44 protein-coding genes and 1 tRNA gene (2 of these 45 cut by a window edge) are annotated in these 57671 nt (G+C 70.6%); 17 read left to right on the forward strand and 28 right to left on the reverse strand.

The window, feature by feature from the left end; genetic code table 11:
- Positions 1-1764: the 3' portion of an aminopeptidase N gene (gene pepN / locus ABD289_RS18110; protein ID WP_344133872.1), read on the forward strand. Its footprint begins 813 nt before the window's first position; the window shows 1764 of its 2577 coding nt (coding positions 814-2577); the start codon falls outside the window, past its left edge; its stop codon occupies positions 1762-1764.
- A gap of 161 nt (positions 1765-1925) precedes the next feature.
- On the opposite strand, the gene ABD289_RS18115 is transcribed toward pepN, so the two are convergent.
- Together ABD289_RS18115 and ctaJ are read right to left on the reverse strand one after the other, a co-directional pair.
- Positions 1926-2420 (reverse strand): DUF5130 family protein, encoded by a 495-nt coding sequence (locus tag ABD289_RS18115; RefSeq protein WP_344133875.1) that lies wholly within the window; start codon positions 2418-2420, stop codon positions 1926-1928.
- Positions 2407-2667 (reverse strand): aa3-type cytochrome oxidase subunit CtaJ, encoded by a 261-nt coding sequence (ctaJ, locus tag ABD289_RS18120; RefSeq protein ID WP_344133878.1) that lies wholly within the window; start codon positions 2665-2667, stop codon positions 2407-2409. Before ctaJ ends, ABD289_RS18115 begins: the two co-directional genes overlap by 14 nt.
- A gap of 422 nt (positions 2668-3089) precedes the next feature.
- Between ctaJ and ABD289_RS18125 the strand changes: the two genes are divergently transcribed.
- Positions 3090-3494, forward strand: a complete 405-nt coding sequence (locus ABD289_RS18125) for a hypothetical protein (RefSeq protein ID WP_344133881.1) — start codon at positions 3090-3092, stop codon at positions 3492-3494.
- A gap of 21 nt (positions 3495-3515) precedes the next feature.
- Here ABD289_RS18125 and ABD289_RS18130 read toward each other — a convergent pair whose 3' ends face one another.
- A complete protein-coding gene (locus ABD289_RS18130) occupies positions 3516-4163 on the reverse strand; it encodes an HNH endonuclease (protein ID WP_344133884.1) in 648 nt (215 codons plus the stop codon).
- Between the two features lie 291 nt (positions 4164-4454).
- On the opposite strand from ABD289_RS18130, the gene ABD289_RS18135 reads away from it, so the two are divergent.
- The 5 genes from ABD289_RS18135 to ABD289_RS18155 all read left to right on the forward strand — a co-directional run bounded on the left by ABD289_RS18135 (position 4455) and on the right by ABD289_RS18155 (position 10632).
- Complete coding sequence (locus ABD289_RS18135; RefSeq protein WP_344133888.1) at positions 4455-6563, forward strand: prolyl oligopeptidase family serine peptidase; 2109 nt, start codon at positions 4455-4457, stop codon at positions 6561-6563.
- Between the two features lie 118 nt (positions 6564-6681).
- Positions 6682-7674, forward strand: a complete 993-nt coding sequence (locus ABD289_RS18140) for a mechanosensitive ion channel family protein (RefSeq protein WP_344133892.1) — start codon at positions 6682-6684, stop codon at positions 7672-7674.
- 124 nt (positions 7675-7798) lie between these two features.
- Entirely contained in the window at positions 7799-8173 is a 375-nt protein-coding gene (locus ABD289_RS18145; protein WP_425564724.1) for a globin, read from the forward strand.
- 32 nt (positions 8174-8205) lie between these two features.
- Positions 8206-9264 carry an alpha-amylase family glycosyl hydrolase gene (locus tag ABD289_RS18150; protein ID WP_344133898.1) on the forward strand — a complete coding sequence of 353 codons (1059 nt, stop codon included), beginning with the start codon at positions 8206-8208 and terminating at the stop codon, positions 9262-9264.
- Between the two features lie 90 nt (positions 9265-9354).
- Positions 9355-10632 (forward strand): heparan-alpha-glucosaminide N-acetyltransferase domain-containing protein, encoded by a 1278-nt coding sequence (locus ABD289_RS18155; protein WP_344133901.1) that lies wholly within the window; start codon positions 9355-9357, stop codon positions 10630-10632.
- 1 nt (position 10633) lies between these two features.
- Here ABD289_RS18155 and ABD289_RS18160 read toward each other — a convergent pair whose 3' ends face one another.
- The 8 genes from ABD289_RS18160 to ABD289_RS18195 form a co-directional block, all read right to left on the reverse strand.
- Positions 10634-11404, reverse strand: a complete 771-nt coding sequence (locus ABD289_RS18160; protein WP_344133904.1) for an FAD-dependent oxidoreductase — start codon at positions 11402-11404, stop codon at positions 10634-10636.
- A gap of 103 nt (positions 11405-11507) precedes the next feature.
- Positions 11508-11834, reverse strand: a complete 327-nt coding sequence (locus ABD289_RS18165) for an FAD-dependent oxidoreductase (protein WP_344133907.1) — start codon at positions 11832-11834, stop codon at positions 11508-11510.
- Positions 11835-11965: 131 nt separating this feature from the next.
- The gene (locus ABD289_RS18170) at positions 11966-12607 is read right to left on the reverse strand and encodes a DUF8010 domain-containing protein (RefSeq protein WP_344133910.1); all 642 of its coding nucleotides are present in this window, start codon (positions 12605-12607) and stop codon (positions 11966-11968) included.
- Positions 12600-13025, reverse strand: a complete 426-nt coding sequence (locus tag ABD289_RS18175) for an acyl-CoA thioesterase (protein ID WP_344133913.1) — start codon at positions 13023-13025, stop codon at positions 12600-12602. The genes ABD289_RS18170 and ABD289_RS18175 overlap by 8 nt, the downstream gene beginning before the upstream one ends.
- Before the next feature lie 61 nt (positions 13026-13086).
- Positions 13087-18036 (reverse strand): NAD-glutamate dehydrogenase, encoded by a 4950-nt coding sequence (locus ABD289_RS18180; protein WP_344133916.1) that lies wholly within the window; start codon positions 18034-18036, stop codon positions 13087-13089.
- A 141-nt stretch (positions 18037-18177) separates the two neighbouring features.
- Positions 18178-20886, reverse strand: coding sequence for a hypothetical protein (locus ABD289_RS18185; protein ID WP_344133919.1), 2709 nt, complete (start codon positions 20884-20886; stop codon positions 18178-18180).
- 109 nt (positions 20887-20995) lie between these two features.
- Entirely contained in the window at positions 20996-22672 is a 1677-nt protein-coding gene (gene ettA / locus ABD289_RS18190) for an energy-dependent translational throttle protein EttA (protein ID WP_344133923.1), read from the reverse strand.
- 275 nt (positions 22673-22947) lie between these two features.
- Positions 22948-24975: a bifunctional copper resistance protein CopD/cytochrome c oxidase assembly protein gene (locus tag ABD289_RS18195; RefSeq protein WP_344133926.1), complete on the reverse strand. Its 2028-nt coding sequence runs from the start codon at positions 24973-24975 to the stop codon at positions 22948-22950.
- A 90-nt stretch (positions 24976-25065) separates the two neighbouring features.
- Here ABD289_RS18195 and ABD289_RS18200 point away from each other — a divergent pair, with 90 nt between their 5' ends.
- The 3 genes from ABD289_RS18200 to ABD289_RS18215 all read left to right on the forward strand — a co-directional run bounded on the left by ABD289_RS18200 (position 25066) and on the right by ABD289_RS18215 (position 26819).
- Positions 25066-25638 (forward strand): DUF3558 family protein, encoded by a 573-nt coding sequence (locus tag ABD289_RS18200; RefSeq protein WP_344133929.1) that lies wholly within the window; start codon positions 25066-25068, stop codon positions 25636-25638.
- Positions 25639-25827: 189 nt separating this feature from the next.
- A tRNA-Arg gene (locus ABD289_RS18205) sits at positions 25828-25901 on the forward strand.
- A gap of 669 nt (positions 25902-26570) precedes the next feature.
- Positions 26571-26819: a hypothetical protein gene (locus ABD289_RS18215; RefSeq protein ID WP_344133932.1), complete on the forward strand. Its 249-nt coding sequence runs from the start codon at positions 26571-26573 to the stop codon at positions 26817-26819.
- Positions 26820-27846: 1027 nt separating this feature from the next.
- Here ABD289_RS18215 and ABD289_RS18220 read toward each other — a convergent pair.
- The 4 genes from ABD289_RS18220 to ABD289_RS18235 form a co-directional block, all read right to left on the reverse strand.
- Entirely contained in the window at positions 27847-28158 is a 312-nt protein-coding gene (locus tag ABD289_RS18220; protein WP_344133935.1) for a winged helix-turn-helix domain-containing protein, read from the reverse strand.
- A complete protein-coding gene (locus ABD289_RS18225; RefSeq protein WP_344133938.1) occupies positions 28155-28595 on the reverse strand; it encodes a hypothetical protein in 441 nt (146 codons plus the stop codon). Before ABD289_RS18225 ends, ABD289_RS18220 begins: the two co-directional genes overlap by 4 nt.
- A 297-nt stretch (positions 28596-28892) precedes the next feature.
- On the reverse strand, positions 28893-29384 hold the full coding sequence (locus ABD289_RS18230; RefSeq protein ID WP_344133941.1) for a DUF1059 domain-containing protein: 492 nt from the start codon (positions 29382-29384) through the stop codon (positions 28893-28895).
- Positions 29385-29651: 267 nt separating this feature from the next.
- On the reverse strand, positions 29652-30254 hold the full coding sequence (locus ABD289_RS18235) for a hypothetical protein (RefSeq protein ID WP_344133944.1): 603 nt from the start codon (positions 30252-30254) through the stop codon (positions 29652-29654).
- A gap of 553 nt (positions 30255-30807) precedes the next feature.
- On the opposite strand from ABD289_RS18235, the gene folP reads away from it, so the two are divergent.
- The 3 genes from folP to ABD289_RS18250 all read left to right on the forward strand — a co-directional run bounded on the left by folP (position 30808) and on the right by ABD289_RS18250 (position 33674).
- Complete coding sequence (folP, locus tag ABD289_RS18240; protein WP_344134057.1) at positions 30808-31629, forward strand: dihydropteroate synthase; 822 nt, start codon at positions 30808-30810, stop codon at positions 31627-31629.
- Positions 31629-32369: a pyrimidine reductase family protein gene (locus tag ABD289_RS18245; protein ID WP_344133947.1), complete on the forward strand. Its 741-nt coding sequence runs from the start codon at positions 31629-31631 to the stop codon at positions 32367-32369. The genes folP and ABD289_RS18245 overlap by 1 nt, the downstream gene beginning before the upstream one ends.
- 294 nt (positions 32370-32663) lie before the next feature.
- Positions 32664-33674, forward strand: coding sequence for an acyl-CoA dehydrogenase family protein (locus ABD289_RS18250; protein WP_344133950.1), 1011 nt, complete (start codon positions 32664-32666; stop codon positions 33672-33674).
- 7 nt (positions 33675-33681) lie between these two features.
- Here ABD289_RS18250 and ABD289_RS18255 read toward each other — a convergent pair whose 3' ends face one another.
- On the reverse strand, positions 33682-35256 hold the full coding sequence (locus ABD289_RS18255; RefSeq protein WP_344133953.1) for a FadD3 family acyl-CoA ligase: 1575 nt from the start codon (positions 35254-35256) through the stop codon (positions 33682-33684).
- A 501-nt stretch (positions 35257-35757) separates the two neighbouring features.
- On the opposite strand from ABD289_RS18255, the gene ABD289_RS18260 reads away from it, so the two are divergent.
- The gene (locus ABD289_RS18260; protein ID WP_425564723.1) at positions 35758-36249 is read left to right on the forward strand and encodes an MFS transporter; all 492 of its coding nucleotides are present in this window, start codon (positions 35758-35760) and stop codon (positions 36247-36249) included.
- A 96-nt stretch (positions 36250-36345) separates the two neighbouring features.
- On the opposite strand, the gene ABD289_RS18265 is transcribed toward ABD289_RS18260, so the two are convergent.
- The 3 genes from ABD289_RS18265 to ABD289_RS18275 all read right to left on the reverse strand — a co-directional run bounded on the left by ABD289_RS18265 (position 36346) and on the right by ABD289_RS18275 (position 39821).
- Positions 36346-36534 (reverse strand): hypothetical protein, encoded by a 189-nt coding sequence (locus tag ABD289_RS18265; RefSeq protein WP_344133956.1) that lies wholly within the window; start codon positions 36532-36534, stop codon positions 36346-36348.
- Between the two features lie 238 nt (positions 36535-36772).
- On the reverse strand, positions 36773-37381 hold the full coding sequence (locus ABD289_RS18270) for an Rv1733c family protein (RefSeq protein WP_344133959.1): 609 nt from the start codon (positions 37379-37381) through the stop codon (positions 36773-36775).
- 277 nt (positions 37382-37658) lie between these two features.
- Positions 37659-39821, reverse strand: coding sequence for a GTPase-associated protein 1-related protein (locus ABD289_RS18275; protein ID WP_344133962.1), 2163 nt, complete (start codon positions 39819-39821; stop codon positions 37659-37661).
- A 107-nt stretch (positions 39822-39928) separates the two neighbouring features.
- Here ABD289_RS18275 and ABD289_RS18280 point away from each other — a divergent pair, with 107 nt between their 5' ends.
- Complete coding sequence (locus tag ABD289_RS18280) at positions 39929-40552, forward strand: maleylpyruvate isomerase N-terminal domain-containing protein (RefSeq protein WP_344133965.1); 624 nt, start codon at positions 39929-39931, stop codon at positions 40550-40552.
- 326 nt (positions 40553-40878) lie between these two features.
- On the opposite strand, the gene ABD289_RS18285 is transcribed toward ABD289_RS18280, so the two are convergent.
- From ABD289_RS18285 to ABD289_RS18325, 9 genes are all read right to left on the reverse strand, one after another.
- Positions 40879-41814, reverse strand: coding sequence for a heme o synthase (locus ABD289_RS18285; RefSeq protein WP_344133969.1), 936 nt, complete (start codon positions 41812-41814; stop codon positions 40879-40881).
- Entirely contained in the window at positions 41811-42200 is a 390-nt protein-coding gene (locus tag ABD289_RS18290; RefSeq protein ID WP_344133971.1) for a DUF3817 domain-containing protein, read from the reverse strand. The genes ABD289_RS18285 and ABD289_RS18290 overlap by 4 nt, the downstream gene beginning before the upstream one ends.
- A gap of 147 nt (positions 42201-42347) precedes the next feature.
- A complete protein-coding gene (locus ABD289_RS18295; protein WP_344133973.1) occupies positions 42348-43406 on the reverse strand; it encodes an LLM class flavin-dependent oxidoreductase in 1059 nt (352 codons plus the stop codon).
- A 107-nt stretch (positions 43407-43513) separates the two neighbouring features.
- On the reverse strand, positions 43514-44821 hold the full coding sequence (locus tag ABD289_RS18300) for a lysine N(6)-hydroxylase/L-ornithine N(5)-oxygenase family protein (protein WP_344133976.1): 1308 nt from the start codon (positions 44819-44821) through the stop codon (positions 43514-43516).
- Positions 44822-44911: 90 nt separating this feature from the next.
- Positions 44912-45739: a siderophore-interacting protein gene (locus tag ABD289_RS18305; RefSeq protein ID WP_344133979.1), complete on the reverse strand. Its 828-nt coding sequence runs from the start codon at positions 45737-45739 to the stop codon at positions 44912-44914.
- Between the two features lie 100 nt (positions 45740-45839).
- Positions 45840-47228 (reverse strand): DHA2 family efflux MFS transporter permease subunit, encoded by a 1389-nt coding sequence (locus ABD289_RS18310; RefSeq protein WP_344133982.1) that lies wholly within the window; start codon positions 47226-47228, stop codon positions 45840-45842.
- Positions 47228-47416: an MbtH family protein gene (locus ABD289_RS18315; RefSeq protein ID WP_344133985.1), complete on the reverse strand. Its 189-nt coding sequence runs from the start codon at positions 47414-47416 to the stop codon at positions 47228-47230. Before ABD289_RS18315 ends, ABD289_RS18310 begins: the two co-directional genes overlap by 1 nt.
- 224 nt (positions 47417-47640) lie before the next feature.
- The gene (locus ABD289_RS18320) at positions 47641-54651 is read right to left on the reverse strand and encodes an amino acid adenylation domain-containing protein (protein WP_425564726.1); all 7011 of its coding nucleotides are present in this window, start codon (positions 54649-54651) and stop codon (positions 47641-47643) included.
- Positions 54652-54742: 91 nt separating this feature from the next.
- Positions 54743-56089 (reverse strand): GNAT family N-acetyltransferase, encoded by a 1347-nt coding sequence (locus ABD289_RS18325; protein ID WP_344133990.1) that lies wholly within the window; start codon positions 56087-56089, stop codon positions 54743-54745.
- A 263-nt stretch (positions 56090-56352) separates the two neighbouring features.
- Here ABD289_RS18325 and ABD289_RS18330 point away from each other — a divergent pair, with 263 nt between their 5' ends.
- Both ABD289_RS18330 and ABD289_RS18335 read left to right on the forward strand, forming a co-directional pair.
- Positions 56353-57387, forward strand: a complete 1035-nt coding sequence (locus ABD289_RS18330; protein ID WP_344133993.1) for a DivIVA domain-containing protein — start codon at positions 56353-56355, stop codon at positions 57385-57387.
- Between the two features lie 12 nt (positions 57388-57399).
- Positions 57400-57671 carry the 5' portion of a hypothetical protein gene (locus ABD289_RS18335; RefSeq protein ID WP_344133996.1) on the forward strand. It continues 172 nt past the right edge of the window, so the window shows 272 of its 444 coding nt (coding positions 1-272); it begins with the start codon at positions 57400-57402; the stop codon falls past the right edge of the window.

Below are 57671 nucleotides of genomic sequence, written 5' to 3' on the forward strand. Positions count from 1 at the left end.
GGCGCCATGGAGAACGCCGGCTGCGTGACCTTCCTCGAGGACTACGTGTTCCGCTCGAAGGTCACCGGCTACCTCTACGAGCGGCGCTGCGAGACCGTGCTGCACGAGATGGCGCACATGTGGTTCGGCGACCTGGTCACCATGCGCTGGTGGGACGACCTGTGGCTCAACGAGTCGTTCGCGACCTGGGCCAGCGTGCTCGCGCAGGTCGGCGCCACCGAGTACGACGCCGCCTGGACCACCTTCGCCAGCGTGGAGAAGTCCTGGGCCTACCGCCAGGACCAGCTGCCCTCCACCCACCCGGTCGCCGCCGACATCCAGGACCTGCAGGCCGTGGAGGTCAACTTCGACGGCATCACCTACGCCAAGGGCGCCTCGGTGCTCAAGCAGCTGGTTGCCTACGTCGGGCTGGAGAACTTCCTGGCCGGGCTGCGCGTCTACTTCGACCGCCACGCCTGGAGCAACGCCACCCTCGACGACCTGCTGAAGGCGCTCGAGGAGGCCTCCGGGCGGGACCTGTCCTGGTGGAGCGCGCAGTGGCTGGAGACCACCGGCCTGAACATGCTGCGGCCGCGGTTCAACACCGACGACGAGGGCCGGTTCACCTCCTTCGAGGTGGTGCAGAACGGCGCCCGCCCGGGCGCGGGCGAGCTGCGCACGCACCGGCTGGCGATCGGCATCTACGACGACGAGGGCGGCCAGCTGGTGCGCGAGCACCGCGTCGAGCTCGACGTCACGGGTGAGAGCACCGAGGTCCCGGAGCTGATCGGCGTGCACCGCGGCAAGCTGGTGCTGGTCAACGACGACGACCTCACCTACTGCTCGCTGCGCTTCGACCCGGCGTCGCTGGCCACGCTCATCGACCGCATCGGCGACATCGGCGACTCGCTGCCGCGTGCGCTGTGCTGGTCGACCGCGTGGGAGATGACCCGCGAGGCCGAGCTCAAGGCGCGCGACTTCGTCACCCTGGTGCTGGGCTCCTCCGCGGAAGCCGGGATCGGGGCCGAGAGCCAGATCGGCGTGGTGCAGCGGGTGCTGCTGCAGACCCAGACCGCGCTGGGCTCCTACGCCGACCCGTCCTGGCAGCCCGAGGGCTGGAAGCGGTTCAGCACGCGGCTGCTGGAGCTGGCCCGCAGCGCCGAGCCGGGTTCGGACCGCCAGCTGGCGTTCGTCAACTCGCTGGCCGGTTCGGTCCTGGACGACGAGCAGGTGGCGGTGCTGCGCGGCTGGTTGGACGGCTCGGCGCCGCTGCCCGGTCTGATCGTCGACACCGACCTGCGCTGGCAGCTGCTGCAGGCGCTGGTCGCGCACGGTGCCGCGGACGAGTCGGAGATCGACGCGCAGCTGGAGCAGGACCAGACCGCCACCGGCAAGCGCCGCGCGGAGCGGGCCCGGTCGCTGATCCCGACCCCGGAAGCCAAGGAGCGGGCCTGGCAGCGCGCGGTGCACGACGACCAGCTGCCGAACGCGATCAGCGACGCGATCATCGCGGGCTTCCAGCACCCGGCGCAGCGCGAACTGCTGGCGCCGTACGTCGAGCGGTACTTCGCCGAGATCGACGAGGTCTGGGCCCGCCGCTCCAGCGAGCGCGCCCAGCCCACCGTGATCGGCCTGTTCCCGTCCTGGGCGGTCACCAATGGCACGGTCGCCGCGGCCGACGAGTGGCTCGCGGGCGACCGCCCGGCGGCCCTCCGCCGCCTGGTCTCCGAAGGCCGCGCGGGCATCGTCCGCGCGCTAGCGGCCCGCGAGTTCGACCGCTCCTGACGGTTCCTCCCGAGGGAGACGCTCCGGTTCGCGCCCCTGACAGTTTTGCCTAAAACTGTCAGGGGTGGACGCCCGAAATGTCCGGACAGTTTTAGGCAAAACTGTCGCTCGGCATGAAGAAGCAGCCCCGGTTGGTCCGGGGCGGCTTCTTGGTTCTCGGGTCAGTGGCGGGTGGGAGCCTTCTTGTAGGAGGTGCCCGCTGCGTCCGCCAGCATGCGGATTCCGCTGATCAGGCCGTCGATGAGGTCGTCCTCCTTGAAGGAGGCGACCATGCTCATGGCGGCCAGCTGGCAGGAGCGATCCGGGATCCGGCGGTAGGACTCCTCGCCGGTGACGATCTCGAACTTGCGCTGCCCTGGCGATACCGCGATCAGGACGCCCTCGGAGGCCGCGGCGCCGAGGGCGGCGTGGCGCTCCTCGGCCTGCTTGCGGGTGTCCTCGCCGAGGTCGCCCAGGTAGATCGCGAACTCGAGGCCGGTGCTGCGGCTCGCCACGGTCAGGGCCTCGTCCAGGCGGGACAGCTGCCCCGGGCTGAACGGCAGGCGGGGCCGATCCGGCTCGACTCGGCGGGCAATCGACATCCGGCCGGTGGGCATCAGCGCTTCACCGAAACCGGGTTCGCGCTCCTCCACGGCCGCGCGCTCACCAGTTGCCACGTGCACCTCCCCTGGCCGTGCTGCGCCGCGCGTCGTCCTGCGCAGCGTCACCTTCGACGTCCGCCGGTGCGGCGTCGTTCACGCCGGCGGGGTTGGCCACCCAGAAAACGGGTGCAAAGTTCCACTCCTCGCCCGCGCGGTACCGCGGCCGGGAGAGCCTGGGCCACATCGCGATCAACACGATCAGGCCGTAGATGGCCGCTGGGATCACCACCAGGGCGAGCACAGTCTCCGCGACAGTCAACACGGTCAGTACGGTATCCGATCGCCGAGATCCTGTGGGCGCACCGACGCGGCCGAGTTCGATCACCGCCCACGCGCGTACCGCCATCGGCGGCCGCGAATCGGCCGGAACGCGAACCGCCCGATTCGCCCGATCACACCGAAAGCGCCGGTCGCGGACGGACTTCTCGTCCAATCCTCGCCCGCGCGAGAACGAGCCCGACGGCTTCAGTTACGCGCTGCATCGATTCCTTGTGACTCATCTCATTGTCTGTCACTCTTTCGGCTCAGCAGATGCGGCCGAATGGAGTCCACCCGGACGGCGCCAACGCGGGTCAGGTTGGCGGCTTGTACCTCGGGGTTCGTGATCATAGTTTTTCACCTGTATGGGTCTTGAATATTTGATCATTCTCGTTCAAGACACGGAGATCTTACGGAGGGCGCGTTATGTCCGACTCTGAGGCCGCCACCAACCAGGCGGAACTCACCCTTCCGGGTGTTGACCAGCCACTTGCTGAACACGGTGTGCACATCACCCACAGCGGGGTCCGGATCGGCCGGGGCGTCCGGATCTCCTCGGGGGTGCGCATCAGCAGGAGCGTGCGGCCCAGCGGGCGCAGCGGCGTGCGAATCTCCTCCGGCATCAGCGGACGCGACGGTGTGCGCATCAGCGGACGCGCCGACACGCGCGGCGCCCGCAGCGGCGTGCGCATCAGCGGGCGCGACGGCGTCCGGATCAGCGGCCGCACTGGTGCGCGCGGCGGCACGCGCGTCAACTGCCGCAGCGGTGTCCGGATCAGCGGGCGCGAGGGCGTGCGGATCAGCGCCCGCGGGGGCGTGCGGATCAGCTGACCCGCATCCGCCCCCTCGAGATCAGGCCGCGGACTCGCCCAGGTAGGGCAGCCACAGCGGGTCGGCGTCGGTCAGGCCGGCGAGCAGCCGCCAGTGCCTGCCGCGAGGTGCCTGCGGTGCCACCGGAAGGCGCCAGCCCAGCTCGCTGAGCGTCTTGTCCGCCTTGCGGTGGTTGCACTTGGTGCAACAGGCGACGCAGTTCTCCCAGGTGTGCGGCCCCCCGCGCGAGCGCGGCAGAACATGATCTATCGTTTCCGCTCGTGCGCCGCAGTAGACGCACCGGTGGTTGTCCCGCAGCATGAGCGCCGCGCGGGTCAGCGGAACCCGGCCGCGATGCGGCACGCGCACGAACGTGCTGAGCCTGATCACGGACGGGATCTCCACGGCGGTGTTCGCCGAGTGCAGCACCATGCCCGCGGAGTCGCCGTGCACCACCTCGGCCTTGCCGCAGACGACCATCACGATGGCGCGCCGCAGCGGCAGGGCGGTGAGCGGTTCGAAGGTCGTGTTGAGCAGCAGCACTCGGCGCTTGCGCCACGAGGGCGCGTGGCCGGGCGGGCGGTCCGCCTGAGGTGGCCCCTGTCCGCGGGGCGGTGGGCACAACGGGGCCCGCGACGCGAGGCTGGTCGCCTTCAGCGCCGGTTGTCGGGTCGGTTGTCGGTCGGGCACTCGACCACCTCCACCGGTGTCGGCCAAAGTTCAGCACAGAATCCGGTCCGAACGCACGTGTGATTCGCCACGCCGCGCCGAGTGATCCGCCTCACCGATTGTTTCCGCAGGTGAGAGCGCATCCGTATCGATGCTGTATTTCCCGGTCGGCCGCTCGGGAATCCGCTTCCCCATTTTCGATCACCCGTCGCGTCGGCACGAATGATCGATTCGGGTGAATCGCCGCCCGTTTCCCCGATCGCTCACGCGAGACCGCCGGACGGCTCCGATCGAGCACGTATCGTCACGAACGTGACCGACGTTCATCCCCACCCGAACTACCCGAACGCCGACCGCGACGACCTCGTCGAAGACCTCCACGGCCATCGGGTCGCCGATCCGTACCGCTGGCTCGAGGATCCCGCCGACGAGCGGACCGAAGCCTGGTCGGCCGCCCAGGATCAGCTGGCCCGCGACTGGCTCGACGAGCTGCCCGGCCGGGAGGCGATCTCGGCCCGGCTCAAGGAGCTGCTCGAGTCCGGCTCGGTCGGGACCCCGGTGTGGCGCGCGGGCAGGGCGTTCTTCAACCGCCGCGAGCCGGACCAGGAGTTCGGCGTGGTGTGCGTGCGCGAGCCCGACGGCAGCGAGCGCGTGCTGCTGGACGTCGCCGAACTGGACCCCTCCGGGCTGACCACGCTGGATCGCTGGTCGCCGAGCCGCGAGGGCGACCGGCTCGCCTACCAGATCTCGGTCGGCGGCAACGAGGAGTCGAACCTCCACGTGCTGGACGTGGCCACCGGCGAGCTCGTCGACGGCCCGATCGACCGCTGCCGCTACTCGATGACGGCGTGGCTACCCGGCGGCGCGGAGTTCTACTACGTGCGCAGGCTGCCGCCGGAGCGGGTTCCCGAGGGCGAGGAGCAGTTCCACCGCCGCGTCTACCGGCACCGGGTGGGCACCGACCCGGACGCGGACGACGTGCTGGTGCACGGCGAGGGCCTGGACCCGACCTACTACTACGGCGCCGGGCTCTCCGACGACGCCCGCTGGCTGATCGTCCAGGGCAGCCCGGGAACCGCGCGCCGCGACTCGGTCTGGATCGCCGACCTGGCCGGTGACGGCGAGCTCCGCCAGGTCGTGGACACCTCCGACGGCTACCGGGTCGGCGCGTGGGTCGAACCCGACGGCCGGCTCTACGTCATGACCACCCTCGACGCGCCGCGCTGGCGGCTGTGCGTGGCCGATCCGGAACACCCGGAGCCGGAGAACTGGACCGAGCTGATCCCCGAAGCGCCCGACTCGGTGCTCGAGGACGTCGACTACTTCGACCCCGGCGACGGCAGCCCCCGGCTGGTGGCGCTGTGGACCCGGCACGCGGTCTCCGAGGTGACGCTGCACGACCCGGCGACCGGCGCCAAGACCGCAGACGTCGCGCTGCCGAGCACCGGCGAGATCACCACGCTGCGCACCGTGGACCGGCTCACCGAGCACGACCGGGACAAGATCTGGATCGGCTGGACCGACTTCGCCACTCCGCCGTGCGTGCACCGCTACGAACACGCGACCGGCGAGGTCGTGCTGGAGCAGCCCGCGCCCGGTTCGGTCGAGCTCCCCGAGGTGCACACCCGGCAGGTGACCTACCGCTCCGCCGACGGCACCGAGGTGCGCATGTTCGTGCTCAGCCCGGTCGCCGAACCCGACCGCCCGCGCCCGGCGTTCCTGACCGGCTACGGCGGCTTCTCGCTGTCCCGCACTCCCGGCTACATGGCGACCGCGCTGGCCTGGGTGGGCGCGGGTGGCGTGTGGGCGCTGCCCTCGCTGCGCGGCGGTGGCGAAGAGGGCGAGCAGTGGCACGCCGACGGGATGCGCGAGCACAAGCAGCACACCTTCGACGACTTCCACGCGGCCGCCCAGCACCTGATCGACTCCGGCCGGACCAGCGCGGAGCAGCTGGCGATCTCCGGCGGCTCGAACGGCGGGCTGCTGGTCGGCGCGGCGCTGACGCAGCGCCCGGAGCTCTACCGGGCGGTGGTGTGCTCGGCACCGCTGCTGGACATGGTCCGCTACGAGCGGTTCCTGCTCGGCCGCACCTGGAACGACGAGTACGGCACGGCCGAGGACCCCGAGGAGCTCGGCTGGCTGCTGTCCTACTCGCCGTACCACAACGTTGCCGAGCACACCGCGTATCCGTCGGTGCTGTTCACCGTCTTCGAGTCGGACACCCGGGTCGATCCGAATCACGCCCGCAAGATGTGCGCCGCGCTGCAGCGCGCCACCAGCTCTGACCCGGGAAAACGGCCGATCTTGCTGCGCAGGGAGACCGACGTGGGCCATTCCGCGCGCTCGGTTTCCCGTACTGTGGGGCTGGCGACGGACCAGCTCGCCTTCCTCGCGGAAGCGACCGGTCTCACGCTGGACTGAGCCGGCGATAACGCCGGGCGAACCGAAATCGATGCATCTCGTGCGCGGCGGGGCGCGCACGAAGCCCGATTCGGTTGCGCCCGACCCCCGTCCCCCGCCGGCCGCCGAGAAGACAGCCATGGAGAACCCCGAACCCATGAACCTGCCCCTGCTGACCCAACCCCCGACTTGCGAAGAGGACGCCCGGTGGTGCCACGCGGTCCTGGACTGGACCAACAACAAGTGGCTCGCCTCCTACGCGGACCTGCTCATCGCCAAGCCGCTGCAGATCGTGATGATCGTGCTGGTGGCGCTGGTCATCCGCTGGCTGCTGCACCGCGCGATCACCCGGCTGACCCTCGGCAACGGCAAACCCCCGAAGCTGCTCAGCCCGCTGCGCGAACGCCGCGGCGACTCGCTGACCGCCGAACTGCTCTCCGAGCGCAGGCAGCAGCGCGCCCGCACGATCGGCTCGGTGCTGAAATCGCTGAGCTCGTTCGTGATATTCGGCCTCGCGGTGATCTACGCGCTGCAGGTGCTGGGCTTCGAGATCGCCCCGGTGCTGGCCTCGGCCGGTGTGCTCGGCGTCGCGGTCGCCTTCGGTGCGCAGAACCTGGTCCGCGACTTCCTGTCCGGCATGTTCATGCTGGTCGAGGACCAGTACGGCGTCGGTGACGTGGTCGACCTGGGCGAGGCCACCGGTTCCGTCGAGGCGGTCGGCCTGCGGGTCACCACGTTGCGCGACATCAACGGCACGGTCTGGTACGTGCGCAACGGCGAGATCCTGCGGGTCGGCAACTCCTCGCAGGGCTTCGCCGTCGCCGTCGTGGACTTCCCGATCTCGCACAAGTCCGACGTGCAGAAGGCCATCGAGGTCGCCAAGCAGGTGGCCACCGAGGCCGCGAGCAAGGAACCGCTGTCCAAGGACGTCCTGGATCCCCCGGAGATGCTGGGCGTCGACTCGATCACCTCGGACACCGTGACGCTGCGGCTGACCGTGAAGGTCCGCCCCGGCAGGCAGTGGTCGGTGCAGCGGAGGCTGCGGGTCGACATCAAGCGGGCCTACAGCGAGGAGGACATCGAGCCTCCGTATCCGTCGGGCCGCCCGGCGCATCTGCAGAACCCGAACTGATCCGGCGGCCGGGAACCCCGGGAACGCGGAGCGCACCTGGGGCTTTCCCGGCCATTGTGACGTTTTGCATCGCCGTGGGGGCCGAGCGTTCACCCTCGCCTGAGAGGATGGGGGTGTGACTTCCGTGGATAGTTTCTACGAGCAGGTCGGCGGTGAGGCGACCTTCCATCGGATCGTGGCGCGGTTCTACGAAGAGGTGGCCAAGGACGAGCTGCTGCGCCCGCTATATCCCGAGGAAGACCTCGGTCCTGCCGAGGAGCGGCTCCGGCTGTTCCTGATGCAGTACTGGGGTGGCCCGACCACCTACTCCGACCAGCGCGGGCATCCGCGCCTGCGGATGCGGCACGCGCCGTTCAAGATCGGCCCGGCCGAGCGCGACGCCTGGCTGCGCTGCATGCGCATCGCCGTCGACGAGGCCCAGTTGGCACCGCAGCACCGCGAGCGGCTGTGGCAGTACCTCGAGATGGCCGCCAACAGCATGATGAACTCGTGGTTCTGAGCGAACCGGACCGACAAGCAAAGGACCTGTTGATGCAGGTGGGCAACGGCCCCGACCTGGACGGCGCCCCCTGGTGGTGGGACGCCGTCTGCTACCAGGTCGATGTAGGCGCGTTCGCCGATGTGGACGGCGACGGCATCGGTGATCTCGAGGGGCTGCGTGCTCGGCTGGGCTACGTGGAGCTGCTCGGCGTCGACGTGATCGTGCTGGCCGGTATCGCCGCGCAGGACCCGAACACGCCCGAGCTCGCCGGCCTGCTCGGCGAGGCCCGCGATGCCGGGCTGCGCGTGCTGCTGTCCATCGACGTCGATCCGGCTCGAACCGACCCCGGTCCGCTGCTGCGGCCGTGGCTGGACGCCGGGCTGGACGGGTTCCACCTGGCGCCGCGCAACGACCCGGGCGACGCGGTCGCCGCGGTGCTGGCCGACTACCCGGACCGCATCGTGATCGGCAGCGGCACCGGCAACTGGCACCTGCTGTTCGGCCTCGACCTGGCGATTGCGGGCTTCGCCGCAGGTCCGGTGCAGAACGCGATCGACTCCGTGCTGGCCGCCGATGCTCCGCGTCCCGCGTGGGCGATGGCCAGCCGGGACACCTCGCGGATCCGCGACCACGCGCAGCTGACCCCGGTGCGCGCGATGGCGCTGGTGCAGCTGGCGCTGCCGGGTGCGGTGTGCCTGCGGCACGGCGAGGAGCTGGGGCTGCCGGGCACCGAGCGGATCCGGATGCCGTGGGAGGGCGACCGCGCGCCGTTCGGGTTCTCCACCGCTCCGGGCGACTGGCCGTCGATCCCGGACGAGTGGGTGGAGTTCACCGTGGAGGCGCAGCTGGAGGACCCCGAGTCCACGCTCTCGCTGTACCGGCACGCCCTGGAGATCCGCAACACGCACCCGGCCTTCACCGGCGAGGGCGTGGAGTGGTTCGGGGCGCCGGAGGACTGCTTCGCCTTCCGCCGGGTCGGCAGCAGCCTGATCTGCGCGCTGAACACCTCGGCCGAGCCGGTTCCGCTGCCGCCCGGAGAGGTGCTGCTGAGCTCGCGCCCGCTGGACGAGGGGGCGTTGCCGCCGGGCACGGCTGCCTGGCTGGCGTGACCAGCGCCTCACTAGCGCGCCCAATCCGCGCATCAGCCCCGGCGCGTGGGTAAATTTCTGGGGAGTGCCGCCGAGACTTCGTAGGAAGCCATGACCGCCGTTGCGTCCCAGCCCGATTCGGTTCGGGAAAAGCGTGCCGGTCGACTCGTCGGTGTCGACGTGGCGAGGTTCCTCGCCATCCTGGGCATGTTCTGCATCCACTTCGGTGTTCCGGTGCTGACCGGGTGGCCGCACGACCGAGTCGCCGAGTTCACCAGCGGGCGCTCCACCGCGCTGTTCACCCTGCTCGCCGGGGTGTCGCTGGCGCTGATGACCGGGCGGCAGACGCCACCGACCGGCGAGCGGCTGCGCGACGCGCGCTACCGGGTGGCGATCCGCGCCGGAGTGCTGCTGGTCATCGGTTGGGTCCTGGTCGCGATGACCCAGGACACCGGCTTCCTGCTGACGGTGATCATCCCGTACTACGGTCTCTACTTCCTGCTGTCGGTGCCGTTCCTGCGGTTGCGGGCGCGTGGCCTGGTCATCGCCGCGATCGCGACCCTGCTGATCGGCCCGCAGCTGTCCTTCGTGCTGCGCGGCTGGGCCGAGGCCGGCACCTGGCTGACCTGGTTCATCGCGCTGGTCGACAGCGTCGATCCCGGGCACCTGATCGCCGAAGAGGGCCTCTTCGACCTGCTGCTGCTCGGTTTCTACCCGGCGATGTCCTACTTCCCGCTGGTGCTGGCGGGCCTGGCGGTCGGGCGGATGGATCTGCGCACGACCCGCACGCGGATCTGGATGGCCGTCGCCGGGCTGGTGCTGGCCTTCGGGAGCCGCTGGCTGTCCAAGTGGCTGGTGATCACCGAGGCGCCCGGGCCGAACGACGGCACCGTCGACGTGCACCACCCGGAGTGGCTGCTCGACGCCAGCTCGCACTCGGGCACCAGCTTCGAGATCGCCAGCGCGGCCGGGGCCTCGCTGGTGGCGCTGGCGGTGTGCCTGGCGGTCGCGGACCGCGCGGGCAAGTGGATCAAGCCGCTGGCCAACGCCGGGTCGATGGCCCTGACGCTCTACGCGCTGCACGCCCCGGTGATCGCCTGGCAGGTCGTGGTCGGTGGCTGGCACCTCAGCGGCAAGGCCGACTGGATGACCGAGCTGGCCACTGCAGGACCGAACCTGCCGCTCGAGGACCCGAACCTGCCGTCCTTCCCGCGCGACGGTCATGAGCCGGAGGGCTTCGTCCGGTTCCTGAACATCCACATGCCGGTGATCTCGCTGATCGTCGCCCTGGTCTTCGCCAACGTCTGGCACCGCTTCTTCCGCCGCGGCCCGCTCGAGGCCTTCACCAGCGACGCCGTCACCTGGTGCATGAACCGCCTGCGCCGCTGAACTACCCCTCGGCACAAACCCGGCGGTGCAGGGCCTGCACGACGTAGCGCGCCGAATCCATCGCGCCCGCCTGCCAACCGGTGAAGTAGCTCAGCCAGTCGCCCGCGAAGTAGACCCGCCCGGCCGGTTCGTTGAGCAGCGCGTACTCGCCGGAACCGCGGTCCGGCCAGATGGCGGTGCCGCCCTCGATGAACGGCGTGCGGTTCCAGGCCACCGAGAAGGCGTCGTCGAGTTCGGCGCGGTAGACCGGCCCGTGGATCTTCGCGCCCTGCTCGACGGCGCGCCGGGCGACCTCGGCCCCGAGCGCCACCACATCCGCACCGATCGCCCGGTGCAGCGCCGTCGAGATCGCGTCCATCCCGCCGACCGGCTGGAACATCATCATCGCCTGGTCGTAGCCGAGCTCGAAGGTCAGGTAGCGCCCGGTGCGCCCGGCGATCACCTCGTGCAGCGACGGAGGCGGGCCGAGCACCTGCCCCGGCTGGTCGGCGGCTCCCGGCTCGACGGCGTAGCCGCGCCTGCTGCTGCCGGTGTAGGCGAACGCGTCGGCCCTGCCCCCGATGTCGCCGAAGCGGGTCAGGAACTCCAGCAACCGCTCCTTGTCCTCGGCGGAGACCTCCTGGTCCAGCGATCCCCGGTCCAGCGCCTTGGAGAGCAGTTCCGAGATGTAGCCGTGGACGTCGGCCTCGACGGTCCGGAACTGGTGCGGGCCGGCGCCGGTCTGCTCGTTGCAGACCGGCGCGTTGGCGTTCCGGTTGGCGAACGGCTCCACCGGGCACCCCGACCTCGCGGCAGTAGTCCAGCGTGATGTGCGACTGCGCCAAGCGCGCGGCACCGGCGTTGAAGTACTGCCGTTCGCCGAACCGGGCGGTCTGCTAGCGCCCGTCGAGATCGGTCGAGGTGGTTCCCCCGCGCACCGTCCAGTTCCGGCCACCCACGCGGTCGGCGGCTTCGAGCACGGTGCACCGGTAACCGGCCTTGCCGAGCTCGTAGGCCGCGGTCAGCCCGGCCATTCCGGCGCCCAGGATCAGCACGTGCCGCCCCCGCTGCTCGGGCGGCAGGTCCCCGGCCAGCGGCTCGCGGAAGTCCGCTGCGGCTTCGGGCCCCGCGAGCAATCCCAGCGCTCGCATCGACTCGAACATGGCCCCGGCCCCACCGGCGACCCCGATCGACTTCAACAACCCTCGCCGAGTGACGTCCACGCCCGAGCCTCCCCGCGCCGGACCCGATCAACCCGGCAAAGCTCGCACGAAAACCACCCCACCCGGCACCCGAATCACCCGAAAAGGCGCAGCGCATTCCCGGATTTCCCGGACGAGCTGCCCGCCGAGCGTCACATCAGCAGGGGCAGCAGGGCGTGGCGGCGGCGGATCACCGCGCCGTAGCGGGAGTCGAGGCGCAGCCAGGAATCCGTGGCGCTGACCCGGACGATCTCCGACTCCGACGGGTTGGCCACCAGGAAGCCCATGCCGGAGAGCACGAACAGGCAGCGCAGCGGGACCTTCACCTCCAGGCCGGAGCCGGAGACGGTGAAGACCTCCTGGTCCAATAGCGACGCGGGCGGGGTGCCCTTGGGTCCCACGTTCTCCTTGGCCACGCCGATGCCCCGCTCGGCGACCTCGCCGACCAGGGTCGCGGGCAGGTCGTCGACCCGCTTCCAGCCCGGCGTCCGCGGGATCTCGGACTGCCACATGAGGTCCTTGGGCGGGCCCGGATCCATCGTCTCGCCACCCGCGACCGTCAGCGTGGCCAGCAGCTCGCTGCCCGAGGCCGTGACGTCCGCGGGAGCCGCCTCGCCCTGCACCGAGCGGGTGCACAGCGCGTCGAAGGGAGTGGTGGCCCAGACGTCCATCCGGTCGGTGCCGTCGCGGTTGCGCATCCGGATCAGCGCTTGGGAATCCAGCCGGACCGCGCGGGCGACGAAGGCACCCAGGTCGTCGCGCTCGGTTGCGTCCGGCATCCGCAGCTCAGGCACGACCATGCTCCAATTGCTCGGTTCGCCACTCGGACAGGAACTCGCGCTCCTGCTCGGTCAACCTTCGCGGACGGCCCGCCCGCAGGTCGTAGGGCACCATCAGGGTTTCCGCAGTGCAGACGGTCTCCTGCGCGAACGCGGTGTAGTCCACCACGAACGACGCCGACTTGAGGTCGCGCACCGCCATCCGGACCTGCAGCGACTTCGACTCGTACATCAGCGGGCTGTGGTAGTCGACCACCACGCGAGCCACCACCATGCCCTCGGCCATGCCCAGCACTCCCTGCCGTCCGGCCTCGTTGAACAGCAGCTCGGCGCGCGCCTCCTCGAGCAGTGTGATCGTCCTGGCGTGATTGACGTGACCGAACGCATCCAGGTCGGACCAACGCAGCGCCACTTCGGCTAGGAACGCGCCCACTGGGCATCCTTTCTGCAGTTCGGGCGGCTCGCGGCGCGGGACCGCGAGCCGCCCTCGTCGTTCATCGGACCATGCTGCGCAGCTGGCGCACCGCCACCGACAACGTGGCGAGGTCCAGCCGTCCGGAGCTCGCGATCTGCTCCAGCGACGAGTTCGCCCGAGCCAGCCGCGAGGAGTTCGCCGACTCCCAGCGCGCGATCTTCTCCTCCGCGTCGTCCTCGGGCTCGCTGGTCCGCAGGACGTCGATGGTGATCGCGCGAAGCGATGCGTAGAAGTCGTCCCGCAGCGCCAGCCTGGCGAGCGCGTGCCAGCGGTTGTCGCGTTCCAGCGAGTTCACCGCCTGCAGCATCAGCTCGAAGCCGAGGTGCTCCCACAGCGCGTAGTAGACCTCGGCGCTCTCCTGCGGGCTGCGTTCGGTGCTGACCCCGGTGTCGCGTTCGGCCAGTTCGGCGACCTCGCGGATGTCGAACAGGGCGAAGGTGTCCAGCAGTACCGCGACCCGCTCGGCCAGGTCAACCGGCACCCCGGCGCCGGACCAGCGCTCGACCTTCTCGGCCACGCCCGCCGCGGCCTGCCCGCGCAGCAGCCCTCGCACCGACGGGAACAGCTCGTTGACCACGGGCCGGAACCGCGCGATCTCGGCGCCGATCGCCAGCGGCTGCGGCCGGTTGGTCAGCATCCAGCGCGCGGCGCGGTCGAGCAGCCTGCGGCTCTCCAGCACCAGCTCGTCGGCGACGGCCGTGGAGACCTCGCCGTTGAGCTCGTCGATGTGCCGCCACAGCTCGTGCAGGTCGAACACCTCGGTGACCACCGCGAAGGCGCGCACCGCGTCGGTGCTGGAGGCGGCGATCTCCTCCGCGAGCCGGTAGGCGTAGGAGATGCCTGCGCCGTCGACCATCTCGTTGACCAGCATCATCGTGATGATCTCCCGGCGCAGCGGGTGCGACGGGATCGCGTCGGCGTAGCGCTCGCGCAGCGGCCGCGGGAAGTACTCGGGCAACCGGTTGCCGAAGGCCTCGGTGTCCGGCAGCTCGCTGGCCTGCACGTCCTGCTTGAGCTTGAGCTTGACGTGCGCCATCAAGGTGGCCAGTTCCGGTGAGGTCAGGCCCGCGCCGGAGCGCTCCAGGTCGCGGAACTGCTTCTTGGTCGGCAGCGCCTCCAGCTCGCGATCCAGCCCGGAGACCTGCTCCAGCTCGACGACCTGACGGGCGTGCACCGGCAGCATCGAGGACGCGTGCGCGCGGGAGATGCCCAGCACCGCGTTCTGCCGGTGGTTGTCGCCCAGCACCAGCTCACCGACCTCGTCGGTCATCTCGGCCAGCAGCTCGTTGCGCTGCGGACCGGTGAGCCTGCCGTCCGAGACCAGCCGGTCCAGCATGATCTTGATGTTGACCTCGTGGTCGGAGCAGTCCACGCCCGCGGAGTTGTCCAGCGCATCGGTGTTGACCTTGCCGCCCGCGCGGGCGAACTCGATGCGGCCGAGCTGGGTCAGCCCCAGGTTCCCGCCCTCGCCGACGACCTTGACCCGCAGGTCGGCCCCGTCGACGCGGACCGGATCGTTGGCCTTGTCGCCGACGTCGGCGTGCGCTTCCGAGGAGGCCTTGACGTAGGTGCCGATACCGCCGTTCCACAGCAGGTCCGCCGGGGCGAGCAGGATCTTTCTGATCAGCTCCGGCGGGGACAGCGCCTCGACGGACTCGTCGATGCCCAGCGCCGCGCGGATCCTCGGGTTCAGCGGGATCGATTTCAGCGAGCGCGACCACACGCCGCCGCCCTCGCTGATCTTGGTGCGGTCGTAGTCGTCCCAGGTCGAGCGCGGTAGCTCGAAGAGCCTGCTGCGCTCGGCGAAGGACACCGCCGGGTCCGGATCGGGATCGATGAACACGTGCATGTGGTTGAACGCGGCGACCAGCCGGATGTGCTCGGACAGCAGCATCCCGTTGCCGAACACGTCGCCCGCCATGTCACCGACGCCGACCACGGTGAAGTCCTGCGCCTGGGTGTCGACGTCGAACTCGAGGAAGTGCCGCTTGACGCTCTCCCACGCGCCCTTGGCCGTGATGCCCATCGCCTTGTGGTCGTAGCCGACCGAGCCGCCGGAGGCGAAGGCGTCGTCGAGCCAGAAGCCGTAGGACTTGGCGACCTCGTTGGCGATGTCCGAGAACGTCGCGGTGCCCTTGTCCGCCGCGACCACCAGGTAGGTGTCGTCCTCGTCGTGGCGCACCACCTCGCGCGGCGGCTCCACCTCGCCCGCGACCAGGTTGTCGGTGAGGTCGAGCAGGCCGGAGATGAACATCCGGTAGCAGGCGATGCCCTCCTCCTGGGAGGCCTTGCGGTCGAGCGCCGGATCGCCGGTGGGCGTCGGCGGCCGCTTGACCACGAAACCGCCCTTGGCGCCGACCGGGACGATCACCGCGTTCTTGACCGCCTGCGCCTTGACCAGGCCGAGGATCTCGGTGCGGAAGTCCTGCCTGCGATCCGACCAGCGCAAACCGCCGCGCGCGACCGAACCGAAGCGCAGGTGCACGCCCTCCACCCACGGCGAGTACACGAAGATCTCGTACTGCGGGCGCGGCTCGGGCAGTCCTGGGATCTCGCGCGGTTCCAGCTTCAGCGCCAGGAACGGGCGGGACCGGTCGGCGACCTCGACGTAGTGGTTGGTGCGCAGCGTGGCCAGGATCAGGCTGAGGTAGTTGCGCAGGATCCGGTCCGCGTCGAGGCTGGTGACCTCGTCGATCAGCGCGCCGACCCGCTCGGTGAGCTCGCCGACGCGATCCGCGCGCTCGGCGTCGGCCAACGCCGGGTCGAACCGCGCCTCGAAGAGCTGCACCAGCGCGATGGTGGTCGCGCGGTGCTCCAGGATGGTCTCTTCGATGTAGTCCTGGGTGTAGGCGATGCCCACCTGGCGCAGGTACTTGGCGTAGGCGCGCAGCACCGAGGCCTGGCGCCAGTCCAGCCCGGCGCGCAGCACCAGCGCGTTGAAGCGGTCCACCTCGGCCGAGCCCAGCCAGGCCGCGCGGAAGGCGTCCTCGAAGCGCTGCCGCAGCGAGTCCAGCAGCTTCGGATCGGTGCTGTCGAGCAGGCCCGACTCCAGGCGCAGCCCGAAGTCGTTGATCCAGTATTTGCGGCCGGTGTGCTCGAGCACCATCTCGTACGGGCGCTCGTCGACGACCTCCACGCCCATGCTCTGCAGCACCGGCAGCACCCGGGACAGCGTGACGCGGCCGCCGACGTAGATCTTGAACCGGCGCTGGCCAGCGCTGGAATCGCGCGGGACGTAGAAGGACATGTCCAGGTCGTCCGGGCCCTCGAGGGCCTCCAGCCTGCGCAGGTCGGCCAGGCCCTGAGCGGCGCTGAAGTCCTCCTTGTAGGCCTCCGGGAAGGCCCCGGCGAACTGCAGGCCGATCTGGCTGGTGACCTCGGCCAGCGCACCGGCGCTGCGCTCACCGCCGGACTGCTCGGCGTCGACCTCGGTGACCATCTGGTCGTCCCAGGTGTGGATCGCCTCGTCGAGCCGCCGCTGGATCCGGGCGAGGTCCGGTTCCACCTGGTGATCCGGATCGGTGTGCACCAGGAAGTGCACCCGCGCCAGGGTCGATTCGCCAACCCGGGTGCTGTACTCCAGACCGGTTCCGCCGAGCTCGTCGAGCAGCACCTCCTGCATCGCCAGCCGGGAGCTCGTGGTGTAGCGGTCGCGCGGCAGGTAGACGAGGCAGGAGAAGAACCGGCCGTAGGAGTCGCGGCGCAGGAACGGCTTGATCTTGCGCCGCCCGGCCAGCGCGAGCACGCCGGTGATGGTCTCCTGCAGCGTGTCGAAGTCGGTGGAGAACAGCTCGGTGCGCGGGTAGCTCTGGATCTCCTCCAGCATCCGCTGCCCCGAGTAGGACTCCAGCGGGAACCCGGCGCGGTGGATCACGTCCCGCACCCGGCGCTCCACGAACGGGATGTCCAGGACGTCCTCGTGCAGCGCGGTGGTGGTGAACAGCCCCAGGAACCGGTGTTCGCCGGTGACCTCGCCGTCGGCGTTGAAGGTCTTCACGCCCACGTAGAACGGGTGCACCGGCCGGTGCACGGTGGACGGGGCGCTGGCCTGGGTGAGCACCAGCAGGTCCTTGGACAGCGCGTCGGCCTGCGATCCCGGCCCAGCGGTCAGGCTGCGCGCGGCGACGCTGTCGCTGCGCAGCACGCCCAGACCGGATGCCAGCACGGCCTGCAGCGCGGGTTGGTCGTCCTCGCGCACGACCTCGTAGTGCCGATAGCCGAGGAAGGTGAAGTGCCCGTCGGCAAGCCAGCGCAGCAGCCCGGCGCCGTCGCGGGCGTCCTCGGAGGGCAGCGGCGGCGGGGTCTGCTCCAGTTCGTCGGCCAGCTCCCGCGCGGTGTTGTGCATCCGCTCGGTGTCCTCGACCACCTCGCGCACGTCGTTGAGCACGCCCGCGAGGTCGTCGTGCAAGGTGGCCAGCCGATCGGGGTCGCTGACCTGGCTGATCTCGACGAACATCCAGCTCTCCGCCAGCGCGTCGGCGGGCGGATCGGCCGGGTCCGCGCCCGGTATGACTTCCAGCAGCTCACCCGCGAGGTCGCGGCGGACCACCACGATCGGGTGGATGATGCGCAGCACTTCCGCGCCGTCCCGGCCCAGCTCGGCAATCAGCGAGTCGACCAGGTAGGGCATGTCGTCGGTGACGGTCTGCACCACGGTGGCCTGGTCCTGCCAACCGTCGGTCTCGCGGGTCGGGTTGAACACCTGCACCAGCGGACGGCCGGCGACGCGGGCCCCGGCCAGCTCGTGGTGCGCCTTCAGCGCCCCGACGAGGTCGGTCGGGTCGTCATCGACGAGCTCTTCGGCGGGCACGTGCCGGTAGTAGGCGTGCAGCAGTTCGCCGAGTTCGGGGGCGAACTCCACGGCCCGCTCCAGCAGCCGCTGCTTTGCCAGTTCGGGATTCTCGGACTGGTCACCGGATTCGGTGCGCACTTGTTCTCCGGTCTTCAACTGTCCGGGATTCGAGGTCATCTTCAGGCAGCTCCACGCATTACGGCACCTCGTTGTGCCAACGGCTCCACTTTAAGCCTGCCAGTTCGCTGCGCGGTGGGCGGGCGTCATCCCTTATTCGCAGGTGACGAAGGCTGTGCGGAACCGCGTCCGGCAGGTGGCTCACAGCAGCGGATCCGCCGCCGCAGCGTCGAATCCGGGCCTGCGATGCCGCGCGCCGGGCCCGTCGCGCGAGTCGTCCGAAGTGGACCGCGCGGGCTGCGCGGCGGATTCCTCGGCGGCACCCGCGCTGCGGTGCGTTCCGCCGCTGCGCGAGCCGCCGGAGGCTCCGGCGGTGTCGTCGCGGTTTCCCACCTCGTAGGCCTTCATGGCCTCGGCGAGGAGATCGGCCAACCCGGCGTCGGAGCTGGGCTCGGGTTCGGGTTCGGGCTCCGGTGCTGGCTCGGGAGGGGTTGTTCGCTCCGGCGCGGCCGGAGATTCGGCCGCGGTTTCGTCGTCGGCGGAGTACCTGCGACGACGGCTCGGCCGGTGCTCGGCGGGCAGTTCCAGCCCGGCGCGGATCTCCGCGAGCGTCTTGCCGCGCGAACGGCGCCCACCCGTCTCGTCACCGTCGGAATCTGGGCTCGACGCGCCCACGCCCTCGTCGACCTCGGGCTGCCCGACCTCGCGGTCCGCGGTGACCGGGGACTCGGCGACGTCGGCTTCGGTGGCCTGATGTCCGGCGAGCTGGTGCTCGTTGGCCCAGGACTGCGGGGCTTCCGGTTGCGCGCCCGCGGGCTGCGGATCGTCGGGCTGCGGATCGTCGGGCTGCTGGGTCTCGGGCTGGGAGGGGCTCGACCCCGCACCGTAGGCCCCGAGGTCGATACCGAGCTGCTCGAGCAGGGAAGTGGCCGTGGCTCGCGGTTGGCCCGCTTCCGGAGAGCGGTCGTCGTCGACCAGCCCCGGCAACTCGGCGTCCTCCTCGTCCGGCTCGTGCGCGGCGGGCGCGTGGCCCTCGGCCTCGGCGGTGATCCATCGGAGGCTGGCGGAGGCGGCGGCCAGCGGGTCGGCGTACCCCCACTCGCCGCCGTCGTGCCGACCGCCGGTCGTCTCGTCGGCACCGGGTTCGGCGTGGTTGCTGGACCGCTCCGCCAGCCACGGCGGCTCGTCGCCGAGACCCGCGAACTCCACGCGCGGCTCCGGCATCGGGCCCTCGGGCTCGGCGTGCCGGGTGGGTTCAGCGGGTTCGGACGGTTCGGCGTTCCCGGCCGGTCGTTCCTGGTCAGCCGGACCCTCGGCCTCCTCGGCACGGCTGGTCAGGGTCTCGAGCAGCTTGCGCGCGGCGTCCTGCGTCGCGGCGTAACCGCTGATCGACGACGCCTCCCCCTCCGCGCCGATGTGCTCGGCGATCTGCTGCTCAACGCTGGTGGTCTCCGGCTCGGCCCCGGCCCCCACCTCCGGCGCGACCTGCGGCGCGGCCGCGGCCTCCGGTTCCGGCCCGGGCGCCACGGCGGGCTCCGGCTCGGCCGCGATCTCCGGCTCCGGGTCGATCTTCGTCTCGTGCCGGGACTCGGCAGGCGCGGTCCCGGAGGTTTCGTTGTCCACGGCCAAGCCGAGGAAGTTCGCCCAGTCCGGCTCGATCGACTCGTCCCGGCGGCGCCGAGGACCGGACCTGGCCGGCTGCCGGTGCTCCGGGCTCGGAGCGGGTTCCGGCTGCTGCTCGCCCGCAGCAGGCACGGGTGCCTCCGGTTCCGGCTCGGGCGCAACGGACTCCGACCGCGCGTGCTGCTCGGCAGCGGCGGGCGCCTCGGGCGCGGCACGCCTGCGGCGGCGCGGCTGCCCGGCAGCTCGGTGCTCGGCAGGCCGCTCGGTGGATCGCTGCTCGGGAGCGACCGCGGCCAGCACCGGTCCTGCCGCAGCGGGCTTCCCGTGCTCCGGCGGGAACTCGGCGAGCAGACTCATCCGAGCGTCGTGCAGGCTGGACCGCCAGCGGCGGTCGGCGGTGTGCGATTCGCGCAACGTGCGCAGTGCCGCCTCCACCTCGGCCATGCCCTCGTGCGCGTGCGAGAGGACGTTGAGGGTCTCGGCGAGCAGGCAGTCCAGGTCGTGCCGCTGCGCGATCGCGGCGGTATCGGTCAGCACCCGCATCGCGGAGGCGGTGTCCCCCGCTGGCAGGTGCACCCGGGTCGCCACGGCCAGCCCGAGCCAGCCGATCGGCCCGGCTTCCGCGGCGCGAACCGGCCGCCCCAGCGCGCTGCGGGCGCTCTCCAGCCCCTCGGGGCGTCGGCCGAGGTCGAGAAGGGCCTGAACGCGATCGAGTTCCAGCCGGGCGCGGACCCCGCCGCCGTCGGCGTCCGGGTCGGTGAGCCCGTCCAGCAGCTCCAGGCCGGAGTCCGCGGCTTCGACGGCTCCGCCGAACTCGCTGCGCCTGCGGAGGTGCCCGGCGCGGGCTGCCCGCACGCGGGCGGTGAGCAACCCGGTGACGTCCCGGTTGCTCGAGGAGCCCGAGTACAGCCGCTCGGCCTCGTCGAGCACCCGGGCCCGCTCGTCGACGTCCTGCCTTCCCGGCAGCGCAGCCGCCATGGCCAGCAGCGCGTGCGCGCGCAGCGCGGGCTCGTCGTGGTTGCGCTCCAGCTCGCCGCGCAGCACGCGCAGCGCGACCTCGTAGCTGCCCGCGCTCGCCGCGCACCAGGCCAGCTCTATCCGCAGGCGAGTCAGGATCTCGGCATCGCCCGCGGATTCGGCCTCGCGCACCGCGGCCAGCGCCCGGCCGGTCACGGCCACGCCGTGACCCAGCCGGTTGCTGGCGAATATCGCCAGCGTCTCCGCGCTCAGGCGGGAGGTCTGGTCACCGGTGCGTCTGGCGAGCGCGACCGCCCGATCACCGAGCACCAAAGCAACTTCCGGGACCCGCCAACGCATGTGCCATGCGGGGTCCAGGATTCCGGAAGCAGAATCCGGCTGCGGTGAAGCGGACACGCTCGCCACGGCGCCTCCGATCTCAGCCGCGAGTCAGCTTGCGATGGGTCACGCGGTGGGGACGGGCCGCGTCGGCACCCATCCTATCGATCTTGTTCTGCTCGTAGCCCTCGAAGTTGCCCTCGAACCAGAACCACTTGGCCGGGTTCTCCTCATCGCCCTCCCAGGCGAGGATGTGCGTGGCCACGCGGTCCAGGAACCAGCGGTCGTGCGAGATGACCACGGCGCAGCCCGGGAACTGCTCGAGCGCGTTCTCCAGCGAACCGAGGGTCTCGACGTCGAGGTCGTTGGTGGGCTCGTCCAGCAGGATCAGGTTGCCGCCCCGCTTGAGCGTCAGCGCCAAGTTCAGCCGGTTGCGCTCACCACCGGAGAGCACGCCCGCGGGCTTCTGCTGATCCGGACCCTTGAAGCCGAACGCGCTCACGTAGGCGCGCGAGGGCATTTCGACCTGGCCGACCTGGATGTAGTCCAGACCGTCGGAGACGACCTCCCAGACGTTCTTGTCCGGGTCGATGTTCGCGCGGTTCTGGTCCACATAGGACAGCTTGACGGTGTCGCCGACCTTGACCTTGCCCTCGTCCGGCTCCTCGAGCCCGACGATGGTCTTGAACAGGGTCGTCTTACCGACGCCGTTCGGGCCGATGACACCGACGATGCCGTTGCGCGGCAGGTTGAACGACAGGTCGTCGATCAGCAGGTTGCCGTCGAAGCCCTTCTTGAGGTTCTCCACCTCGACCACGACGTTGCCCAGCCGCGGGCCCGGCGGGATCTGGATCTCCTCGAAGTCGAGCTTGCGGGTCTTCTCCGCCTCGTTGGCCATCTCCTCGTAGCGGGCCAGACGGGCGCGCGACTTGGTCTGCTTGGCCTTGGCGTTGGAGCGGACCCACTCCAGCTCGTCCTTGAGGCGCTTCTGCAGCTTGGCGTCGCGCTTGCCCTGAACCGCGAGGCGCTCCTGCTTCTTCTCCAGGTAGGTGGAGTAGTTGCCCTCGTACGGGTAGGTGCGGCCGCGGTCGAGCTCCAGGATCCAGCCCGCGACGTTGTCCAGGAAGTAGCGGTCGTGGGTGACGGCCAGGACGGCGCCCGGGTAGTTCGCGAGGAACTGCTCCAGCCACAGCACGCTCTCCGCGTCCAGGTGGTTGGTGGGCTCGTCGAGCAGCAGCAGATCGGGCTTGCTCAGCAGCAGCTTGCACAGGGCGACCCGGCGACGCTCACCACCGGAGAGGTACTTCACCTCGGCTTCCGGCGGCGGGCAGCGCAGCGCGTCCATCGCCTGCTCCAGCTGGGAGTCCAGCTCCCACGCGTCAGCGTGGTCGAGCTCCTCCTGCAGCTTGCCCATCTCCTCCATGAGCTCGTCGGTGTAGTCGTTGGCGAGCTGCTCGGCGATCTCGTTGAAGCGGTTGAGCTTCACCTTGATCTCGCCAACGCCCTCCTCGACGTTGCCCAGGACGGTCTTCTCCTCGTTCAACGGGGGTTCCTGCTGCATGATGCCCACGGAGTAACCGGGACTCAGGAACGCCTCACCGTTGTTCGGCTGGTCGAGTCCCGCCATGATGCGCAGCACGGTCGACTTGCCAGCCCCGTTCGGCCCGACGACGCCGATCTTGGCGCCTGGGTAGAACTGGATGGTCGCGTTGTCGAGGATGACCTTGTCACCGTGCGTCTTGCGCACATTCTTCATGGTGTAAATGAACTCGGCCATGCCCTGAATCGTAGTGGCGTCGCGCGCGGGACCTCTCGCCCGGTCCCTCGGCGACGAGCACGCGAGTTGGCGGAGTGCTCGGAGGTGAGGATGTGTCACCCGATGCGAGCAATCACACGGTTGGGAGCGTTCCCGTCGCGGCGGAGCCGCTGTTTCAGGTGAGGGAGTCAGCTCCGCAGCGCCGCGCAGGTCGCTGCTCAAGTCGCGCATCCCGCAGCCCGGCGGCGTCCGAGGTTCCGCTACCCGTCACGCAAACCTGAAAACTGAAGTACCCGTCAGTCGCGCCGCGATCCGTCCTCTTCGGCGAGGTTCTTGAGCATGGCGTTGTAGGCCTGGAGGTCGGCGTCGCCGTCCTTGTCGGCCTTGCGGTCGATGCGGCGCGCCTGCCGCTCGTCCGAGCGCGACCACTGGATCAGCAGCGCGAACATCACCACCACCAGCGGCACCTCGCCAGAGGTCCACGCGATCGCGCCGCCGAGCTGCTGGTCGGCCATCAGGTCGTGCATCCACGGCAAGTCGATGCTGCGGTAGAAGTCGGCCGCGATGGGCTGCTGCGACATCATCAGGATGATCCCGAAGAAGGCGTGGAAGGGCATCGAGGCGAACATCAGCCCCACCTTGGCCAGCGACGGCAGCTTGCGCGGCGACGGGTCGATGCCGATCACCGGCCAGTAGAAGACGTAGCCCGCCAGCAGGAAGTGCGCGTTCATCGCCAGGTGCGCCCAGTGCCGGTCGACGGCCATGCCGAACAGCGGGGTGAAGTACAGGACGTAGAACGAGCCGACGAACAACCCCAGCGCCACGGCCGGATTGGTCAGCACCCGCGTCACCGGCGAGTGCACGAAAGCCAGGATCCACTCCCGCGCTCCGGGCGGGCTCCCCTTTGCCGCGGGCTTGAACACCCGCAGCGCCAGCGAGACCGGCCCGGCCAGCACCAGGAACACCGGCGCCATCATGGAAAGCACCATGTGCTGGCCCATGTGCGCCGAGAACACGCCCATCGCGTACTTGCCGACGCCGAACGAGGTGCCGACGAGGATGGAGCCGCAGCCGAGCAGCCAGGCGACCAGCCTGCCGGTCGGCCAGTTGTCCCCGCGCTGGCGCAGCCGGTACCAGCCCCACAGGTACACGCCCGCCGCCACCAGCGACAACGTGCCGAAGACCAGGTCGAAGCGGAAGTCGAACAGCAGCCGCAGCGTCGTCGGCGCCTCGTCGAGCGGGTAGCCGATGAGCAGCTCGGCGCGGCTGGGGACGGTGGTGTAGCCGTCGGGAGGCGGCGTGCGGCCCAGCGCCACCGCGGTGCCCAGCGTGGCGAACATGATCAGCACTTCGACGGCTCCGAGCCGCAGCAGCGCCGAGGCCTTGGCCCCCACGTCGAGCTTGGCCAGCACGGTGCGCCGCTGGAAGTAGCCGAACACGCCCAGCGCCAGCAGACCCAGGACCTTCAGCAGCACCAGCAACCCGTAGGTCGAGCCCACCAGCTGATCGAACGGCACCCGCACCAGCGCGTTGACCACGCCGGAACCCGCCATCGCGATCCAGGCGACCAGCGCGATGCGGGAGAACCGCGTGGCCACCAGCGGCAGGTGCGCGCCCCCGCGCGCGGCGTGCGCGATCAGGGCGATCAGCCCGCCGACCCAGATGACCGCGCCGTAGAGGTGCCACAGCAGGCTGTTGGTGGCCAGGTCGTGCGCTCCGCCGCTGGCCGAGTGACCGGTGGCGATCAGCGGCAGCAGCCCGGTCAGGGCGACCGCGAAGGCCGCCACCGTCCAGCCCCAGGACAGCACCACGCGGCACATCAGGGCGACCACGAAGGCGATCACCGCGGTCAGCGCCCAGGCCTGCGCTTCCGCGAGCGCGTCGATCAGCGCGAGCAGCGTCGTCGTGCTGAGCACCTCGGAGACCGGCTGCCCGGTCGCGTCGGCGCACAGGAACGGCACCATCAGCGCGGCTCCGACGCACCACGCGGCAGCCGCCCAGCTCGCTGCCCGCACCGCGGCGTAACCGTCGGCGAGCAGCGCTCCGTCTCGACTCGCGGGGATCCCGAAGGAGGCGAGCAGCAGCGAGCCGATGGTGATCACGGCCCCGGTCTCGGCGAGCACTCGCACGACCGGCAGGCCGAACTGGGTCAGCGGGCCGGGGTCGGGCAGACCGAGCAGGGCGTAGTTCGCCCCCGCCGACAGCGCGGTCAGGGCGACGGCGACCAGCGCCCCGAGCAACCCGGCGGTGACAACCAGCACGCCGAGCGTGCCGGACGCGTTGCGCCGTTCCAGTGCGGTTTCGGCGACGGTCTCGGTAGCCACGAACCGAGCGTAACCGCGCCTGGGCAAGCGTCACCGAGCAGGATGGTGTGGGCGTGGCCTCCAGCACGCCTGGCCCGCTACTGTTGCTCCGTGCCCAAGCTCCTCCCCCGCGCGCTGCTTCCGCTGCTCGCGTTCGCGCTGGCCGGCTGCGGCTCGGGCGTGACCGGCCAGCCGATCCCGGCGGCCGGGTTCCAGAGCGAGGAAGCACCCCCGCGCACCCGGGAGGCGGCGCCGGAGACGCCGCAGATCCCGCGGCCGCGCAGCACCGCGGGTGTCGATCCGTGCGCCCTGCTCACCCCGGACGCGCTGGCTCCGGTGGGCGGCCCGGTCGGTCCGCCGCACCGCGACGACCCGGTCGCCGGAGCCTGCGCGCAGTTGCTCGGCAGCGCCCCGGAGAACACCGCGGCGGCGGCTTTCTACGCGCCGTACGGCGCGGTCGTGGAAAGACAGCCGCGCGGGGTCGCGGTAGCCGTCGAGGGGCATTCGAGCTGGCTCTACTGCGAGCCGGTCACCCAGCACCAGACCTGCGCGGCGGCCACCGCGATCGCGCCGGATCGCACGCTGCTGACCATGCTGTCGATGCGTGACGCGTCCGCGGCCGATACCTCGGAGCGACTGTTCGGCCTAACCAAGACCGCGCTCGCCGCATTGCCCGCTGCGTGACGCAACCTCGCTGAACTGCGGTTTCGGCCACTCCGGCGGTTCGACCGATTACGCGTTACACATTTGGCCTGTCGAATTGCTTGCCGTTTTGTACCGGCTCGGCAACGGTGCAGCGTCGTTCGCACAACTGCGGAAGCAGGCCGCTACCCTGCTTGCTGCACCACATAGGGCTGGCCACCTGGCCAAACGGCCCCCATAGCTCAGCTGGATAGAGCAAAGGACTTCTAATCCTTAGGTCGCAGGTTCGAGTCCTGCTGGGGGCGCTACCTGGCAAAACGAAAGAGCTCTAGCCGCATGGCGCCTGGACAGCAAGGCATCCGACGCTGTGGTCGGCGCATGCCGACCCCCGCCGAACAGCGGTAGAAGGCTGCGGCACTTGACGGTCTGCGGGAGCGGCTTCCGGACTGGCGGAGGAAGCTGCGCGCCACCAGCGAGGCGCCACGAACGAGCACCTCGCCGAGAGCGGTACGCCGACCGGCGCCGGTGCCCGCTCGGGTTGAGATCTCGGCGTCAGTTCTACGTCTCAGCGCAGGTCAGCATCCAGCGCTGCAGCACGTGGCAGACCTACTACCAGCGCGCAAAACGCGCGGAAGGCAAGCGGCACACCCAGGCCGTCCTCGCAGTCGCACGGCGACGCGTCAGCGCGTTCTGGGCTCTGCTCGGCATCAACAGGGGCTACCAGACTCCAGCACCAGTGCCGGTCATTGCGGCTTGATGCACCCCCGCAACTCGAGAGCATCCGGTTCGTGCCCGGCCGTTGAGAGTTCCACCAGATCAGGCATCTGAGGCACGCCGGCCGAGACGCTCGATCGGTTCCGGGCCGCCATCAGCAGCACCACCGCCCCCTCGGGACACGTCCCGGCCTACCTGGGCGAGGTCGTTGTGCAGCTCAGGACATCCTCCAGCCGCTGGGACTTGCCCGGACACCGAGCGTGGATGCGCTGACGCCCGTTGCCGAGTTCTTCGCCAGCCGCGACTTCACCGTTGCCAGCCGCACCCACGTCGCGGGCCTGCATCTGCGAGCAGACGACGGGCCGTTTACCACGGGTACCGGTCCCCTGAGCGCCGGATCGACCCTTGCCCTGGTGATGACCACGGCTGGCCGCGCGTCCTACCTCGACCAGCTCGACGGCCCAGGCGTAGCAAAACTGCGGTCACGCCTCCAGGAAGCCGCGGCCTGAACCACCGCTGCCAGTTGATCTCACGGGACGTGCCGCAGATCGATCGGCCTGCGGCCACAGTTACCGGAACGACGGAGGAGCAGGCTCGATCCGAGCCGTCGAACGCCCGGCAGTTGACAAGCGGATCGGGATTCCCTGCCCGGAACTGCAGCGTGCGTCCGGGCCACGCAACCCGATGCCAGAACCCTGTGTTCGATGCCATCCAGCCAGAGCCGTCGTGGAAGCGCGGGCGCCGGGATACGCGGAGAAGATCCCCTGACCGTCGTTGCGGGTCCGGGGGCCTTCTCTGAAAGCGTGCGGCGACCAGGCGTTTTCCTGCTCTCGCCGTCTCCTCGGGGCCAAATGGAGTCCACACGGGCAAATATGGTGATCTTCGTCGAACACTGGCCGCGCAGATCGCCCGTTGCTGAGGCGGAACTACTCGGATGACTTGCGGCGCACAACCTGCCTCGCGCGGCACGGTCGAGTCGTGCCCAGCGCGCGCTCGTTGAACCAGCCTACGAGGAGGCAGATCATGCGCTTCCGCGCCACCTTCGCGATGATCTCGGCTGTAGCGGCACTCGCGATGTCTGCGGGAACTGCGGCCGCCGATGGAATCCTGAGCCCAACCGGCGGTCTTCCTCTTTGTCGCCTGCCCTTACACCGGCTTTGAGTGCTTTGGGCGGGTGAAGCAGTTTAAGTCCGGGAGTGGGGCGGTGGTTCGCCGCCCTGCTCCCCCGTGCGGAAAGCCGTGAATTCAGCAAGCGACTTCTAATCCTCAACCAGCAGGTTCGAGTCCTGCTGGGGGCGCACAACTCGGATAGGCAAAAGCGGGGTCGATCCGGATCAATATCAACCGCCTGCTTTTCCCTCGTCGTTTCGGCTTTCCGGGGCGTGGTCACACTTTGCGCGCCCACCGTTGTTGCCGAATTTCCCCGCGCGCTCCCCCGGTGCGAGCCGCCTTCGTCCGGCAGCTCGACCGGGACGAAGGCGGGCTGAGCAGTTCCACCGACGAGGATCGCGCTGTGCGCGGGTTTCCGGTGGCCTGTCAGGCTTCGCCGTTGTCGACGAGAGCCCGGAGCGCGTCGAGATAGGCGGCGTAGGCTTCGCGCCCCTGCTCGGTCAAGGCCAGCCAGGTCCTCGGGCGCTTGCCGACGTGACCCTTGGTGACCTCGACGTAGCCCGCGTTCTCCAAGATCGTCATGTGTTTCGACAGCAGGGAGTCGCTGGCCTCGATGGTGTCGCGGAGCAGCGGGAAGTCCATCCGCTGCATCGGGGCGAGGGCCGTCATGATCGACAGGCGGGTCGGCGAGTGGATGGTCTCGTTCAGGCCGTGTCGCGGGTGCTGCTGGGCCGTCATTCCGCGAGCACCCGCCAGGCGCCGTAGACGCAGGGAATCGCCGGGAGGAGTCCGGTGATGACGATCCCCGGAACCGACCCGTCCGGCAGCACGAATTCCCGCAGCAGCACGGCAGCGAGCACCAGCACCACGAAGACCCCGGTCACGGGCCACACCAGCCGGATCAGCAGCTTGCTCTCGGCCCGCTGGAGGGCGGAGTAGACGATCCCGCACACCGCGAAGATCAGCGGGAGGAATTCCACGACCGTTCTGGGCCATCCGTCGGGCATCAGCGGAGACCCGATCAGGTGCACCGTCATCGCCACGGCCATCGCCAGCCACAACCACGCGGGCCATCGCGCGGCCCGACGCGCCTTCGCGTCGACCTCGGTGGCGTTGCCCAACGCGGCGGACGGGGTCAGCTGCGGCTCGTCCTCGGGAGTTCTCGACTCGTTCATGACTAGAAGAATGACAACTACTCAACGGTTCGTCAAGTAGTTGCGTCCCGTTCAGGGGTGGGCCGTCCGCTGGCGGGCCAGCGGCGCCCCTCAGCGGCGATCGAGGAGGGGCGCGCGTCGGTCGAGCTCGCCCCAGCCATCCCGGCGGCAACCCGTAGATCAGCCCAGCGACCCCGCTGGTCACCCGCTTGCCGGCGACCGCGAATCCCGATCGTGAGATGGTCCGGCGGAATGGCTGCCGGTGCTCTTGATCGGGGTTCGCGGGCGTCGCTGCGGCCGGGCCCGGTTCTCAGCGGTTCACAGCGCCTCGGCGCGGACGACGTCGAGGTTGTGGAACGTCGGCTCGCCATCGCAGAGTTCGCGCATCCGCTGCGCGAACGCGCCGGTCTCGGGCAGCCGGGAGTTCTCCATGGCCCGCTCGTAGGTGGGGAACTCGACGAACTCGAAGTACCGCTCGGGCTCGTCGTGCTCGGCGGTGAGCACCGCCTTGGTCGCGGTGCGCTTGCCGCCGGTCTTGTCCTCCCACTCATCCATCAGCGCGTTGATCTCGTCGCGGCGCGAGCTCTGGAACTCGATGAGCTGGACGAAGTGGTTGCCGTCGTCCGAGGTCACCTCGTCTTCGAGGTCACGGCGCACGCTCTCGCGCATTTCCGGGGTGTCCTCGTGGCCGTGCACCGACGCCGCGTGCTCGGCGGCGGCCCGGACGACCTCTTCCTCCTCGCCGATGATGGTCAGCGAGCAGTTCATCTCGCTCGGGTACTTGCGGCAGTCCGCGATCTTCCTGGTCATGACGCTTGCCCTTCCGCTTGGCGAGCCCGGTCATGCGGAGCCACGTGGTGCCGACGTCGCGGGCCCGGGCTCGGTATCCGCGCCAGGACTCGGCGCGAACGGCGTCGGCCCTGCGCCGGCAACGGCATGTCAGGAGACCGGTGGCCGGTCTGGCAGAACTCCGCGGCTCCAACGCCGTGTGGCGAGTATGCGCTGGGCAGCGCGGTGCACGACAGGGACTTTCGGCTCCGGGCGCAGCCCGTTCGCGCGACGGCGGTCAGCCGCAGATCAGTTCGGGGCGCCGGTCTTCGGGATGATCTTCAGCCGCTGGTTCATGTCGGCGACGTCCTCCTGCAGCTCGCCGAGGTCGCCTTGGATCGAGGCGACCTGCCCCTGCATGCCGGAGACGCTTCCGCCTGCGCCCGCGACCGTGCGGTTCATCTCGTTCATCCGCTCGGTGATGCCGCGCAGCTCGGTGCTCATCCGCTGAATGCTCACCGCAACCGAAGGCAGCCCGGAGGTGTCGCTCTGCAGCATCGCGATGGTGCCGCTCAGGCTCGCGATCTGGCCGTTGAGCGCACCAACGCTTTCGGCCATGTCCGGAAACGGGCCCATCAGTTCCCGCATCGCCACGATGTCCTCGTCGAGCTTGGACATCTCGGCCTTGAGCAGTTCGAGATTGCTGAGCGCGGACAACTTCGCGTTGGTGCGCTCCAGGTTCGAGGTGACCGAATCCAGCTGGTCGTGCATCCGCGAGAAGTTGTACTGCACAACGCCCATGGCGACCAGGTAAGCGCCCGCCACGACGATCAGCAGGGCCTTGGACACCTTCAGCCCGCCACCGGACGGGGAATCGCCGCCCGAGCCGCCCGCCAGGTCGTTCATGGTCAAGTTCTCCCTCGCCGGCGCCTCACCAAGACCCCGCCAGGCTAGCCAGGAACATCGCCGACTTGGCGACGAAGAGCGCCACGTCACGCGAAGGCCCCGGGAGCCGCGCCGTCACGGGGCGCCGAACCCTGACGTGGCCCCGTCCGAGCCGGAACGAGGCCACGCGCGGGAGATCAGCGGCCGAACCCGATCCGGTGGACTTGACAGTTTTGCCTAAAACTGTCGCATGACCATGTCCGTTTTGTCCGGACAATTTTAGGCAAAACTGTCACCGTCCCGACGTGAGGTCTGTGTGGAGGGTGCGGATCGCCGGGGCTTGGATCTCGGGGTCCGCGAGGTGCTCGGCTCGGGTGGGGTGGCGGAGGTCGGTGATCTCGGCCGCCGGTGTCGGGGCGCCCTCGATCGTGGCCGAGCCCGTCCGGTCCGGCAGACTGGGTGGTATGACCTGCCGCGTCGCGGCTCGCGCTCGTACCGGAAGGAAACGTCCCCAGTGCAGGACATCGGTAACGCAATCGACTTCGAGTTCCGCGGTCGCCGCGTCGTCCGGGACCGGCCGATGGTCATGGCCATCGTCAACCGGACGCCGGACTCCTTCTACGACCAGGGCGCGACCTTCGACGAGGAGCCCGCGCGCGATGCGGTGCGCACGGCCGTCGAGGGAGGCGCCGACATCATCGACATCGGCGGGATCACCGCCAGCCCCGGCGACGAGGTCGACACCGACGAGGAGATCGCTCGAGTGCTGCCCACCGTCGAGTGGACCCGCGAGCACTACCCGGACGTGCTGATCAGCGTGGACACCTGGCGCCACGAGGTCAGCGACGCGGTGTGCCAGGCCGGCGCGGACATCATCAACGACGCCTGGGGCGCGGCCGACGAGAAGATCATCGACGTCGCGGCCGAGCACCGGGCCGGCTACATCTGCACGCACGCCAACCGCAACCCGCGAGCCACCCCGGTGCGCTCGGACTACGACGACGTGGTCAACACAGTGATCGACGAGATCGTGCGGCTCGCCGAGCTCGCGGAGTCCAAGGGCGTGCCGCGCAGCGGGATCATCATCGACGGCACCGGCTACGGCAAGAACACCACCGACCACCTCGAGCTGGTGCGGCGCGTGCCGGAGATGGTGGCGACCGGCTGGCCGGTGCTGATGGCGCTGTCCAACAAGACCTTCGTGCGCGAATCGCTGGACCTCTCCGCCGAGCAGCGCGAGGAGCTGCTGACCGGGACGCTGGCGGCCACGGCGATCGCCGCGCGCTCGGGTGCGGCCGTGTTCCGCGCGCACCAGGCCCTGCAGACCCGGCGCACGCTCGAGATGGTGGCGTGCATCAACGGAACCCGGCAGCCCATGCTTCCCGAGGAGTGGATCTCCTGATGCGACCGATCTGGCCCGAACCCGGACCGGAACTCGACGACGCGCAGCTCGAGGACCTCTACCGCTACCCCGCGGGCGACGACAAGTGGCTGGCGGTCAACTTCGTCTCCAGCGCCGACGGCGCGGTGGAGACCGGTGGCCAAGCGCGTCCGCTGTCCAACCCGCCGGACCGCAAGGTGCTGCAGCTGGGCAGCGACCTGGCCGACGTGGTGCTGGTCGGCGCCACCACGGCGATGGTCGAGGACTTCCGCGGTGTGCACCCCGGCGAGGAGACGCTGAAGATCCGGCGCAGGCACGACCTGGCCGACGTCGCCCCGACCGCGGTGGTCACCACCGGCTCGCTGCCCGCCGACGCCCCGGCGATCACCCAGGCCGCGACCACCACGTTCGTGATCACCTGCGCCTCCGCGCCGCCCGCCAAGCAGAAGGCGTGGAAGGAGGCGGGCGCCGAGCTGATCGTGGCCGGTGAGCAGCAGGTGGACCTCGCGGCTGCGGTCCGGGAACTGGCCGAACGCGGTATGCGGCGGATCGACTGCGAAGGCGGTCCGCACCTGTTCGGCGGGCTGATCGAGGCCGGTCTCGTCGACGAGCTGCGGCTGACCGTCTCACCGCTGCTGGTCAGCGGGGCCGCCTCGCGGATCGCCGCCGGAACCCCGCTGGACCCGGTCGGCATCGAGCTCGCCACGGTGCTGGCCGAGGACGGCGTCCTGTTGCTGCGCTACCTGGTCAAGGGCTCCTGACGCGCGACTGAGCTTCAGGGGTCCGTGCGGCATGCGGCGGCGGCCGCATGCGGGGTGGGACTCAACCGGCACCGCCGAGGGTTCTGCCGCGTCGTGCGGCGAGGAAGCCGCGGCCGCTACTCAAGGAGCGGATCCCGCAGCTGCGCGACGCGGCAGGTTCCGCCCACCCGCACCGCCACGCGAACCACTGACGTATCTCCGCACTCGCGCCGGAACGAGCTGGACCCGGTTGCTCCGCATCGCTCCACCGGGGGCGGTTTCGGCCGGTGGGAACCAGTCTGGAGACTGGGATGGATGACGAAGGAGTCGCCTGTGCTGCAGGAAGCCCGGCGCATCGCCGAGGAAGTGCTCTTCCCCGCCGCGCTGGAGGTCGACGCCGGCGACCGGGTACCGGAGAGCCACCTCGCACTGCTCGCCGAACTCGGCTTCTACGGGATGGCCGATCCCGAGGAGGCCGGTCTGGACCTGCCCGACCGGGCCTCGGCGCTGCGGCTCCTCGAGATCCTGGCGGGCGGGTGCCTGACCACGACGTTCGTGTGGATGCAGCACCACGGGGCGGTGCGGGCGCTGGCCGAATCGCGCAACCGCACGCTGCAGCAGAACCTGCGGCCGGATCTGCGCGACGGCAAGCGGCGCGCGGGCGTGGCGATCAGCGCCGCCGTGCACACCGGCCCGGCGTCGCTGCAGGCCCAGCAGGTGGTCGGCGGCTACCTGTTCTCGGGCACCGCGCCGTTCGTGACCGGCTGGGGCATGATCGACCTGCTGCACACCGCCGCCCGCGACGCCGAGGGCTCGCTGGTGTTCGCGCTGCTGGACGCCGAGGAGAACGAGGGCGTCACCGCCGAGCCGCTCGACCTGCTCGCGGTGCGCGCCAGCGGCACCGTCACCCTGCGGTTCCACCGCCACTTCGTGCCCCGGGACAAGATCATCCGGGTGCTCCCGCAGACCGACTACCTGCAGGGCGATGCCGAATCCCTGCGCTTCAACGGCGCGCTCGCGCTGGGCGTGGCCGGGCGCGCGATCTCGCTGCTGGGCGAGGACGCGGGCGGGCTGACCGCCGAGCTCGACGAGGCCCGTGACGACCTGGTCAACGCCACCCCGGAGGACGTGCCCGCCGCCAGGGCGACGGGTTCGGAACTGGCGATGCGCGCCGCCACGGCCTGCGCGGTGCACCACGGCAGCAACACCCTGCTGCCCGGCACCCACGCGCAGCGCCTCGTCCGGGAGGCGACCTTCCTGCTGCTGTTCGGGTCCCGGCCGACCATCCGCGCCGAGCTGCTCGGACTGCTCACGAACGGGCGCTGAAAGCCCGCTACTGCCGCAGGTTTCGCTTGAGGACCTTGCCCGAGGCGTTCCTGGGGAGCTCGGCGACGAACTCGACGGCGCGGGGGCGCTTGTAGTTGGCCAACCGGTGCTCGCAGTGCGCCAGGACGTCCTGCTCGGTCAGGCCCGCACCGACGACGAAAGCCCTGCCGACCTCGCCCAATCGCTCGTCCGGGACGCCGATCACCGCCACGTCGCGAACGCCGTCGAGCGCGGCGAGGGCCTGCTCGACCTCGGCCGGGTAGACGTTGAATCCCCCGCAGACGTACATGTCCTTGAGCCGATCGGTGATCTTGAGGTTGCCGCGCTCGTCGAGCACGCCGACATCGCCGGTGTGCAGCCATCCGTCGATGACGGCCGCCTCGGTGGCCTCCGGGTCGTCGAGGTAACCGCGCATCACGTTCGGCCCGCGCAGCACCACCTCGCCCGCTTCGCCCGCGGGCAGCGACCGGCTCTCGCCGTCGATCACGGCGAGCTCGAAGTCCGCCGCGGCGCGACCCGCGGTGTGCGCGACGGTTTCCGGCTCGTCGCCGGGACGGCACATGGTGGCCACCACCGCCTCGGTGAGCCCGTAGGCGGTCAGCACCGTGTCGAAGCCCAGCTCGCCGCGCATCCGCTCGATCAGCGTGATCGGGACGACGGCGGCACCGGTCACCGCCAGCCGCAGCCCGGGCGGAGATCCCGCGCGTTCGGGGGCGTGCAGCAGGGACTGGAAGATGGTGGGTGCGGCGGCCAGCACCGAGACCCGCTCGGTTTCCAGGATCCGCAGCACCCCGGCCGGGTCGAAGACCGCCCGCGGGAGCATCGTCGCGCCGGTCAGCAGGCAGACCAGGATGCCCGCCTTGTAGCCGAAGCTGTGCGAGAACGGGTTCACCAGCAGGTACCGGTCGTCCTGGCCGACCCGGCCGCACTCGGCCCAGGCCGCAGCCACGCCCAAGCTCTGCCGGTGCAGGGACATCACGCCCTTGGCCCGCCCGGTGGTCCCGGAGGTGAACAGCACGTCGGCGAGATCCTCGGCGCCGACCGCGTCGGCCCGCTGCTCCACCAGCTGCGGCGGGACCTGCGCGGCGAGCTCGGGGATGTCGTGCCAGTCGTGCACCCCCGGTCCGGCCCGCCCGGCGGCCCCGAGCGGAACCCGCAGCACCGCTCGCACTTCCGGGAGTCCGGCGACCACCTCGCCCGCTCCGTCACCAGCGGCCTCGCGGATACCGGCCAGCCGGTCGGTGCCGAGGAAGTCGTCGGCGACCACGAGTGCGCGAACCTTCCCGCGACGCAGCAGATCGACGGTCTCCACCCCGGTAAAGCGGGTGTTGACCGGGATCAGGGTCGCGCCCGCGTACGAGGCTCCGAGCGCGGCCAGCACCCAGTGGTGCGTGTTCGGCGAGTTCAGCGCCACCCGATCGCCCGCTCGCACGCCGACGGCGACGAACATCCGGGCCATCTCGCGAACTTCGGCGGCCAGCTGCGCGAACGTCAGCCGCACCGGCCCGTCGACCAGTGCTTCGATCTCGCCGAACCGCCGCTCAGCGGTGCGGACCGCGGCGGGAATCGAGTCTGCGGCCATCTCGCCCTCCCGGGTTGGCTGAGCGCCGAGGGTATACCGAGCAAGCGCGTGCTTGGTAGGGGTCCTCTCGCTCGACCCAACGCCGTCGGCCGTTCGGCCGATCTTCGGCGGCGAAACCGATCCGGAACCAGATTCACCGTTTCGCCCGGCCACGCGGCGTGGCACGATCTGCCGCGATCGCGACCCGCCCGCAACGGTTCTCGCGCCGAGGAGACTCGATGAGCAACGCCGCCATCGGTTCCACCGCCCCGACCAGCCGCACCGAACTCCGCCGCGTCGTCACGTCGTCCGTGGTGGGCACAGCGCTGGAGTGGTACGACTTCTTCATCTACGGCTTCGCCGTGACGCTGGTGTTCAACGAGCTGTTCTTCCCCACCGGCGACCCGGCCGTGGGCACCATCGCCGGCTTCGCCACCTTCGGCGTCGGATTCGCCGTCCGCCCGCTTCTACGCGACCTTCGCCCCGGCCTACTTGCAGGAAACCCTCGGACTGCCGAGATGGGTGGGTTTGACCGGGGTCTTCACCTTCACCACCGCGATGATCATCCTGCAGCCGGTCTACGGCGCGCTCTCGGACAGGATCGGCCGCAAACCGCTGAACCTGTTCAGCGTCAGCTTCACGGCGCTGTTCGCCTTCCCGTTCTTCGCGCTGCTGAGCACCGAGCAACCGGTCCTGATCTGGCTGGCCATGGTGATCGCGGCAGGCCTGGGACTCGCACCGATGATCGCCGTGCAACCGGCCTTCTACGCGGAGCTGTTCGGCGCCCGGGTGCGCTACACCGGATTCGCGGCTTCCCGCGAGATCGGCGCCGCGATCGGCGGCTTCTCCCCGCTGGTCGCCTCCGCGCTGGTCATCCAGGCCGGGGGCACCGGGTGGCTGGTCGCGGCCTGGATGATCGCCACCGCGCTCGTCTCGCTGGCCGCCTTCATCCACTCCAGCGAGGGCAAGAACACCGACATCGCAGCCCCGGACACCGACACCGCACGGCCATAGCCGTTCACGGAAGCCGCGGTACCCACCGCTCCGGAGCGATTCGCCGGACGTCCGCGACACCGGGCATCGGCGATCAGGTGCGGACCGGTGGACCGCTCAGCTGGCGGCCGCGGTCGTCTCCTCGTCGTCTTCCGCTGCGGCTTCGACCTCGGCGACCAGGTCGCTCGCGAAAGACGGGGTGGGCGGAAAACTCCAGTCCGTCTCGGCCGGATCGCACAGCTCGCTGGCGATCTCCTGGTAGATCGGGACGCCTTCGGACTGGTCGGCAGGCTGCTCTTCCCCCATGCCGCATCCCCTCATCGTCGGCAGGCGAGCTCGCTCGTCCCTGCGATGACACGCGACCGCCTCGGCACCGACGGTCACGCCGAACGTGAAACTCCCCCTCAGGAGATTCACACGGACCCAAACACAACCACGGGTGCCCGTGCCAAGGCCGATTCGGTCATTTAACCCGACAGAGTGACGGCCTCCTACACCGCGGTCGCTCTTCGCAACGGTGCGAGCACGGGCCCGCAGGTGCTGATCAGGCCTGGGACCAGCTGCCACCGGCCTGGAAGTAGTGCCACTCGCGGCCCCACGCGCGCATGGCTATCCGGCGCGCCGCGTGCTGGGTGGCGGCGATCAGCGCGAAGGCCAGCGACTCGAGGATCACCAGGAGCAGCAGGGCCGCGAAGACGGCCGAGGCGACCAGCGAGCCGCCGTCCGCGGGCGGCGAGACCCGGTTGCCCTGCTGGTTGACCCAGACGGTGGTCGTGTCACCGGGCTTGGCCTCGGTGGGGACCCGGACCGTCGAGCTGCGCTCCTGCGTGCCGACCCGCCACTTGACCACCGCCGTCGAGCTCACGGCGTCCTGGCTGTAGGCCTCCGAGACCGGGACGCTCAGCGCGGGCTCGGTGGCCAGGACCGCGCTGACCGGCCGGTTCTGCTGCGCGGCCGCCTTCGCGCGATCGCTGAGGTCCTGGTGCAGCGACCCGGCGAACATCGCCGAGGCGGGCACCGCGATCAGCGCGCCCATCAGCAACACCAAGGTGATTCCGGCCGCGACCCGGTCGATCGGCCTGCGCAGCGGGTTCGGGCTGATGCTGAGCGCGTTGACCAACCACGCCACGTGCGCCTTGAGCGCCGTTCCCATGCAGAACCTCCAGACACGGTGTGCGATGCAGCCCTCACGGAAAGTATCCCGCACCGAGCCGTGATCGTTATTGCTCCGTGACCAGTACTACACGATTGAGGTCGCGAACGTCGCGCAGCAGGAGCGGCGCAGCAACCCGGCGTACGGCGCTTCCCCCAGGTCGATCGGACGAGCGCGCGCGATCACCAGAGATCCCGCGGTACCTCCCGGGCGCCGGCTCCGCGGCGCCGAAGTGCTCGTTCCCGCTGGTGCGCCTGCCCTTTCCGACGCGAGGCGATCAGCGGGACTTGCGGCGCCACCAGCGTCCGCGTCCGCGCGATCCGGCGTTGTCATCCGCACCCGCCTTCTGCAGCCATTCGTGCCACGCCGCCGCGTAGCTGGCCTCGATGCCGCGCAGCAGGCGGGAGATCCGCCGGTGGCGGGACCGGTCCTGGCCGCGCACCCACCGCTCCAGCTCCTGATCGATGGCCGCGCGCACCTCCGCGTCCGTGGAGTCCTGCCACGCGATCAAGAACGCCAGCGCCACGGCCCGGTCGCGCTGCCCGTCATCGGCCCGCTCGTCGCCGAAGAGCCCGGGCAGCTCGCGGCCGAGGCCCCGCCGCAACCCCTGCCCCGCTTCGGTGACCACGCGCAACGCCTCGGAGAGGGTGACCTCGCGGAGCACGGCGAGCACTTCCGCAGCGCGGGCGCCGAGCACCTCGCCGGAGATCTCGCTCAGCGACCCCGCTTCCGCGCCCCTGCGGGGGTAGCCGATCAGCCAGGAACGCAGCCGCCCGTCATCGGCCCACAGCTCGCGCAGCTCGCCGCGATCACCGATGTGGTGCCCCAGCATCCGCAGCACGTCCAGGTAGTCCGCATCCACCTCGGCATGCCCCATCGCGGAGAAGACGCGCTGCGCGACCGATTCGGAGACCGCGGTCGCGGGCATCGCGGAGACGAGATGGCGCAGTTCGGCCACCTCCGGCCGGTTGTCCTCGAACAGAGCGGTGAACACGGCCTCCGGCAACTCCCGGCTCGGCTCGTGCAGCTGTTCGGCGAAGGTCCGGACGATCCGCCCGCGGGCCGGGCCTCCCTCGGCCACGGCGGACGCGGCGATCGCCGCGTCCAGCGGCTGCCCCGGATCGGTCGCCGTGTCCAGCAACAGCGGCCACCAGTCGGCGGCCACGTCGCGACGCACGTTGTCGGCCTCCGGGCCGGCTAATCGGTGTGACAGCAGCTCGCGCAGCCGGTCGAGCAACTCCGCCCGGCACGGCCACCGCTCCGTGCTGACCTCGACGCGCGGATGGTCGGCCCACCAGTGCACGAACCGATCGGCGGCCTCGGCGAAACCGTTCGGCCGCAGCGGGACGTCGAACCGGTGCGCGGTGCGCAGCAGCAGGTCCATGCGCTCCGGAGGTGCCGCGGTGGCCGCCGATTCCAGCAGAATGCGGGCCTGGTCGGCCTCCTCCTCGCCCCACGACGAGCCGTCGAAGGGCTGCTGAACGACGGACTCGGGGTCGCCGTGCAGGATCTCGTCGATCTCGTTGCGCAGCAGCGCGATGCGGACCCGCCCGGTGTGCTCGCCGAGGTTCTCGGCGAGGTCGGCCAGCACCGCGTGCGGCGGCTCGGCGGCCAGCACCGCCGAGAGCACCGCTCCGCGCACGTCGGTGGACGAGGGCGCGGGCGCGTCCTGCAGCCACGCCACGAGCGGACGGCAGTCGGCGGGGCTGACGTGCTCGCCGAGCACGATCAACCCGGCGGCCAGCCGATCGGCCTCCCCCGCGACCTGCTCCCCTCGGCCGCGAGCGAACTGGTGCGCGAGCTCCACGGCGTCGATCACGTCCACCGGATCGGCGACCAGGAAGCGCGGGACCCAGTGCCGCGCCGAACCGGTCGCCTCCACCTCCGGGAGCTCGCCCGCGAGGTCGAAGACCACGGCGCCCGGGAACTCCCCGGCCTCCGGCACGGCCAGCACGTGGGCGTCGCCGGAGTCCGCGAACGCGCTGAAGGACACGCGCAGCGCGCGCTCCTGGGGCAGCAGCAGCGTCGATACCGCGATCCAGCGCACCGCGGTATCGGCGTCGGAGGCGACCAGCACCACCCGCGGCCCGCCGTCGAGCGCGCGCTCGATCGCCGAGTGCAGCGCGGTCAGCACGGCCGCGTCATCGGTCTCCAGGACCCAGCCGCGCAGCTCCTCGGCACCCAGCGGGCCGGGTTCGGGCTCGGCGGGCACGTCCGGGCCGTCGGCGTCGGTCGCCCACCACGGCGCGTCCCAGAGCTGGGCCGGGCGGATCGGGCCGTAGAGCTGTGGATCGGTGGTGATCAGGGCGTGCGTGAAGCCCCCGGCGGTGGTGCGCGCCGTCCGGAAGTGCTCGTCGTGGCCGTGGTACAGCGCCGCGAAACCGGGGATCGGCGGCTCGGCGCTGTCGTTGTAGCGCGATCGGAACTCCCGCCCGCTCATCGCCCGCTCCCGTTCGGTGTTTCCTGCGCGTGCTCGCGGTGAAGATTATCCGCGAGCACCCTCGTCTTGTGCCCTAATGGGTTCCGGGAACGACCGGAAGGAGCAGCATGATCGTCGATGTTCTCCAGCGAGCTTGGCAGGTCTGGGCGGATTTCGGCGCCGAGCTGGACGAGTCGCAGTGGCAGCGGCCGACCCGGTTGCCCGGATGGACGGTCAAGGACGTCTACGCGCACCACAGCCCGTTCCCCTCGGCCACCCTCGCCGGTATCCGCGGACCGCACCCGAACGATCCGCTGACCTGCGCCGACGCCGGTGCTCTTTTGGCGGACATGCAGCGGCCGGGCGGCATGAGCGAGCAGGTCGCCGAGGTGCTGCGGGACACCGCGGCCCAGCGGGCCGCCGACACCCCGGCCGCAGCGCTGGTCGCGGAGTTCTCGGAGGTCGGCGAGCAGGCGATCGCCGAGTTGCGCGAGGCCGACCTGGACCGGCACGTGCTCTACGGCGGCTACGCGGTCGTCCCGGCGCGCGAAGCGCTGCGGATCTTCGTGCTGGAGGCGGTGGTGCACTACTTCGACATGGCCACCGCGCTGGGCCGCGAGGTCCCCGGCCCGATGGCGGGCGCGCCGGTCCGCACGACGACGAGCCTGCTGGCCGAGACCCCCGACCCGGTCGCGCTGATCGACACCGCCACCGGCCGGAGTCCCGATCCGGTCTTTCCGGTGCTGCGCTAGCTAGGAGCTGTTCATGAAACGCGGCGGCAGCCGCTGTTTCAGGTGCGGGACTCAGCTCGCGCCGCCGCAGGTTCTGGCCGGCTTCGTGGCGAGTGCGCCGGGGGACGCCGTGCATTGGCACACATCAGGAGCGGCGCGCGGATCCACGGAGCCGACCAGGTTCTGCTACCCGCCCCGCCAAGCAAAGCACTTCCTGAACACGCCCTGGATGTGCTCGGTGTCAGTCGGGCCGGCCGGGGCTGCAAGTGCTCACGCCGCGAGTGCGGAGCCCGACGGCGCCTGGGGTTCCGCTCCCGGCACCCGCCGAGCACGGTCCGCGGGATCTCCTAGCCGATCACCGGCAGGCCCACCGCGGCGTCCACGGCGATCGCCACGAACACCAGGGCCAGGTACGAGTTGGACAGGTGGAACAGGTGCATCGGGTTCATCGCCCCGCCCTTGCGGGCCGCTGCGTGCAACCGCTGCGCGACGAGCAGGAACGCCGCGCCGCTCAGCAGCGCGATGGCCACGTAGATCCAGCTGGTGACCGGGACCAGCAGCAGCGTGCTGCCGACCGTGGCCCAGCTGTAGACCAGGATGCGCGCCGAGACCTGCCGCGTGGTGGCCACCACCGGCAGCATCGGCACGCCCGCGCGGGCGTAGTCGTCCTTGTACTTCATCGCCAGCGACCAGAAGTGCGGCGGCGTCCACAGGAAGACCACGGCGAACATCACGATCGCGGGCCACTCCACCGTGCCGGTCACCGCGGCCCAGCCGACGACCACCGGCATGCAGCCCGCGGCACCGCCCCAGACGATGTTCTGCGAGGTCCGGCGCTTGAGCACCAGCGTGTAGATGAAGACGTAGAACAGGATCGCGCTGGTCGACAGCACGGCGGCCAGCAGGTTGGCCCCGAGCCACAGCACCAGGAACGACGCCACGCCCAGCACCAGGCCGAAGATCAGCGCGCTGCGGCGGGGCACCTCGTGGTGCACCAGCGGCCGCTTCTTGGTGCGGTCCATCACCGCGTCGATGTCGGAGTCGGCCACGCAGTTGAGCGCGTTGGCGCTGCCCGCCGACATGGCACCGCCGACCAGGGTGACCAGCACCAGCCACGGCGACGGGATGCCGCGGGCGGCCAGGAACATCGCCGGGATGGTGGTGACCAGCAGCAGCTCGATCACGCGCGGCTTGGTCAGCGCGAAGTAGGCTGCCACGACGCTGCGGCGGCTGACCTGCGCCTTGTCGGCCGACGCCGTCGCGGGCTCGGAGATGGACCTCATGAGGCGCGGGTTTCCTCCGGGGAGTTCGACTGCACGATCGGCTTACCGGCCATCCGCAGCTCGTGCCAGAGCACGACCTTGCGCTCGGCGACGAACGCGCCGAACGGGATGGTGCCCGCCAGCAGGACCAGCAGCATGCGGCCGATGGGGGCCCGCAGCTGGGTCATCGCGATCACGGCGACCAGCAGGTAGACCATGTACAACCAGCCGTGCGCGACGCCGATGCGGAAGCTCCAGGTGGTACCGAACTCCTGCGCGGCCGAACCGGTCGGCCACAGGCCTGCGAAGTGCCCGTACTTGAGCACGACAGCTGCGCACAACAGGATCAGCAGCACGGCGGTGACGTACGCCATGATCCGGTAGAAGAGCAGCACACCAGGCTTCACGCCAATCCCTCAATCCCGCCTCATGCCTAGCATTACGGTGTCAACTGACGGTACGCCACGCGTGGCGGAGGCCTGCTCGCGACCTCGGCCAAGAGTGGCGATGCACACGCCACGACGGCGACAGCGGACCGGTGACCACCGGATTTTCTAGATCATTCCGTGGGCCTTGGCGATCAGCTCGAAGCTGTGCAGCTTGGTCTCGGCGTCCGGGACGTTGGCGGTGAGCATCAGCTCCTGCGCACCGGTCCGGGTGCGCAGCTCGTCGAGCTCGGCGCGGACGCGCTCCGGCGTCCCGTGGACCGCTTCGGCCAGCCAGTCGTCGACGAAGGCCCGGTCCAGCTCCGTGTAGGGGTATTCGCGCGCCTGCTGCCGGGTCGGCTGCTTGCCGGGCAGCCCCTGGCGGAGCTTGAGCATGCTCAGCGCGATCGGCCGGACGACGTCCAGGGCCTCCTGCTCGCTGTCGGCGGCCACGGCCTGCACGCCGATCATGGCGTAGGGCTCGTCGAGCACGCCCGAGGGCCGGAAGGACTCCCGGTAGAGCTCCAGCGCGGGCTCGGTGTTCTGCGCCGAGAAGTGGTGCGCGAAGGCGAACGGCAGGCCCAGGCCGCCGGCCACCTGAGCGCTGAAGCCGCTGGAACCCAGCAGCCACACCGGCGGTGGGTCCCCGCGCGGGACGGCCTGGACGTCGGCGTAGGGGTGCTCGATCGGGAAGTCGTCGCTCAGGAAGGCCAGCAGTTCACCGAGCTGCTGCGGGAAGTCGTCGGCCGACGCGGGCCCCTCGGTGCGGCGCAGCGCTCGCGCGGTGGCCTGGTCGGTGCCGGGGGCGCGGCCGATGCCCAGGTCGATGCGGCCCGGGTGCAGCGCCTGCAGGGTGCCGAACTGCTCGGCGACCACCAGCGGAGCGTGGTTGGGCAGCATCACCCCGCCCGAGCCGAGCCGGAGGGTGCGGGTGTGCGCGGCCAGGTGCGCGAGCACCACCGACGGCGAGGAGCTGGCGATGCCGGGCATCCCGTGGTGCTCGGCCAGCCACATCCGGTGATAACCCCACCGCTCGACGCCGCGGGCCAGCTCGGTGGTCCCGCGCAGCACCTCGCTCGCGGAGTCCTCGACGCCCACCGTCGACAGGTCCAGCACCGACAGCGGTACCGGCGAGTGTCCCCGGCTCGTTCCCCGGATGGGGTCGTCCTGCATCTCGTTCGCGCTCATCACCGCGGACAACCCGCGGTCGGCCCCGGCTGTTCCCGGAGCCGACCGGATGCCGCCCAAATCACCGGGTGGCCGTCCGCGCCGGTGACCCCGGAGCCTGCCGGGCCTCAGGACGTCAGCGCGTAGTTGCGCGTCCTGGTGCTCCGGCGGGCCAGCAGGGAGTCGCGGATCTCGCCCGCCCGGACCGCGCCGTTGGACAGCAGCGACGAGGTGATGCCGTGGGTGTGCTCGGTGCCGCCCTGCAGGTAGATCGATCCGGGCAGCGGTTCGGTGGTGCGGATCCGGTAGTCGCGTTCGATCTCCAGGTTGCCCTCGGCGTCCCAGGCGCAGTGCCGCGCCGTCTCGCCGAGCAGGCGGTAGGGGTCGCGGGAGCGGCAGCCGGTCGCGTAGATCAGCAGGTCCGCCTCCAGCACCTCGCGCTCGCCGGTGGGCTGGAACTCCGCGGTCACCGTCGCGCCGTCCGGGCGGACCTCGGTGTCGGCGAGCCCGGTGGCGTGCATGATCCGCAACCGCTGCTTGCCGGTCACCTTCTCCTGGTAGGAGCGGGCGTAGAGCTCCTCGATGAGATCCAGGTCGACCACCGAGTAGTTGGTGTTGCGGTGGTAGTTCATCAGCTTCGCGCGGAACTCCGGCGAGGAGGCGAAGAAGTCGTCCACCGCCTGCGGGTCGAAGATCCGGTTCGCGAACGGGCTGTCATCGGCCGGGCTGTAGCCGTACCGGCCGAACACCGCGCACACCTCGGCGTCGGTGAAGGTGCGATGCAGGTAGTCGACGACCTCCGCGGCGCTCTGCCCGGCGCCGACCACCACGCAGCGGCGCGGGGGCGCCTCGGCCAGCTCCGGCACCCGGTGCATCAGCTCCAGGTTGTGCCACACCCGCGCGCCCAGCTCGGCGCCCTCGGGCACGTGCGCCTCCAGACCGGTGGCCAGCACGATGTTGCGCGCGCGATGCACCGCGAGCCGCCCGCCGTGCCGCACCACCACCTCGAAGTGCTCGCCTGCCGGGTGCAGCTCGACGACCTCGGAGTCGTAGTGCACGCGGTCGGACATCCGAGCCGCCGCCCACTCCAGGTAGTCGTGGTACTCCACGCGGGTCGGGAACAGCGTCTTGTGGTTGATGAAGTCGGTCAGCCGGTCCTTGTCGTGCAGGTAGGACAAGAAGGAGAAGTCGCTGGCCGGATTGCGCATGGTGACCAGGTCTTTGAGGTAGGAGACCTGCATCGTGGTGCCCTCGATGAGCATCCCGCGGTGCCAGCCGAAGGTCTCCTGCCGCTCGAAGAACACCGCGTCGAGCTTCTCGGCCGCGCTCGCGGTGCGGTTGTGCTCCTCGACCGCGATCGCCAGCGCCAGGTTGGACGGCCCGAAACCGATCCCCAGCACGTCGTGGACGTTCTCTTCGTTCAGCGCCGCAGACACGTCGTCCTCTCGGTTCGCCGGTGCCCGACGCGCGGGCGAGTGGATGCCCCGCCGAAACCCCGGGGTTCGGCCGGTCTTCGCCAGCGCCGGTCAGTCCCGATCGTGGTTGTGCTTGTCGTGGTATTCCGTTTCGGCCATGCCGTACTTCCAGTAGCCGATGGCGAGCACGGACTTGGAGTCCATGCCGCGCTCGTCGCGCAGGTGCCGCCGGATGCCGCGCACCGCACCCGACTCGCCCGCGACCCAGGCGGACACGTCGAGGTCGGCGGGCACGTCGAGACCCTGGACGGCCTCGTGCAGCTGCCGGGAGCGGCCGGGGACGACGCCGTCCCGGTGCAGCCAGGTCCAGCTCAGGTCCGGCGGGCAGGCGACCCGCTGCTGATCGGCGATGGAGTCCACCTCCACCAGGACCTGGCCGCGCGCGGTCGGCGGGAGCCCTTCGACGATGCTCGAGATCGCGGGCAACGCGGTCTCGTCGCCGACCAGCAGGTAGTAGTCGGCCTCCCGGCAGGTCTTGCCGCCGGGCCCCATCACGCCGAGCCGGTCGCCGGGCCGCGCGCGGCGAGCCCAGTTGGAGGCCACGCCGTGCTCGCCGTGCATCACGAAGTCCACGTCGAGCTCGCCGCGGGATTCGTCGTAGCGGCGGACCGTGTAGGTCCGCATGGTCGGCCGGTGCTCGGCCGCCGGCCAGCGATAGCGGCCGGTCTCCTCGTCGAGGGCAGGCAGCACCGGGCGCTGCTGGCCCCGCTGCGGGACGAAGACCTTGATGTTGGGCCCGGTGTGCTGGTCGAGGAAACCTTCGAGCTCCTCACCGCCGAGGGTCACCCGTCGCATGGATGGGCTCAGGTCAACGGTGCGCACGACCTCCAGGTCCCGTGCCGGGGGCCTGTTGTGCCGGAGCCGATTCGCGGTTCCCATCGACCATCCGTTCCTTTCGTCCCACCAACGATCATCGTAAGTTAAGGCTAGCCTAACCACAGAAGCGGACAGTTGTCTTCCCCGCGGTGGTTCAAATCTCCTACCGGTTCGCGACGGCCGGTTCCCGTTGCGGCGCGCCGGATTCGGACATCCGGAGCGCCAGAAACGCGCCCACCAGGGCGAATCCGGCGGAGAGCAGCATCGCTGCGTGGTACGAACCGAGCCCCGGACCGGCCATGGCCAGCACCGTCGCGGTGAACGCCACCCCGAGCGCGGAGCCGAGCTGGCGCTGCACGTTGAACAGCGTGGAGGCACCGCCGGTGGCCGCCTCGTCGATCGTGGAGAAGGCCACGACCTGCAGCTCCGCCGACGCCGCGCCGACGAAGAAGCCGGAGGCGAGCTGCACGAGCGCGGCCTGCCAGAAGTCACCCGGTCCGATGACGTTCATCGCCGCGAACGAGCCGGCCGCACCGACCATCGCCACCGCGATCAGCCTGCGGGGCCCGTACCTGCGGTGCGCCCAGACGACCAGCTGCGAGGCGATCATCAGGCCGACCGCCTTGGGCAGCGTCACCAGACCCGTCTCCCACGCCGAAGCACCCAGCTCCATCTGGAACATCAGGGTGAATCCGTAGAGGGTGCCGAGGAAACCGGCCACGCAGGTGAACAGGATCAGGCTCGCCCGGCGGAACGAGTCGTCGGCGAACAACCGCAGGTCCAGCATCGGCTGTTCGGTGCGCAACTGGGCCCGGACCAGCGCGGCCAGCATCGACAGTCCGACGATTCCGGCGATCCACGGCAGCGGCGCGTGCGGCCCGGAGTTGGCGATGCCCTCCAGGCCGAACATCAGCAGCCCGAGACCGGGCGCCGCCAACGCGAAACCGCGCAGGTCGAACCGCTTTCCGGGGGACTCGACGTGCTCCGGCAGCAGCAGCGCGCCGAAGACCAGCGCGGCCACGCCGACCGGGACGTTGACGAAGAACCCCCACCGCCAGGTCAGGTGCTCGACGAAGAACCCGCCGAGCACGGGCCCGAGCGCGGGCGCCACGGCGGTCGGCAGCAGCAGCACGCGGGAGAGCCGGATGCGCTCCTCCGGCGGGTAGGCCCGGAACAGCAGGGTCAGCGCGACCGGGCTCATCACTCCCCCGCCCGCGCCCTGCAGCACCCGCGCGAGGGTGAGCTGGGTCAGGTCTCCTGCGATGCCGCACAGCGCGGAGGCCAGCACGAACGTGCCGAAGGCCGCGAGGAAGACGCGCTTGGTGCCGTACCGGTCGCCGAGCCAGCCGGAGATCGGGATGCAGACCGCGAGGCTGACCAGGTAACCCACGTTGACCAGCGAGGTCGCGCTCGGCGGCACGGCGAACTCGGCGCCGAGGGCGGGCAGCGCGACGTTGACGATGGTGGCGTCCATGCCGTTCATGAACATCGCGGCCACGTAGCACACGCACACCACGACCTGCGGGCTGAACCGCCGCGCCAGAGCCGCCATCACCGCGCGGGCCGCATGTCGGTCCAGTTCACCTCGATGTGGTCCACGCAGGCCTGCCGATCGGCAGGACCGTGCGCGACCGTCCACCCCGCGGGCACCTCGATCGCAACGGGCCACAACGAGTACTGGTCCTGCTCGTTGATCAGCGCGTAGTACTCCGCACCCGCGTCCTCGAACGGATTGCTCATCGTTGCTCCTACCTGACAGTTCTAGGAGATGTTTCAGTGGTCGGTTTGCGTGGCGGTGCCGGTAGGGGAACCTGACGCGCCGTGTGGCGGCGGGATCCGCTCCTTGAGCAGCCAGCTACGCGGCGTCGCGGCCGTCCTCGCCACACGACGCGTCAGAACCCCCGGCGGCGCAGGCTGAATCCCACACCTGAAACAGCGGCTCCGCCGCATACTGCAAGACCCCCTTAAGGCAAAACTGTCGCTTCCGCGAGGGCCCGGTCGACGATCGCGGCGATCTCGGCCAGGGGTTCCGGTTGGGTCATGTCCTTGTGCTCGCAGGCGATGTCGTGGTTGATCACCCGGCCGTCGACGTAGGGCTGCCACATCTCCGGCGTCAGTGATTCCTTCGCCTGGTTGAGGGTGGCGGTGCAGAACAGGACATCGCCGCGGAACTTGTCGTGGTCGGCGGAGTTCTCCAGCACCGCGCAGTTGGCGAAGTTGTCGATGATCGCCGTGATGCTGTGCTCCTCCAGGTTCGCCAGGGCGCTGCCCTCGGCCGAGAGGATCTCCAGCACGCCATCCCTGGACAGCGGCTCGTCACCGAGCTCGGAGAGGTCGTGGCCGGCCATGTACAGCAGCGCCATCAGCGCTTCGTGCTCGGTGGGCAGCTCGTCCCAGACGTCCTTCGGGTAGGAGTCGAGCATGCACAGGAACCGGACCTCCTCTCCCTCGGCCTGCAGGTGGGTGGCCATCTCGTGGGCGACCACGCCGCCGAAGGACCAGCCCAGGAAGTAGTACGGCCCGCGCGGCTGGATCTCCCGGATGTGCTCGAGGTATTCGGCGGCCATCTCGGCCAGGCTCGCGGCCACCGGAGCGGGTTCGGCCAGCCCGCGCGTCTGCACGCCGTAGATCGGCCGTTCCGCGTCGATGTGCTTGAGCAGCCCGGAGAACGGCCAGGCCAGGCCGGCCGCGGGGTGCACGCAGAACAGCGGCGGCTCGGAGCCCTCGGTGCGCAGCGGCAGCAGGATCTCCAGCGCGTCGCGGTCTCCCCCGGTCCGGATGCGTTCGGCCAGCCCGGCCACGGTCGGTGCGGCGAACAGGCTGCCGACGTTGACCTTGATGCCGAGCGCGTCGCGGATCCGGCCGATCAGCTTGGCCGCCAGCAGCGAGTGCCCGCCCAGGTCGAAGAACCCGTCGTCGACGCCGACCCGAGGCAATCCGAGAACCTCCGCGAACAACCCGCAGAGGATCTCCTCGGTCGGGTTGCGCGGCATGGTGTTTCCGACGACCTGGCCGAGATCCGGCACGGGCAGCGCGTTCCGGTCGAGCTTGCCGTTGGGCATCAGCGGCAGCGCGTCGACGAACACCACCGCGGCCGGGACCATGTAGTCCGGCAGCGATTCGCCGACGTGCCTGCGCAGCGCGGCAGCGTCCGACTCGCCGACGACGTAGGCCACCAGGCGCTTCTCACCAGGGCTGTCCTCGCGGACCACGGCCGCGACCTGCGAGACGTCGGGGTGCTCGGTCAGCACCGCCTCGACCTCGCCGAGCTCGATGCGGAACCCGCGGATCTTGACCTGGTCGTCGGCGCGGCCGGCGAAGTCCAGCGTGCCGTCGGCGCGCCAGCGCACCAGATCGCCCGTGCGGTACATGCGCGATCCGGCGGGCCCGAAGGGGTCGGCGACGAACCGCTCCGCGGTCAGGCCGGGCCGCTGCAGGTACCCGTGCGCCAGTCCGAGGCCGGAGACGTAGAGCTCCCCGACCACGCCGGGCGGAGTCGGTTGCAGCCGCTCGTCGAGCACGTAGACCCGCGCACCCGGATCTGGCACGCCGATCGGCACCGAGCTGGAGACCGCGTCGGGATCGCAGTCCCACAGCGTGGTGTTCACGGTGGCCTCGGTGGGCCCGTAGCAGTTGAGCATCGTGCGGCCCCGAGCCCAGCGCAGCACCAGGTCCGAGGGGACCTTCTCGGCACCGCACAGCAGGGTCGCGCCCTCCGGCAGCTCGGTCTCCGGCGGGAACATGCCCATCATCGAGGGCCCGATCGCCAGGTGCGTGACGCGATGCCGCCGCGCGTACTCCGCGAGGGGTTCACCGGGGACCCGCCGGTCGGAGGGCACCACGACGAGGGTGCCGCCGCCGAGCAGGCCCATGCAGATCTCCCAGAAGGCCACGTCGAAGCTCGGCGAGGCGAACTGCAGCACCCGGCTGTCCGGGGTGATGCCGACGCGCTCGGTCTGGGTGGCCAGCAGCTTGCCGATGCCGCGGTGCGGCACGATGACGCCCTTCGGCGTACCGGTCGAACCGGAGGTGTGGATGACGTAGGCGGCGTCGTCGAGCGCGGGCCGCGGCAGATCGGGCTCGCCCTGCGGCTTCTCGGCGTGGTGCACCAGCGTCGCGGGCAGCTCGGCGTCCAGGTCGTCGGTGAGCACCAGCCGCGGGCGGGCATCGGAGACCATGTGCCGCAACCGTTCCGGCGGGTACTCCGGGTCCAGCGCCAGGTAGGCGGCACCCGCGTGCATCGCCGCGAGCAGCCCGATGATCAGTTCCGCGGAGCGCGGCAGCAGGACGCCGACGATGTCACCCGGACCGGCACCGCGCTCGACGAGCGACCGCGCCTGTTCCCGGACCCGCCGGTGCAGCTCGCGATAGCTGAGCTCGGTGTCCTCGAAGATCAGCGCGGGCTTGTCCGGCGTCGCCTCGGCACGGGCGGCCAGCAGCTCCGGGAAGGTTCCGCTCGCGTCCACGTCGCCGGTGGCATCCCCCCATTCGAGGACCCGCCGCCGGGTGCGCTCGCCGAGCACGTCCAACCGCCCGATCGGGGTGTGCGGCGCGTCGACCGCCGAGCTCAGCAGCTGCACGAACCGCTCGGCGATCGCGGTGACGGTGGCCTCGGTGAACAGGTCCGAGCTGTACTGCACCAGACCGTCCGCTCCGCCGTCGGCCCGCTCGCTGAGGCTCACCGCCAGGTCGAACTTGGCCGCCCCCGCCGAGCGGGTGTCCACAGTGGTATCCAGGCCGGGCAGCTCGGCGCGCACCGAGTCGGCCGCGCCCCAGTAGGCCAGCATCACCTGGAACAGCGGGTGCCTGGCCAGCGAACGGGTCGGGTTGAGCACCTCGGCGAGCCGCTCGAAGGGCAGGTCGGCGTTGTCGAAGGCGGCCAGGTCGACCTGCCGCACCCGGTCGACGAGCTCGGCGAAGCCCGGATCGCCGGAGGTGTCGGTGCGCAGCACGAGGCTGTTGACGAAGAACCCGACCAGGTCGTCGAGGCGGTCGTCACCGCGCCCGGCCACCGGTGCACCGATCGGCACGTCGTTCCCTGCACCGAGCCTGGTCAGCAGCGCGGCCAACCCCGCCTGCAGCACCATGAACGCGCTCGCCCGATGCCGCGCGGCCAGCTCCCGCACGCGCCGGTGCAGTTCCGGGTCGAGCTCGAAGCGCACGGTCCCACCTCGGTGGCTGGCCACCGCAGGGCGCGGGAAGTCGGTGGGCAGCTCCAGCTGATCCGGCAGTCCGGCGAGCGCCTCGCGCCAGAAGTCGAGCTGCCGGGCGGCCAGCCCGCCCGTCTCGTCGCCGAGCAGGTCGCGCTGCCACAGCGCGTAGTCCACGTACTGCACGGGCAACGGCTCCCACTCGGGCGCGCGGCCGCCCAGCCGCGCCGCGTACGCGGTGGACAGATCGCGCACCAGCGGGCGGATCGACCACTCGTCACCGGCGACGTGGTGCATCAGCAGCATCAGCACGTGCCGGTCGCCGTCGGTGAGCAGCGTGGCCCGCAACGGTGGCTCCTGGGCCAGGTCGAAGCCCTCCCGGGCCGCCTCGTCGATCGCGGTGTCCACATCGGAGGTTCGCAGCACGGCGAGCTCCGGCGGGGCGTCGAGCACGCGCTGGTGCGGTTCGCCCAGCTCGTCCGGGAACACCGTCCGCAGGCTCTGGTGCCTGGCCACGACGTCGACGAGCGCGAGACCCAGCGCGGCGAGGTCCAGCTCACCGGTCATGTCCAGCAGCAGCGGCATGTTGTAGGTCGCGCTCGGCCCCTCCAGGCGGTTGAGGAACCACAACCGCTGCTGCCCGAACGACAGCGGGATCCGCTCCGGGCGCTGCGCGGGAACCAGCGCCGGTCTGCCGTCGGCGGTGCGCAACCGGGAGGCCAGCTCGGCGACCACCGGGTGATCGAACAACGTCCGGATGCCTAGTTCGGCGCCGAGTTCGCTGCGCACCCGCGCCAGCAATCGCGCGGCCAGCAGCGAGTGCCCGCCGAGATCGAAGAACCCGTCGTCGATGCCGACGTCGTCGACGCCGAGCACCTCGCCGAACAACCGGCACAGCACGGCCTCGGTGGCGTTGCGCGCCGCGCGTCCACCGCCGGAGCCGAACTCCGGTGCGGGCAATGCCTTGACGTCGAGCTTGCCGTTGGCGGTCAGCGGGATCTCGTCGAGCACCACGAACGCGGAGGGCACCATGTACGACGGCACCCGGTCGGCCAGGTGCGCGCGCAGCTCGGCCGGGTCGGCGGTGCCCACCACGTAGCCGACCAGGCGCTGGTCTCCCGGGTCGTCCGCGCGGACGATCACCGCGGCCTGCCGCACCTGCGGGTGCGCGGTCAGGTTCGCCTCGATCTCGCCCGGCTCGATGCGGAACCCGCGCACCTTGACCTGCTGGTCGGCGCGGCCGATGAACTCGATCGACCCGTCCGGCCGCCAGCGCCCCAGGTCACCGGAGCGGTACATCCTCGAACCCGGCGCGCCGTGCGGGTCGGCGACGAACCGCTGCGCGGTGAGCCCGCGCTGCCCCAGGTAGCCGCGCGCCAGCCCCTCGCCCGCGACGTAGAGCTCGCCGACCACGCCCGGCGGCACCGGCCGCAACCGGGAGTCCAGCAGGTACACCCGCAGATCCGGGATGCCGCGCCCGATCAGGCTGCCGTCCCGGGCGGCCACCAGGTCGCGGTCGAGCTCCACGTAGGACACGTGCACGGTGGTCTCGGTGATCCCGTACATGTTGATCAGCTTGGGCGCGTCGTCGGCGTGCCGCCGGTACCAGTCGTCCAGCCGGGAGAGCTCCAGCGCCTCGCCGCCGAACACGACGTAGCGCAGCGCGAGGTCTGCGCCCGGGTTCTCCCGGTCGGCCTGGCTGAGCTGGTAGAACGCCGACGGGGTCTGGTTGAGCACGGTGACCCGCTCGCGATCGAGCAGCTCCAGGAACTCCGCGGGCGAGCGGCTCACCTCGTGCGGGACCACCACGAGACGGCCGCCGCGCAGCAGCGCGCCCCAGATCTCCCAGACCGAGAAGTCGAAGGCGTAGGAGTGGAACAGCGTCCACACGTCCTGCTCGGTGAAGCCGAACCACGCCTCGGTGGCGCTGAACAGCCGCACCACGTTCTGGTGCGGGACGGCCACGCCCTTGGGCTTGCCGGTCGAACCCGAGGTGTAGATGACGTAGGCGGCGTGCTCGCTGGTCAGCGGGCCGCGCTCGCCCGGCTTCGGGTCGCGCGGCGAATGCCGGGTGATCTCATCGCCCGCGTCGTCGAGCAGCACCCGGGTGATGCCCGCGGGCAACCGCGCGGCGCGCTCCCGGTCGCTGATCAGCACGCTGGGCAGCGAGTCCTCGACGATGTGCGCGATGCGCTCGGCGGGCTGCTCGGGATCCAGCGGCAGGTAGGCGGCCCCGGCCTTGAGCACCGCCAGCAGCGCGACCACGAGCTCGGCCGAGCGCGGAAGCGCCAGCGCCACCAGCTGTTCCGGACCCACACCGTGGTCGATGAGGTGGTGCGCGAGCTGGTTGGCCCGGGTGTTGAGCTCGGCGTAGCTGAGCCGCTCGTCCCCGTGGACCAGCGCGATCGAGTCCGGCCAGCGCTGCGCCTGCTCCTCGAAGAGCTGCGGCAGCGTCGCGGGCTCGGCGGCGCGGAAGCCCTCGATCGGCGCGTTCCACTCCTCGAGGATGCGAGTGCGCTCGGCCGCCGAGAGCAGGTCGATCGAGCCGACCGCGGTGTCGGAGCCGGCCTCGGCGAAGGAGTTCAGGAAGCGCAGGAACCGGTCTCGGTGCGCGGCGAGCTCCTCGCCGGTGTAGCGCTCCGGGTTGGCGTCGAACTCGAACCGCAGCCGGTCGTCGTCGTTGTAGACCAGCACGCTGAGGTCGTCGACCGGCCCCGCGGCCACGTTGTGCACCTCGGCGGGCGCGCCCGCGAAGGACAGGTCGTAGTCGAAGGACTTGATGTTGAGCATCGGCCCGAACAGCGCCCGGTCCGAGCCGAGCAGCCGGAGATCGCGGCGCAGCTGCTCGCTGCGGTAGCGCTGGTGCTTGCGCAGGTCGCGAACTGCCTCGGCGGTCTGCCGGATCAGCTCGGCGCGGGTTGTCGAGCCGGTGACGTGCAGCCGCAGCGGCAGCACGTTGACCACGGTGCCCGGCACCCGCAGCGCCGTCGAGCCCATCCGCCCCATCACCGGGAGCCCGAGCACGACGTCGTCCGCCCCGGTCATCCGGTGCAGGTAGGCGCCGAACGCGGCGATCAGCGCGTCGGACCAGATCGTGCGCGCCTCGTCGGCGGCCGCTCCGAGGGCCGCCGCGTCGATGTCGCCGAGCTCGCGGCGGAAGGACGTCGCGGCGGGCCGGGTGCGCTCGGCGAGCGTGCGCACCTCCGGCTCGTCGGCGAAGCGCTGCCGCCAGTAGTCCTGGTCCCGCTCGAACTTCGGCGATGCCCGGTAGTCGCGCTCGTCGTCCACCAGCGAGGCGAGATCACCGAACGGGGACTCGCCCGGGTCCTCTCCCGCGGCGAATGCGGTGTAGACCTCGGCGAGCCTGCGGATGATGATCGAGAAGCCGTAGCCGTCCACCGCCACGTGGTGGATCCGCTGGTACCACCACCAGCGCCGCTCCCCCAGCTTGCACAGCGCCGCGGTCCACAACCGGCCGCCCTCGGAGGGCGAGCGGGTCAGGTGCACCGGAGCCCGCATGTCCTCGTCGATCCAGGCCGCAGCACGGGCGTCCGGGTCGTCCGCGCCGGAGAAGTCCAGCACCGGCAGCTCGACCGCGGCGAGCTCCTCGACGACCTGGCTCGGCTGCTCGTCGTCGACGACGCGGATGCGCATCGTCTCGGCCTCGCGGACCACCCTCCGCAGGGCATCGGCGAACAGCTCGGGATCCACCTCGCCGCGGATCTCCACGCGTTCCGCGGTGTTGAAGATCGGATTCGCCTCGTCCAGCTGCTGGGCGAACCAGATTCCCGCCTGCGCCGCCGACAACGGCAACTGCCCCTGCATCGCACTCCCCACGATCCAAAAGTAAGTAAGCCTTACCTTAGTTCAGGTCCCAACCTGAGTACAGGGTTCCGTTTTCGACCTTCGCGTGGCCCTACTCACGCGAACGCTCGAAGACCATCAGCGCCGAGTTCTTGCCCGCCAGGCCGACCTCGGCGACCTGCGCGAAACCGGCCTTGCCGAAGGCGCCCACCGACGCGCCATTGTGGACATTCGGCTCGGCGACCACGCGCTCGGCGAGCGGGTCCGCCGCCAGCAGACCCTCGGCGACGGCGCGCAGCAACTTCGAACCCGTGCCCTTGCCGATGGCGTCCGGCTCCCCGATGGCGATGTGCACACCCAGGTCGCGAGCACCGTACGAGTAGCAGCTCGCCAGCTTGTCCGGCCGCACGCGGTAGAGCTCCAGGTAGCCGACGTCGCGGCCGTCGCGCCCGACGATGCACGGCATCGAGTGATTCCCGGAGACCTGCTTGTCCAGCTCGTCGCGCCACACCTGCAGCGACCAGTCCTGGTTCCAGTTGACCGCCACGTGCTCCCGGTTCATCCAGCGGTGCACCAGCTCCACGTCCGGACCGCCGTCGGCGCCGGTGACCCGGATCGGCCGCAGCGTGAAGCCGTCCAGCTCCGGCACCGGCACCCCGGGCGCCTCGGCGGGCTCCGGGGCCAGCGGATTGCGCACCTCGAAGCGCACCGGCCGGACCCGAACCGCGCCCGATTCGTCCCGGTAGCGCAGCTCGGAACCGTTGAGCGCGGCCAGATCGGTCAGCGTCGGATCGGTCAGCCAGTGCTCGACGAGATCGGCGACGCCGGGGTTCCGCTCGGCGAGCGCGGTGAGCCTGCGGGCCAGCTCGGCCAGCAGGTGCTCCTCGTGGGCCACCCCGCGGCGGCCGAGCAGGCCGATGGCCACCAGCACGCCCCGGGTGAGCAGATCAGCGGTGCAGGCGGCGCGATCCTCGCCGCCCCGGGCGAGCATCTCCGGCAGCATCCGCTCCTCGACGTGCGAGGTCAGCCAGCGCTGCACCTCGGCGGCGTTGGACAACGAACGCGCGACGGCGACGACGTCCTCCGGGTACGGCAGCGGGTCGATCTCGCGGCGCGGCAGCGCGTGCAGCAGCCACTCCACCAGCGAACCCGACTCCGGCCGGTTGATCGGCGCGCCGGGCAGCGACCTCGCGCGGGCGTCGGCCGAGCAGGCCGCGGCCAGCAGCGCCGGATCGGCGGCAACCACGTGCTCGCCCTCCGCGTCGAGCACCCGGATCGTGCCGAAACCGTGCGCGCCGGTCGGCGAGGCGTAGACGACATCGATGCGCAGCGACAGCGAAGCGATCCGGACCCGCAGCTCGCCCTCGGCGACCGGCGTGTGCGTTTCGGTCAGCCACCGGCGCAACAGCACCGAAGCCCGCTGATGCGACCGCCCGACCAGGTCGGCTCCATTCGCCACGCCGCGCTCCTAACACCTCGAATTAATAAGCGGAGCCTAACCTAACGGATCACCCCCGGGCTCGGTCCAGAGACATGAGACGGAGACGACCCCCGCGCTTCGAAGTGCACTGTGGACGAAGGCGTGCCATGATCCGCTGAACGGCAGGTTCCCGACAGATCAACACCTGATCCGGTGACGATCGTTGTGTCTCGCTGGGCGATGCCAGACGCTCGCCCCTACTCTCCGAGCCAACGGACCGACCGACCGGAGAGGAGTTCCCCATGGAAGACGCCGACGCCGTCGTGCCGCTCCGGCCGGGTTTCGACATCCAAGTGCGCGGCTTCAGCCGAAACCAGGTCATCGAGCACATCGAGGTGCTCGAGGATCAGCTACGAATGGTCACCATCGACCGCAACGAAGCGGTCCGCCTGAACAACGACCTGCGCAAGCTGTGCGAGGACACCCGGCGCAGCCTCGACGAGTCCGAGACGCGCCTCAAGCGCATCGAGTCCTCCGACACCGGCCTTCCCGCGGCCTCGCAGAGAGTGCAGAACATGCTCTCCATGGCCGAGGAGGAGGTGCAGCAGTTGCGCGATCAGGCCAAGCGCCAGGCCGAGATCATTCGAGGCAGGGCCGAGACCGAGGCCCGCGCACTGCTCAACGACGCCGAGCAGGCCGCCTCCGAGCTCCGCGACGAGTGCAACGAGCTGGTCAACGACGTCGAGGAGCGGCGCGCCAAGCTGCAGCGCGAGCACGAGCAGAAGCTCAGCGAGCAGCGCAATCGCGAGTACCGGATGCGCCAGGACATCCGCGGCGAGTACAAGAAGGTGCTCACCCAGGCCCAGGAAGAGGCCGACGCGCTGATCGCCGACACCCGCAAGCAGTGCAGCGAGTGGGACGCCGAGACCGAGCGGATGCGGCTGGAGGTCCTCGAGGAGATCCGCGCCAAGCAGGCCGACCTCGATCAGCTGCGCAACGAAGTGCTTTCCGCGATGAGCGACGCCAAGGACAAGCTGGACACCTCGGTCGGCCGGCTGCAGGAGATCGAGGTGGGCACCGCCGAGGCGGAAACCACGGGCGCGGCGTCCAACGGCGCGGCCGGCACCGAAACGGCGCGCACCGACGCGGCGGACACCGAAGCCGCGGAGGCCGAGGCCGAGTACGCGAGCAACGGAGCGGGTGCCAAGGACGGCGTCCTCCCGGAGGTCACGCTGCCCGAGCAGCGCGAGGACGCGCAGACCTACACCATTCCGATCGAGCCCGAGCACACCACGAACGGCGCATCCCAGACCTCGTCCGGCGTGCGCCAGAACTGATCGGAGGACTACGTGGAGCTGCTCTTTGTCCTGTTCCTCTGCGGTTTCGCCGCAGCGACGCTGATCTTCTGGCCGCTGCTCAACCGCGCCAACAAGCGATCGGCCGAGGGGCGCTCGCCGCAGCGCGGCAGGCACGCCCTGGACGCGGCCTCGGCCCCGGCCGCCGCCACGACCGCCACCACGACCGCTGCGAGCACTCGGACCACCGGCGGCACCACCGCGAGCGCTTCGACGTCCGAGAACGCCGCGGCCGGACCGGAAGAGGGCACCGAGGAGGAGACCGG

It is taken from the genome of Saccharopolyspora halophila (genome assembly GCF_039531955.1).
Classification (GTDB): Bacteria; Actinomycetota; Actinomycetes; order Mycobacteriales; family Pseudonocardiaceae; genus Saccharopolyspora; species Saccharopolyspora halophila.

Bases quoted from the DNA above. Each gene is read 5' to 3' on its own strand.
- ABD289_RS18125 (WP_344133881.1), top strand. From the start codon at position 3,090: ATGTCCGACTCTGAGGCCGCCACCAACCAGGCGGAACTCACCCTTCCG.
- ABD289_RS18140 (WP_344133892.1), top strand. From the start codon at position 6,682: ATGGAGAACCCCGAACCCATGAACCTGCCCCTGCTGACCCAACCCCCG.
- ABD289_RS18150 (WP_344133898.1), top strand. From the start codon at position 8,206: ATGCAGGTGGGCAACGGCCCCGACCTGGACGGCGCCCCCTGGTGGTGG.
- ABD289_RS18155 (WP_344133901.1), top strand. From the start codon at position 9,355: ATGACCGCCGTTGCGTCCCAGCCCGATTCGGTTCGGGAAAAGCGTGCC.
- ABD289_RS18180 (WP_344133916.1), bottom strand. From the start codon at position 18,036: ATGACCTCGAATCCCGGACAGTTGAAGACCGGAGAACAAGTGCGCACC.
- ettA (WP_344133923.1), bottom strand. From the start codon at position 22,672: ATGGCCGAGTTCATTTACACCATGAAGAATGTGCGCAAGACGCACGGT.
- ABD289_RS18220 (WP_344133935.1), bottom strand. From the start codon at position 28,158: ATGACGGCCCAGCAGCACCCGCGACACGGCCTGAACGAGACCATCCAC.
- ABD289_RS18225 (WP_344133938.1), bottom strand. From the start codon at position 28,595: ATGAACGAGTCGAGAACTCCCGAGGACGAGCCGCAGCTGACCCCGTCC.
- ABD289_RS18230 (WP_344133941.1), bottom strand. From the start codon at position 29,384: ATGACCAGGAAGATCGCGGACTGCCGCAAGTACCCGAGCGAGATGAAC.
- folP (WP_344134057.1), top strand. From the start codon at position 30,808: ATGGTCATGGCCATCGTCAACCGGACGCCGGACTCCTTCTACGACCAG.
- ABD289_RS18245 (WP_344133947.1), top strand. From the start codon at position 31,629: ATGCGACCGATCTGGCCCGAACCCGGACCGGAACTCGACGACGCGCAG.
- ABD289_RS18250 (WP_344133950.1), top strand. From the start codon at position 32,664: ATGACGAAGGAGTCGCCTGTGCTGCAGGAAGCCCGGCGCATCGCCGAG.
- ABD289_RS18255 (WP_344133953.1), bottom strand. From the start codon at position 35,256: ATGGCCGCAGACTCGATTCCCGCCGCGGTCCGCACCGCTGAGCGGCGG.
- ABD289_RS18265 (WP_344133956.1), bottom strand. From the start codon at position 36,534: ATGGGGGAAGAGCAGCCTGCCGACCAGTCCGAAGGCGTCCCGATCTAC.
- ABD289_RS18270 (WP_344133959.1), bottom strand. From the start codon at position 37,381: ATGGGAACGGCGCTCAAGGCGCACGTGGCGTGGTTGGTCAACGCGCTC.
- ABD289_RS18275 (WP_344133962.1), bottom strand. From the start codon at position 39,821: ATGAGCGGGCGGGAGTTCCGATCGCGCTACAACGACAGCGCCGAGCCG.
- ABD289_RS18280 (WP_344133965.1), top strand. From the start codon at position 39,929: ATGATCGTCGATGTTCTCCAGCGAGCTTGGCAGGTCTGGGCGGATTTC.
- ABD289_RS18285 (WP_344133969.1), bottom strand. From the start codon at position 41,814: ATGAGGTCCATCTCCGAGCCCGCGACGGCGTCGGCCGACAAGGCGCAG.
- ABD289_RS18295 (WP_344133973.1), bottom strand. From the start codon at position 43,406: ATGAGCGCGAACGAGATGCAGGACGACCCCATCCGGGGAACGAGCCGG.
- ABD289_RS18305 (WP_344133979.1), bottom strand. From the start codon at position 45,739: ATGGGAACCGCGAATCGGCTCCGGCACAACAGGCCCCCGGCACGGGAC.
- ABD289_RS18310 (WP_344133982.1), bottom strand. From the start codon at position 47,228: ATGGCGGCTCTGGCGCGGCGGTTCAGCCCGCAGGTCGTGGTGTGCGTG.
- ABD289_RS18315 (WP_344133985.1), bottom strand. From the start codon at position 47,416: ATGAGCAATCCGTTCGAGGACGCGGGTGCGGAGTACTACGCGCTGATC.
- ABD289_RS18320 (WP_425564726.1), bottom strand. From the start codon at position 54,651: ATGCAGGGGCAGTTGCCGTTGTCGGCGGCGCAGGCGGGAATCTGGTTC.
- ABD289_RS18330 (WP_344133993.1), top strand. From the start codon at position 56,353: ATGGAAGACGCCGACGCCGTCGTGCCGCTCCGGCCGGGTTTCGACATC.